General features: G+C 71.5%; 49 protein-coding genes and 1 pseudogene (2 of these 50 cut by a window edge). 31 read left to right on the forward strand and 19 right to left on the reverse strand.

Annotated features, from left to right (window positions below; genetic code table 11):
- On the reverse strand, nt 1–1,571 hold the 5' portion of the coding sequence (locus ACFQUZ_RS24450) for a tetratricopeptide repeat protein (protein ID WP_377446262.1). The gene continues 313 nt to the left of window position 1, outside the view; only the first 1,571 of its 1,884 coding nucleotides appear in the window; the start codon lies at nt 1,569–1,571; its stop codon lies beyond the left edge, outside the window.
- 230 nt (nt 1,572–1,801) lie between these two features.
- Here ACFQUZ_RS24450 and ACFQUZ_RS24455 point away from each other — a divergent pair, with 230 nt between their 5' ends.
- Together ACFQUZ_RS24455 and ACFQUZ_RS24460 are read left to right on the forward strand one after the other, a co-directional pair.
- The gene (locus tag ACFQUZ_RS24455; RefSeq protein WP_377446264.1) at nt 1,802–2,833 is read left to right on the forward strand and encodes an SIS domain-containing protein; all 1,032 of its coding nucleotides are present in this window, start codon (nt 1,802–1,804) and stop codon (nt 2,831–2,833) included.
- Nucleotides 2,834–2,856: 23 nt separating this feature from the next.
- A complete protein-coding gene (locus tag ACFQUZ_RS24460; protein ID WP_377446187.1) occupies nt 2,857–4,395 on the forward strand; it encodes a histidine kinase N-terminal domain-containing protein in 1,539 nt (512 codons plus the stop codon).
- Between the two features lie 9 nt (nt 4,396–4,404).
- Here the strand turns inward: ACFQUZ_RS24460 and ACFQUZ_RS24465 are convergent, their stop codons facing one another.
- Nucleotides 4,405–5,802, reverse strand: coding sequence for a glycosyltransferase family 39 protein (locus ACFQUZ_RS24465; protein WP_377446266.1), 1,398 nt, complete (start codon nt 5,800–5,802; stop codon nt 4,405–4,407).
- Nucleotides 5,803–6,218: 416 nt separating this feature from the next.
- Between ACFQUZ_RS24465 and ACFQUZ_RS24470 the strand changes: the two genes are divergently transcribed.
- From ACFQUZ_RS24470 to ACFQUZ_RS24485, 4 genes are all read left to right on the forward strand, one after another.
- A complete protein-coding gene (locus tag ACFQUZ_RS24470; protein WP_377446189.1) occupies nt 6,219–7,940 on the forward strand; it encodes a nitrite/sulfite reductase in 1,722 nt (573 codons plus the stop codon).
- Nucleotides 7,937–8,107 (forward strand): hypothetical protein, encoded by a 171-nt coding sequence (locus ACFQUZ_RS24475; RefSeq protein WP_377446190.1) that lies wholly within the window; start codon nt 7,937–7,939, stop codon nt 8,105–8,107. Before ACFQUZ_RS24470 ends, ACFQUZ_RS24475 begins: the two co-directional genes overlap by 4 nt.
- Nucleotides 8,100–8,993, forward strand: coding sequence for a phosphoadenylyl-sulfate reductase (locus ACFQUZ_RS24480; RefSeq protein WP_377446191.1), 894 nt, complete (start codon nt 8,100–8,102; stop codon nt 8,991–8,993). Before ACFQUZ_RS24475 ends, ACFQUZ_RS24480 begins: the two co-directional genes overlap by 8 nt.
- Nucleotides 8,994–9,085: 92 nt before the next feature.
- Nucleotides 9,086–9,859 (forward strand): sirohydrochlorin chelatase, encoded by a 774-nt coding sequence (locus ACFQUZ_RS24485; RefSeq protein ID WP_377446267.1) that lies wholly within the window; start codon nt 9,086–9,088, stop codon nt 9,857–9,859.
- 127 nt (nt 9,860–9,986) lie between these two features.
- Here the strand turns inward: ACFQUZ_RS24485 and ACFQUZ_RS24490 are convergent, their stop codons facing one another.
- Together ACFQUZ_RS24490 and ACFQUZ_RS24495 are read right to left on the reverse strand one after the other, a co-directional pair.
- Entirely contained in the window at nt 9,987–10,244 is a 258-nt protein-coding gene (locus ACFQUZ_RS24490; protein ID WP_377446269.1) for a WhiB family transcriptional regulator, read from the reverse strand.
- Nucleotides 10,245–10,707: 463 nt separating this feature from the next.
- Nucleotides 10,708–11,652, reverse strand: a complete 945-nt coding sequence (locus tag ACFQUZ_RS24495) for a diacylglycerol/lipid kinase family protein (protein WP_377446192.1) — start codon at nt 11,650–11,652, stop codon at nt 10,708–10,710.
- Between the two features lie 42 nt (nt 11,653–11,694).
- Here ACFQUZ_RS24495 and ACFQUZ_RS24500 point away from each other — a divergent pair, with 42 nt between their 5' ends.
- Complete coding sequence (locus ACFQUZ_RS24500; protein WP_377446193.1) at nt 11,695–12,081, forward strand: hypothetical protein; 387 nt, start codon at nt 11,695–11,697, stop codon at nt 12,079–12,081.
- A 25-nt stretch (nt 12,082–12,106) separates the two neighbouring features.
- Here the strand turns inward: ACFQUZ_RS24500 and ACFQUZ_RS24505 are convergent, their stop codons facing one another.
- Both ACFQUZ_RS24505 and sodN read right to left on the reverse strand, forming a co-directional pair.
- Nucleotides 12,107–12,514 (reverse strand): ATP-binding protein, encoded by a 408-nt coding sequence (locus ACFQUZ_RS24505; protein ID WP_377446194.1) that lies wholly within the window; start codon nt 12,512–12,514, stop codon nt 12,107–12,109.
- A gap of 194 nt (nt 12,515–12,708) precedes the next feature.
- The gene (gene sodN, locus ACFQUZ_RS24510; protein ID WP_377446196.1) at nt 12,709–13,116 is read right to left on the reverse strand and encodes a superoxide dismutase, Ni; all 408 of its coding nucleotides are present in this window, start codon (nt 13,114–13,116) and stop codon (nt 12,709–12,711) included.
- A gap of 86 nt (nt 13,117–13,202) precedes the next feature.
- Between sodN and ACFQUZ_RS24515 the strand changes: the two genes are divergently transcribed.
- The 4 genes from ACFQUZ_RS24515 (at nt 13,203) to ACFQUZ_RS24530 (ending at nt 17,626) form a co-directional block, all read left to right on the forward strand.
- Nucleotides 13,203–13,553 carry a S24/S26 family peptidase gene (locus tag ACFQUZ_RS24515; protein ID WP_377446198.1) on the forward strand — a complete coding sequence of 117 codons (351 nt, stop codon included), beginning with the start codon at nt 13,203–13,205 and terminating at the stop codon, nt 13,551–13,553.
- A gap of 143 nt (nt 13,554–13,696) precedes the next feature.
- Complete coding sequence (locus ACFQUZ_RS24520; protein WP_377446199.1) at nt 13,697–14,875, forward strand: NADP-dependent malic enzyme; 1,179 nt, start codon at nt 13,697–13,699, stop codon at nt 14,873–14,875.
- 75 nt (nt 14,876–14,950) lie between these two features.
- Entirely contained in the window at nt 14,951–15,913 is a 963-nt protein-coding gene (locus ACFQUZ_RS24525) for a zinc-binding dehydrogenase (protein WP_377446201.1), read from the forward strand.
- Nucleotides 15,914–16,312: 399 nt separating this feature from the next.
- Entirely contained in the window at nt 16,313–17,626 is a 1,314-nt protein-coding gene (locus ACFQUZ_RS24530) for a hypothetical protein (RefSeq protein ID WP_377446202.1), read from the forward strand.
- 47 nt (nt 17,627–17,673) lie between these two features.
- Here the strand turns inward: ACFQUZ_RS24530 and ACFQUZ_RS24535 are convergent, their stop codons facing one another.
- From ACFQUZ_RS24535 to pta, 4 genes and pseudogenes are all read right to left on the reverse strand, one after another.
- A complete protein-coding gene (locus tag ACFQUZ_RS24535; protein WP_377446203.1) occupies nt 17,674–18,651 on the reverse strand; it encodes an alpha/beta hydrolase family protein in 978 nt (325 codons plus the stop codon).
- A 35-nt stretch (nt 18,652–18,686) separates the two neighbouring features.
- Nucleotides 18,687–19,619, reverse strand: a complete 933-nt coding sequence (locus tag ACFQUZ_RS24540) for an alpha/beta hydrolase family protein (protein ID WP_377446204.1) — start codon at nt 19,617–19,619, stop codon at nt 18,687–18,689.
- 99 nt (nt 19,620–19,718) lie between these two features.
- Nucleotides 19,719–20,900 carry an acetate kinase gene (locus tag ACFQUZ_RS24545; protein WP_377446205.1) on the reverse strand — a complete coding sequence of 394 codons (1,182 nt, stop codon included), beginning with the start codon at nt 20,898–20,900 and terminating at the stop codon, nt 19,719–19,721.
- An 86-nt stretch (nt 20,901–20,986) separates the two neighbouring features.
- Nucleotides 20,987–23,041, reverse strand: a pseudogene (pta, locus tag ACFQUZ_RS24550) (phosphate acetyltransferase); the annotation flags it as partial.
- A 169-nt stretch (nt 23,042–23,210) separates the two neighbouring features.
- Here pta and ACFQUZ_RS24555 point away from each other — a divergent pair.
- Nucleotides 23,211–23,765, forward strand: coding sequence for a hypothetical protein (locus ACFQUZ_RS24555; RefSeq protein WP_377446207.1), 555 nt, complete (start codon nt 23,211–23,213; stop codon nt 23,763–23,765).
- Between the two features lie 502 nt (nt 23,766–24,267).
- Entirely contained in the window at nt 24,268–26,508 is a 2,241-nt protein-coding gene (locus ACFQUZ_RS24560) for a bifunctional polysaccharide deacetylase/glycosyltransferase family 2 protein (protein WP_377446208.1), read from the forward strand.
- Between the two features lie 19 nt (nt 26,509–26,527).
- On the opposite strand, the gene ACFQUZ_RS24565 is transcribed toward ACFQUZ_RS24560, so the two are convergent.
- A complete protein-coding gene (locus tag ACFQUZ_RS24565; protein ID WP_377446210.1) occupies nt 26,528–27,262 on the reverse strand; it encodes a DJ-1/PfpI family protein in 735 nt (244 codons plus the stop codon).
- A 33-nt stretch (nt 27,263–27,295) separates the two neighbouring features.
- Nucleotides 27,296–28,252 carry a GlxA family transcriptional regulator gene (locus ACFQUZ_RS24570; RefSeq protein ID WP_377446211.1) on the reverse strand — a complete coding sequence of 319 codons (957 nt, stop codon included), beginning with the start codon at nt 28,250–28,252 and terminating at the stop codon, nt 27,296–27,298.
- A 234-nt stretch (nt 28,253–28,486) separates the two neighbouring features.
- Between ACFQUZ_RS24570 and ACFQUZ_RS24575 the strand changes: the two genes are divergently transcribed.
- Genes ACFQUZ_RS24575 through ACFQUZ_RS24585 form a run of 3 tightly spaced genes read left to right on the forward strand, consistent with a single transcriptional unit; the run spans nt 28,487 to nt 31,283 of the window.
- Nucleotides 28,487–29,407, forward strand: coding sequence for an ABC transporter substrate-binding protein (locus ACFQUZ_RS24575; RefSeq protein WP_377446212.1), 921 nt, complete (start codon nt 28,487–28,489; stop codon nt 29,405–29,407).
- Nucleotides 29,404–30,498, forward strand: a complete 1,095-nt coding sequence (locus tag ACFQUZ_RS24580; RefSeq protein WP_377446214.1) for a FecCD family ABC transporter permease — start codon at nt 29,404–29,406, stop codon at nt 30,496–30,498. The genes ACFQUZ_RS24575 and ACFQUZ_RS24580 overlap by 4 nt, the downstream gene beginning before the upstream one ends.
- Nucleotides 30,495–31,283, forward strand: a complete 789-nt coding sequence (locus tag ACFQUZ_RS24585; protein WP_377446215.1) for an ABC transporter ATP-binding protein — start codon at nt 30,495–30,497, stop codon at nt 31,281–31,283. Before ACFQUZ_RS24580 ends, ACFQUZ_RS24585 begins: the two co-directional genes overlap by 4 nt.
- Nucleotides 31,284–31,319: 36 nt before the next feature.
- On the opposite strand, the gene ACFQUZ_RS24590 is transcribed toward ACFQUZ_RS24585, so the two are convergent.
- A complete protein-coding gene (locus ACFQUZ_RS24590; protein WP_377446216.1) occupies nt 31,320–33,299 on the reverse strand; it encodes a cytochrome c oxidase assembly protein in 1,980 nt (659 codons plus the stop codon).
- Nucleotides 33,300–33,540: 241 nt separating this feature from the next.
- On the opposite strand from ACFQUZ_RS24590, the gene ACFQUZ_RS24595 reads away from it, so the two are divergent.
- Nucleotides 33,541–35,781 (forward strand): heavy metal translocating P-type ATPase, encoded by a 2,241-nt coding sequence (locus tag ACFQUZ_RS24595; protein ID WP_377446218.1) that lies wholly within the window; start codon nt 33,541–33,543, stop codon nt 35,779–35,781.
- Nucleotides 35,782–35,945: 164 nt separating this feature from the next.
- Entirely contained in the window at nt 35,946–36,551 is a 606-nt protein-coding gene (locus ACFQUZ_RS24600; protein ID WP_377446220.1) for a class I SAM-dependent methyltransferase, read from the forward strand.
- 39 nt (nt 36,552–36,590) lie between these two features.
- Here the strand turns inward: ACFQUZ_RS24600 and ACFQUZ_RS24605 are convergent, their stop codons facing one another.
- The 6 genes from ACFQUZ_RS24605 to ACFQUZ_RS24630 form a co-directional block, all read right to left on the reverse strand.
- The gene (locus ACFQUZ_RS24605; RefSeq protein ID WP_377446221.1) at nt 36,591–37,622 is read right to left on the reverse strand and encodes a glycoside hydrolase family 6 protein; all 1,032 of its coding nucleotides are present in this window, start codon (nt 37,620–37,622) and stop codon (nt 36,591–36,593) included.
- Nucleotides 37,623–37,725: 103 nt separating this feature from the next.
- Nucleotides 37,726–37,920 (reverse strand): DUF6104 family protein, encoded by a 195-nt coding sequence (locus tag ACFQUZ_RS24610; protein WP_377446222.1) that lies wholly within the window; start codon nt 37,918–37,920, stop codon nt 37,726–37,728.
- 122 nt (nt 37,921–38,042) lie between these two features.
- Entirely contained in the window at nt 38,043–41,840 is a 3,798-nt protein-coding gene (locus tag ACFQUZ_RS24615; RefSeq protein ID WP_377446223.1) for a multifunctional oxoglutarate decarboxylase/oxoglutarate dehydrogenase thiamine pyrophosphate-binding subunit/dihydrolipoyllysine-residue succinyltransferase subunit, read from the reverse strand.
- 222 nt (nt 41,841–42,062) lie between these two features.
- The gene (locus ACFQUZ_RS24620) at nt 42,063–42,878 is read right to left on the reverse strand and encodes an ABC transporter permease (RefSeq protein WP_377446224.1); all 816 of its coding nucleotides are present in this window, start codon (nt 42,876–42,878) and stop codon (nt 42,063–42,065) included.
- Entirely contained in the window at nt 42,875–43,813 is a 939-nt protein-coding gene (locus ACFQUZ_RS24625; protein WP_377446226.1) for an ABC transporter ATP-binding protein, read from the reverse strand. The genes ACFQUZ_RS24620 and ACFQUZ_RS24625 overlap by 4 nt, the downstream gene beginning before the upstream one ends.
- A 147-nt stretch (nt 43,814–43,960) precedes the next feature.
- Nucleotides 43,961–44,611 (reverse strand): hypothetical protein, encoded by a 651-nt coding sequence (locus ACFQUZ_RS24630; RefSeq protein WP_377446228.1) that lies wholly within the window; start codon nt 44,609–44,611, stop codon nt 43,961–43,963.
- A gap of 184 nt (nt 44,612–44,795) precedes the next feature.
- Here ACFQUZ_RS24630 and ACFQUZ_RS24635 point away from each other — a divergent pair, with 184 nt between their 5' ends.
- From ACFQUZ_RS24635 to ACFQUZ_RS24695, 13 genes are all read left to right on the forward strand, one after another.
- Nucleotides 44,796–45,584: a GNAT family N-acetyltransferase gene (locus tag ACFQUZ_RS24635; RefSeq protein ID WP_377446230.1), complete on the forward strand. Its 789-nt coding sequence runs from the start codon at nt 44,796–44,798 to the stop codon at nt 45,582–45,584.
- On the forward strand, nt 45,581–46,519 hold the full coding sequence (locus ACFQUZ_RS24640; RefSeq protein ID WP_377446232.1) for a lysophospholipid acyltransferase family protein: 939 nt from the start codon (nt 45,581–45,583) through the stop codon (nt 46,517–46,519). Before ACFQUZ_RS24635 ends, ACFQUZ_RS24640 begins: the two co-directional genes overlap by 4 nt.
- Nucleotides 46,520–46,584: 65 nt before the next feature.
- Nucleotides 46,585–47,475 (forward strand): DUF4097 domain-containing protein, encoded by an 891-nt coding sequence (locus ACFQUZ_RS24645; protein ID WP_377446233.1) that lies wholly within the window; start codon nt 46,585–46,587, stop codon nt 47,473–47,475.
- Entirely contained in the window at nt 47,472–48,098 is a 627-nt protein-coding gene (locus ACFQUZ_RS24650) for a PadR family transcriptional regulator (RefSeq protein ID WP_377446235.1), read from the forward strand. Before ACFQUZ_RS24645 ends, ACFQUZ_RS24650 begins: the two co-directional genes overlap by 4 nt.
- 142 nt (nt 48,099–48,240) lie before the next feature.
- Nucleotides 48,241–48,942 carry a response regulator transcription factor gene (locus ACFQUZ_RS24655; protein WP_377446236.1) on the forward strand — a complete coding sequence of 234 codons (702 nt, stop codon included), beginning with the start codon at nt 48,241–48,243 and terminating at the stop codon, nt 48,940–48,942.
- Nucleotides 48,939–50,525 carry an ATP-binding protein gene (locus ACFQUZ_RS24660; RefSeq protein ID WP_377446238.1) on the forward strand — a complete coding sequence of 529 codons (1,587 nt, stop codon included), beginning with the start codon at nt 48,939–48,941 and terminating at the stop codon, nt 50,523–50,525. The genes ACFQUZ_RS24655 and ACFQUZ_RS24660 overlap by 4 nt, the downstream gene beginning before the upstream one ends.
- Nucleotides 50,526–50,576: 51 nt before the next feature.
- Nucleotides 50,577–52,160 carry a trypsin-like peptidase domain-containing protein gene (locus tag ACFQUZ_RS24665; RefSeq protein WP_377446239.1) on the forward strand — a complete coding sequence of 528 codons (1,584 nt, stop codon included), beginning with the start codon at nt 50,577–50,579 and terminating at the stop codon, nt 52,158–52,160.
- Nucleotides 52,161–52,367: 207 nt separating this feature from the next.
- A complete protein-coding gene (locus ACFQUZ_RS24670; RefSeq protein WP_377446241.1) occupies nt 52,368–53,042 on the forward strand; it encodes a BON domain-containing protein in 675 nt (224 codons plus the stop codon).
- 143 nt (nt 53,043–53,185) lie between these two features.
- Entirely contained in the window at nt 53,186–54,238 is a 1,053-nt protein-coding gene (locus tag ACFQUZ_RS24675; RefSeq protein WP_377446270.1) for a glycosyltransferase family 4 protein, read from the forward strand.
- Nucleotides 54,239–54,274: 36 nt separating this feature from the next.
- Nucleotides 54,275–55,111 carry a patatin-like phospholipase family protein gene (locus tag ACFQUZ_RS24680; protein ID WP_377446242.1) on the forward strand — a complete coding sequence of 279 codons (837 nt, stop codon included), beginning with the start codon at nt 54,275–54,277 and terminating at the stop codon, nt 55,109–55,111.
- Nucleotides 55,111–56,130 (forward strand): 1-acyl-sn-glycerol-3-phosphate acyltransferase, encoded by a 1,020-nt coding sequence (locus tag ACFQUZ_RS24685; protein ID WP_377446244.1) that lies wholly within the window; start codon nt 55,111–55,113, stop codon nt 56,128–56,130. The genes ACFQUZ_RS24680 and ACFQUZ_RS24685 overlap by 1 nt, the downstream gene beginning before the upstream one ends.
- Nucleotides 56,131–56,141: 11 nt before the next feature.
- Entirely contained in the window at nt 56,142–56,477 is a 336-nt protein-coding gene (gene cutA, locus ACFQUZ_RS24690) for a divalent-cation tolerance protein CutA (protein WP_377446245.1), read from the forward strand.
- A gap of 48 nt (nt 56,478–56,525) precedes the next feature.
- Nucleotides 56,526–56,996: the 5' end (the start) of an SCO7613 C-terminal domain-containing membrane protein gene (locus ACFQUZ_RS24695; protein ID WP_377446247.1), read on the forward strand. The gene runs 3,045 nt beyond the window's last position; the window shows 471 of its 3,516 coding nt (coding positions 1–471); its start codon is at nt 56,526–56,528; its stop codon lies off the right edge, out of view.

A 56,996-nucleotide genomic window follows, 5' to 3' on the forward strand; every position in this document is an offset into this window, starting at 1 on the left:
CAGTCCTCGACTCCCCAGACCAATTCGAGCAGCACCGTACGGCGGGTCGAGGTGGCCCAGGGTTCGTCCGTCCGGTGATGCAGCAGGCCCAGGCAGGCCCACACCTGCACGCAGCGCGCCCACAGCGCGGGGTCGCGCTCGACCAGGGCGTCACCCAGCGGCGTAGCCGGCGGGGGCGGCGGGTGGACGAGCAGCCCGAGCAGGTCGTCGAGAGTGAGGGTGGCCAGGGCGACCGCACCGTCGTACGCGGCCGGCGGGTGGGCCCAACCGGGCTGGGCGAGCCACCGGATGCGGTCGACGGCGACGAGTGTCGGCTCGGGCACCGCGGGCAGGGCGGCCGTGCCGTCGTACCGCCAGACGTGGCGTTGGACGGGACGCCGGGGGCGGCGGATGTCCGGCTCCGCCACCGTGGCGACGGTGACCGCGAGGCCGGGGGCGGCGGTGCCCAGCGCCAGCATGGCGCTGGGCGGCTCCAGCCCGGTCATCCGCACCTGACCCCGCCGTTCGCCGGCGACCGCCGGGGTCGAGTCCCCGGGCCGCTGTCGCGGTAGGCCGGGTCCGGCCGTCCGCAACCGGCGCAGCACGCCGACCACCGCCTCGGTGGCCGGCGGCACCCGGCCGAGCCACGGTTGCCCAGCACAGCACTCGGCGAGGTCGTTGTGCTCGTGCGTGTCGTCCGGGTGCTCACGGTGGAAATCGGCGAGCGCCACGAGGTGGGCCAGCGATCCGTCGGCCCGGTAGCGCAACCGGTAGCCGGTGTGCACCGCGCAGTCGAACGTGGGGTTCCGCTCCAGGGCCCGGTCGATCCATCGCAGCGCCTCGTCGAGCTGGCCGTCGTCGGCCATCGTCCCGGCGATGTCCGCGTACACCGAGAGGTCGTCGGGGTCCCGGTCGACGGCGCGGCGCAGGGCGGCGAGGGCCTCGTCGACGCGCCCGGCGCTGCGCAGCGCGTAGCCCAGCCAGACCTCGGTGAGCTTGGCCGGCGCCAATCGGACGCCCCGGCTGGCCCAGCGCACCGCGAGGTCCGTCTCGCCGAGCCGGCGGGCCAGCGCCGACGCCGCGCCGAACAGCAGACCCTGACCGGGGTACGCCTCGACGGCCCGTTCGGCGAGCCGGAGGTACGGGCGCAGGGCCGGCCGGTCCGCCGCCGGCACCGGATCCGGCACCGCGGCGCAGACCTGGAGCAGCAACCGGACGATCCGCTCCTGGCCGCACGCCTCGGCCACCCCGGGGGCGTCCAGCCAGGGCACCCCGGCCCAGTCCATGGTGGGGGCGTGGCCGGTCGCGGCGACCAGCAGCTCCAGCCCCTCGGCGGGCCGGCCGGCGGCGGCGAGCAGGTGTGCCCGCGCCACCACCGTACCGATGAAGGCCTGCTGGTCCAGGGTGAACAGGTCGAGCGCACCGCCGGTCCGGGCGGCCAGCTGGGCGAGTACCTCATGCACCTCGGGCAGCGTCGGTGCGTGGGCGATGGCGCCGGCGACGTGCCCCGCAGCGTGGGTCAGGTCGCCCTCGTCGAGCGCCAGCCTGGCCATCGCCAGCTCGCCCTCGGCGGAGAGGCGGGGATCGTCCATTCCCTCCGACACGGGCGACTCTCTCCTGCGTGTGTTGGCGGCCTTGGGTTGGGCACTCTAGGCCATGATCCCGGCGGCTGCGGGGATGCTGCTCGATTGTGATCGCTAGATTGGCTGAACGCGCGTAAACATGCAAGAATGGTCGCGGATCGCGCGGCGATCGCGCATCGCGCCCGGTGCGCGGCGTCGCGCCCGGCACGGAGGTGACCATGGCGACGCCCGGTGCGGGGATGGCGGCGGACATCGCGGAGCAACCGTCCGGCTACGCCCGGCTGCTCGAACCGGCACATGTCACGGAGATCGCCCGGGTGGCGGCGGTGATCGCCGATCGGCGACCCCGACACCTGGTCCTCACCGCTCGGGGCACCTCGGACCACGCGGCGCTGTACGCGAGCTACCTGGCCGAGATCCGCCTGTCGCTGCCCGCCGGGCTCGCCTCGCCCAGCGCCGTGACCCTGTTCGGCGCCCAACCCGACCTGTCCGGCGCGCTGGTGATCGCGGTCAGCCAGAGCGGCGGTTCGGCCGACCTGGTGGAGGTGGTGCGAGCGGCCCGGGCATCCGGGGCCCTCACCCTGGCGGTCACCAACGCACCGGACTCGGCCCTGGCCGGCACCGCCGAACTCGCCATCGACATCGCGGCCGGGCACGAGCGCGCGGTGGCCGCCACCAAGACCTACACCGCCGAACTGCTCGCGTTGCTGATGCTGGTGGAGGGGGTACGGGCCGGTTCCGGGCGGCTGCCGGAGGCCGAGCTGCGCGCCCTGGCCGCCCTGCCCGAGCTGGCCGAGCGGACGCTCGCCGACCCGGCCGCGACGGAGCTGGCCCCGCGGTACCGGTTCGCCACCCAGCTCGTCACGACCGGCCGAGGGTACGCGTACCCGACGGCCCGCGAGTCCGCCCTCAAGCTCATGGAAACCTCGTACCTGCCGGCGCTGGCCTTCTCGGGGGCGGACCTGCTGCACGGCCCGCTGGCGATGACCGACCCCGACGTTCCGGTGCTGGCCGTTGTCGGTTCCGGCCCGGGTGGCGCGGCGATGCGCGAGGTGCTGCCCCGGCTGGCCGAGCGGGGCGCCGACGTGGTCACCGTCGGTGCCGCCGAGGTGCCCGGGGCGGCCCGGATCGCCGTACCCGACACCGACGAGCGGTACGCCCCGCTGCTGGACGTGCTGCCGTTACAGCGGTTGGCGTTGACGCTGGCACTGGCCCGGGGCGAGGACCCGGACGCGCCGCGCGGACTCAAGAAGGTCACCACCACCCGCTGACCCGGCCGTGGCAGGCTTTACCGGTGTCCACCCTGCGCGACCTGGCCGAGGAACACACCGCCCTGCGGCCCGGCGACATCGACCACCTGCACCGGATCGCCGGCGACTGGCAGTTGCTCTCCGACCTCTCCTTCGCCGACCTGCTGCTCTGGGTGCCGGTGGACGGGGGGGACGACTTCCTCTGCGTGGCCCAGGTCCGACCGACCACCGCGCCGACCGCCTACCAGGACGATCAGGTGGGCCGGATCGTCGGCGGTCCCGAGGTGGCCCACCTGACAATCGCGTACCAGGGCCGGATCTGGCGGGAGGGCGATCCGGTCTGGTACGGCGACACGCCGGCACGACACGAGGCCATTCCGGTGCGGTTGCGCTCCACCGAGGGCGCGGCGGGTGAGGTGATCGCGGTGGTGGGCCGGGACACCAACCTGTCCACGGCCCGGACACCCAGCCAGTTGGAGTTGAACTACCTCACCACGGCCGACGACCTGGCCCAGATGGTCGCCGACGGCACCTTCCCGCCCCCCCGACACCCGGGGGAGACGACATCGGCGCCGCGGGTCGGTGACGGGCTGGTGCGGCTGGACGCCACCGGAAAGGTCACCTACGCGAGCCCGAACGCGCAGTCCGCGTACCGCCGGTTGGGGTTCTCCTCCCATCTGGTCGGCGAGGAGTTGGCGACGCTGCATGGCCGGCTCGCCGCGGACCCGCTGGACGGAACCGAGGCGGCGAACAGCGTGCTCGCCGCGCTGCGGGGGGAGGCCCCACCGCGCCGGGAGATCGAGGCGCGTGGTGCCACGGTGCTCACCCGGTCGCTGCCGCTGATGCCGGCCGGCGTGCCCATCGGCGCGCTGGTGCTGGTGCGCGACATGACCGAGGTGCGGCGGCGGGACCGGGCGTTGATGACCAAGGACGCCACCATCCGGGAGATCCATCATCGGGTGAAGAACAACCTGCAGACGGTGGCCGCGCTGCTGCGGTTGCAGGCCCGCCGGGTGGACAGCCCGGACGCGCGGGCCGCGCTGGAGGAATCGGTACGCCGGGTCGCCTCGATCGCCCTGGTGCACGAGACGCTCTCCATGTCCAGTGATGAGGTGGTGGAGTTCGACGGCATCGTGGACCGGGTGGCCGGCGCCGCGGCGGAGGTGGCCGCCACCGATGTGTCCGTGCTGATGCGCCGCCAGGGCACCTTCGGGGTGCTGCCGGCCGAGCTGGCCACCTCGCTGGTGATGGTGCTCAACGAGTTGCTGCTCAACGCCGTCGAGCACGGCTTCTCGGCGGACGGTTTCCCGGCGGCCGGTGACGGCGGTGCAGGGCCGCGACCGGCGGCCGAGGTCGTCGTCTCGGCGCACCGGTTCCGCAAGCAGTTACACGTCACGGTCGCCGACAACGGCCGTGGCCTGCCGGCGGAGTTCGACCGGGAGCGGAGCGGCCGGCTGGGGTTGCAGATCGTCCGGGCCCTGGCCACCGGGGAACTGCGCGGCACCATTGAGCTGCGCAACCGGGTTGGTCAGGGGACCGAGGCGATTGTGGTGGTGCCGCTGACCCGGCCGAAGCGGAGCTGACACAGGCACCTAACTCGGGCTCACCCCGTCCCGCCGGGTGAGCAGCCACACGGTGATGTCGGGGACGCTCCAGGTGCCGGTCACCGCGTACCCGTCCCGCACGGCCGCGGCCTTGGCCGGCGGCATCGGCCGCAGCGGGTCGGCCGGCTGCCCGACGGCCAGCACCCAGATCCGGTCCACCCCGGCCAGGCACCGGCTGGGGACGGCGCATTCGGTGGCCCACAGGCTGCCCCGGCGCGCCGCGCTGCGTGCGCACAACACGTCCCGCGGTGCCCTCGCTCCCAGGTGGTAGGTGATCGCCGTGTCCAGGAATGACCAGTCGTCTCGGACCGGATAGACGACTCCGTCACCGGGTTGCCCGTGTGCTCCGACGACGCGTGCCGCGGCCGCGTACCCCCGGGGCTCGGAGCGCGGCCATTCATGGGTGCGACGCAGGTCCCGCTGCGCCGGGGCACCCAGGAAGGCGGCCACCGCGACGATTGAGAGCGCCGCGGGCAACCGGGCCGGGGCGATCGCCGCCGCGGCGAGCAGGCACAGCAGGGGCGCGGTGAAGACCAGGTAGCGCGGGGCGAAGAGTGGGGTGAACCGGCCCGCGACGAACAGCAGCACCAGCGGACCGAGCACCGATGCGGCGAGCAGGGTCGCCGACCGGCCGCGGCTCGCCCAGCCCAGCGCGGCGAGGCCGACCAGCAACCCGCCGACGGCCGGTGCGCCGAACACCGAACCGGGCAGGCCGGGCAGGCCGCCGACCGAGGCCTGGTCGAGCCAGCCGAGTTGCTGGCCCCGCTGGCGCAGGCCGAGCACGGCCAGGGGCGACGCCAGCACCACCACCGCGAGCACGGTCACCGCCCAGCCCGGCAACGCCCGCCGCCCGGTGGTGCTGACGCCCACCGCGTGCCCCACGACCAGGGTGGTCGCGAGCAGGCTGGTCAGGGCCAGCCCGAGCAGCGCGGCACCGTACGCCGCCCACCGTCGGCCGCCGGGCCGGTCCACGGCCAGGACGAGCAGCAGCGTGGCGACGACGGCGAACAGCGTGGCGAAGGCGTACGGCCGGGCCTCCTGGGCGTACCGGGAGGTGGCCGGCAGCACCGCGAAGAGTAGGCCGGCGACCAGCCCGACCCGGCCGTCGAACAGGCGCCGGCCGAGCACCGCGGTGAGCCCCGCGGTGCCGGCCGCGCAGAGGATGGACGGCAGTCGCATGGCGGTCGGCGAATCACCGGCCACCCGCAGCCAGGCGTGCATGAACAGGTAGTACGGCGCGGTGACCGCGTCGATGTGACCGACCATCCGGATCAGGTCGGCCATCGGGCGGCTGGCCGCGCTCCAGGTGGCCAGCTCGTCCCGCCACGGCTCGGCACGTCCGGCCCCGGCCCCGGTGACCAGCAGAGCGAGCAGCGCCGGCCAGATCCAGTCGAGCCGGCGAACCCGGTCGACGGACCCGGCTGGGCGGTCGGCGGCAGACCCACCACGCCTGAACGTCACAGACCCGTGACTCTGGGTGGTCATGAGGGAAGTTCACCATAGTTCGCTCAGAGTTTGGGACCCATCACACCTTCCGCTGGCCGCCGTGCCGCCGGGTGTGGCAGCATGACCGTCATGACCGCCGCCATAGAGCGCCGTTTCGTGGCCCGCCGCCACGTCGACTACGGCCGCGTGCGCAGCGCGATCTGTCCGGGCATCTGACGCCTGAGGACCCTTTCCGTTCCGGGCGTGCCGCGCGCCGGTCCCCGACATCGCTGTCTCTCCCGTCTGCCGACGGGTAGGCCGTCGCACCAGTCACGTCCGTCAATCCGCCCAGCGCGGGACCCACGGAGGACAAAGCGATGGTGGTCAGCAGCACCGCGACAGCCCCGGAACCCCCACCGACCGCCCGACCGCGGCCCGCCAAGCGGGTCCGGGGCGAAGGCCAGTGGGCGTTGGGACATCGTGAACCGCTAAACGCCAACGAGCGGACGAAAAAGGACGACGATCCGCTCAACGTGCGCGCCCGGATCGAGAACATCTATGCGCACCGGGGCTTCGCGTCCATCGACCCGGCCGACCTGCGCGGGCGGTTCCGCTGGTGGGGCCTCTACACCCAACGCAAGGCCGGTATCGACGGTGGTCGCACGGCGGTGCTCGAACCCCACGAGCTGGAGGACGAGTACTTCATGCTCCGGGTCCGGGTCGACGGCGGCCAGCTCGACCAGGCCCAGCTGCGGACCATCGCCGAGATCTCCCGCCGGTACGCCAGGGACACCGCCGACATCACCGACCGGCAGAACATCCAGCTCCACTGGGTACGCATCGAGGACGTGCCGGAGATCTGGCGGCGGCTGGAGACGGTGGGCCTGCAGACCACCGAGGCGTGCGGCGACTCGCCTCGGGTGGTGTTGGGCAGCCCGGTGGCCGGTGTGGCCGAGGACGAGAAGGTCGACGCCACCCCGGCGATCGACGAGATCGTCCGGCAGTTCGTGGGCAGTCCCGACTTCTCCAACCTGCCCCGCAAATTCAAGTCGTCGATCTCCTGGCTGGCCGATACCCCGTACGAGGTGAACGACGTCTCGTTCCTCGGCTCCGAGCACCCCGAGCACGGACCCGGCTTCGACCTCTGGGTCGGCGGTGGCCTGAGCACCAACCCGATGCTGGCGAAGCGGGTCGGGGTGTGGGTGCCGCTGGCCGAGGTGCCGGACGTGTGGGCCGGGGTGATCGGCATCTTCCGTGACTACGGCTACCGCCGGCTGCGCCACCGGGCGCGGCTCAAGTTCCTGATCGCCGACTGGGGCATCGAGCGGTTCCGGGAGGTGCTGGAGAAGGAGTACCTGGGCCGGACGCTGCTGGACGGTCCGCCGCCCGTGCTGCCGGCGAACCCGGTCGACCACATCGGCGTGCACCGGCAGGTCGACGGTCGACGGTACGTGGGAGTGGCCCCGGTGGTCGGCCGCACCTCCGGCGCCCAGCTCGCCCAGCTCGCCGACCTGGCGGAGCGCTACGGCAGTGGCCGGGTGCGACTCACGCCGTACCAGAAGCTGCTGGTCCTCGACGTGCTGCCGGAGCGGACCGAGGAGCTGGTGGTGGCGCTGCGCGAGATCGGCCTGGAGGCCAAACCGTCGGTCTGGCGGCGCGGCACCATGGCCTGCACCGGCATCGAGTTCTGCAAGCTGGCGATCGTGGAGACCAAGGCCCGCGGCGCGGAGCTGGTCGCCCGGTTGGAGGAACGACTCGCCGACGCGGACCTGCGGGACGCGGAGATCTCCATCCACCTCAACGGCTGCCCCAACGCCTGCGCCCGCACCCAGACCGCCGACATCGGGCTCAAGGGCCAGCTCGTGATGGGGCCGGACGGCCGGCAGGTGGAGGGGTTCCAGGTGCACCTCGGCGGCGGGCTCGGCATGGCGACCGGGCAGACCGCCGGGTTCGGCCGCAAGCCACGCGGCCTCAAGACGACCGCGGCGGAGCTGCCCGGGTACGTCGAGCGGCTGGCTCGGCGGTACCTGGCCGGCCGGGCCGGTGCCGAGTCGTTCGCCGAATGGGTGGTCCGGGCCGATGAGGAGGAGCTGCGATGACAACCGAGAGCCGAGCCGTTCCGTTGTACTGCCCGTACTGCGGGGAGGAGGACCTGCGGCCGAACGCCGACGCGCACGGAGCCTGGGAGTGCCACGGCTGCGCCCGGGTCTTCTCGGTGCGCTTCGCCGGCCTGCTCGCCTCCGCGGTGGGAGGTTCCGATGAGTGACCGGCCAATCCTGACCGCGGCGACCGGACTCGGATTGATCAGCCTCGACCCGGCCGGGCGGCGGCCGCTCGACGGCGCGGCGACCGGGCCCCGGGCCGTGGCGGCCGGTTCCGGGGACGCGCCGGCGCGGGCCGGTTCCGGGGACGCGTCGGCGCGGGCCGGTTCCCCGGACGCGCCGGCCGCCGACCCCGACCGGCGGTCGCCGGACGAACTGCGGTCGCTCGCCGACCGGGCCGCCCGCGACCTGGCGGACGCGCCGGCCGAACGGATCGCTGAATGGGCGGCGCACACGTTCGGCGGGCGGTTCTGCGTGACCAGTTCGATGGCCGACGCGGTCCTCGCCCACCTGGTGTCGCGGGTGGCACCCGGTGTCGACGTGGTGTTCCTCGACACGGGCCTGCACTTTCCGGAGACGCTCAGGGTGCGCGACACGGTGGCCCGGACGCTGCCGGTCCGGGTCCGCTCGATCCGGCCCCGGCTGACCGTCGGGCAGCAGGACGGCGAGTACGGCCCGCGGCTGTTCAACCGGGCGCCGGACGAGTGCTGCGCGCTGCGCAAGGTGGAGCCGCTGGAGCGGGCGCTGGCCGACTACGACGCGTGGGCCGCCGGGCTGCGCCGGGACGAGTCGCCGACCCGGGCCAACACCCCGGTGGTCGGGTTCGACGAGCGACGGCGCAAGGTCAAGGTGAACCCGATCGCGGCGTGGACCCAGGCGGACGTGGACCGGTACGTCTCCCGCTGGAACGTGCCGGTGAACGAGCTGTTCCGGCAGGGCTACGCGTCGATCGGGTGCTGGCCATGCACCCGGCGGACCAAGGCGGGCGAGGACCCCCGGGCGGGTCGGTGGGCGATGTTCGACAAGACCGAGTGCGGGCTGCACACATGACCGCGTACGCGCCACCCGCGGCCCGACCGGAAGTCGTGCCGGTGTCGGCTGGCGTGCCGCTGTCGGCTGGCGCTGCCGATCGCACGCCGGTCATGCTGGACCGCACGGCGGTCCGGCTCGGCCGCACGCCTGTCGTGCTAGTGGCGCACGGCAGCCGCGACCCGCGGGCGGCGCTGGCCACCGAGGCGCTTGCCGAAGCGGTGCGCTCGGTCAGCGCCGGTACGCCGGTCTGGTCGAGCTACCTGGACCATGCCGGGCCCCGTCCCGGTGACGTGCTGCACGCGCTGGAGGAGGCCGGACACGACCGGGCGACCATGGTGCCGTTGCTGCTCACCGCTGCCTACCACCGCCGGGTCGACATCCCCGACGTTGTCGCGGCGGCCCGCGCGGCCGGACTACGGATCCCCGTACGGCTGGCGGAGGTGCTCGGTCCGGACGGGGGGCCGGTGGACGAACTGCTGATCATGGCGCTGACCCGCCGCCTGATGGAGGCCGGGGTCGAGCCGGGTGCGGTCGACGGGCTCGTGCTGGCGGCCGCCGGCACCCGGGACGCCCGCGCCCGCGGGGCCGTCGACCAGGTGGCAAGCGCGCTCGGTGCGGCATGGGGGGTGTCGTGTGTCTCCGCGTACGCCTCGGCGGCCTCCCCGACGCCGGCGGAGGCGGTGCGGCACCTGCGCTCCGCCGGAGCCCCGCGAGTGGCGATGGCGGGTTACTTCCTGGCACCCGGGCGGCTCTACGGGGTGGCGGCGGACTCGGCACGGGCGGGCGGGGCGGTCGCGGTGAGCGCCCCGCTGGAGGCTGCTGACGAGGTAGCCCACCTGGTCCTCACCCGCGCCACCGCCCCACCCCCCTCCTCGTCGATCTAGGGCAGATGGTCGTTGTTCGATCTCTATTCACGACCATCTGCCCTAGATCGACGAGAAAAGGGGGCGGGGCGGGACGGCCGAACGCCCCGGGAGGCATCTCCCGGGGCGTTCGTTGGCTTGGGGTGGTTCAGACGGTGTGAGCGCGCAGGACCCGGAGGCCGCCGCGGCGCTTGACGGCGCGCCGCTCCTCTTCGCTCATCCCGCCCCAGACGCCGGCGTCCTGACCGGACTCGAGCGCCCACCGCAGGCACTCGTCGGTCACGGAGCAGCGCCGGCAGACGGCCTTGGCCTGCTCGACCTGCAGGAGCGCGGGGCCGGACGTCCCGATCGGGAAGAACAGCTCCGGGTCCTCGTCGCGGCAGGCAGCATGGTGGCGCCAGTCCATGGCGGCAACACTCCTCGTTCTTGGATGGGTGGCGGTGCTTTCTTTGGTGCTTTTCTTATATGCGTCCGCAATGCAGATCGCGACGGAATGCATCCGTCCGCTCAGCAGCGCGTGAGCAGGCCGTTAAGCCAAGGGACTCGGTTTCGGTGAACGCCTGTCCGCGCGCACGTCAGGTGCCATGTCCCGGGTATTAACTTTGCTTGTGAATGCTTTCACGAACTCCAGCGATGTCAAGAGTAACGCTCGGAAAACTCTGGGCGGGTGAGCTAGCTCACGGCCGTTTTGTCCGAATCGTCGTCCATCGCGGGCCCCTGGCTGGCACAGCCGAGAATCAATATAGTACGATGCGCGGCACATCGCTGGCATTTCCGGCACTCGTCGTCCTCCTCCGCTACCCTCTGGTCCCCTACCCGCGCGGTCGGTGACCGTCCCGGGTATCGACGGAGTTAGCGGTACCCACGGGTCAGCAGATTACTCTAAGTGCCTTCGTGACGGAGGTAAACCGTACCTTGTCCCGCTCGCCAAGGTAGTCGCCATCGAGCTGGAACGCCTGTGGACGCGCCGCCACCAGGGTGAATTCATCGAGATCATGTAGTCGTAGCAACTGGCCGCCGTGCGGATCGGGGTGTCCCCGCAGGACCTGCGTCACAGTGCGTGTGGCACTGGGTACATGGAGCCGACGAATGGCGAACACGTCGAGCCCGAGGTCGAAGGAGGCGTGCGGGTTCGGGTGCAGCGGCCGATCGCCGATGAACGTCCACGGCGCCGTGTTCTGAACGATGACAGTAGCCAGGTCGTCGGCCCGCTCATCCGGCCGCTCCAGCGCGATCGACGGCTGTCGACGCTCGGGGCCGACCAGATACTGCCGGAGAAACGCGCTCAGATAGAGGGTGGGACTCGACACCCGGCCCCGATGCCGGGCGCGTTCCACCCGGCGGACGACCGCGGCGTCGAGGCCGAACCCCGCGCAGAACGTGAAATAGCGCTCATCGGCCCGGCCCAGTCCGATCGTGCGGGAGCGCCCGGCCCGCAACGAATCGAGGATCACGCTCGTGCCGTCCGCCCACTCCCGAGGGAGGCCCAGGGCCCGGGCGAACACGTTTGTGGATCCGCCGGGCACCACCGCCAGCGCCGGCAGCCGGTGCGCCAGCGGCTCGCTGTCGGAACCTGCCGGGTGCGCCGACATCAGGCCGTTGACCACCTCGTTGACGGTGCCGTCGCCGCCCAGCGTGACGACCAGGTCCACCCCGTCGCGTACCGCCTCCCGCGCCAGGGCGGCGCCGTGGCCGCGCCGCCGGGTGTATCGCACCGCGAGGTCGACCTCGCTGCGCAACGCACGGACGAGGACGTCCCGGCTGCGCTCGTTGGTGGTGGTGGCCTTCGGATTGACCACCAGTACGGCCCGCATGGGCGGCACTGTACCTCTCCAGGCGCGCGGTATCGTTCGCTCGTGACCACCGACGACAACCTGCCGGGTCCGCTGCGGTGGGCGATCCGGCTACTCAGGATCGAGGCGGTGGGTGTCGGGGCGGTGGCCGCCTATCTTTTGTACGCCGATCTGACGGCGACGGCGGTCGACCTGACCTCGGCGTTGATCGTCACGGCGTTCGCGGTGGCTGGCGCGGTCGTGCTGTGGCTGCTTGGCACCGCCCTCGCTCGTCGACGGCCCGCGGCCCGGGCACCCGTGATCGTGTTGCAGTTCATGCTGTTCCCGGTCGGCTACTTCATGACGATGGCAGGGTTGGCCTGGCTGGGACTGCCGCTGATTGTCCTCGGCGCGACCGTGTGTTTCCTGCTGGTCAGTCCGGCGACGACGCGGGCGTTGGGCGTGCGGTGACCTGGCGCCCGCACTGTGGCGGCGGTCAGCGTCCTGCGGCGCGGCGGGTCAGCAGGGCGATCGTCGCCGCCTCGCCGGTCGTGGTGGCCCGAGCCGAGGTGGTGAGCGCGGTCAACACCTTCCAGGCGAACGACGACTCCGGAGGCAGGGTGGCGCCGCGCTTCGTCGGCACGGTGACCTCGACAGTGAGGGCGTTCTCGGTCACCGCGAACCGGCAGCGCAGCTCCGCGTCGCGGCCGGCGACCGCGAGCAGCATGGCGCACGCTTCGTCCACGGCGATGCGCAGGTCCTCGATCTCATCGAGGGCGAAGTGCAGCCGGGCGGCGAGCCCGGCGGTGGCGGTCCGCAGCACGCTCAGATAGCCGCCGTCGGCGGGCACCGTCAACAGCACGACATCGTCGTCCGTGGTCGGCTGCGTGGTCATGTGTGTCACGTGGGCACCCCCTGGGCCGGACTCTACCGGGTGCCCGGCCGCACCGGCCTGTCGGTAAGGAGGCCCCGGCCGCACCGCCCTGTCGGTAGGGAAGGCCCCGGCCGCACCGGCCTGTTGGTGGAAGAGGGCTCCCGGTCGACGCCATGCGTCGACCGGGAGCCCTCTTCATGGTGCTGGTGTCGCGTCGCCCGTTCCTACGCCTGCTTGGTCTCCCAGAAGATCTTCGCGATCTCGTCGATCTTGGCCAGCAACTCGCCAGCCTTCGCCGGGTCGGTCGACGCCTTGGCGCCGCCGCCACCGCCGGCCAGCTTGGTCGCCTCGTTGAAAAGCTGGTGCAGGTGCGGGTACTTCTCGAAATGGTTGGGCTTGAAGTAGTCCGTCCACAGCACCCAGAGGTGGTGCTTGACCAACTCGGCGCGCTGCTCCTTGATGATCAGCGCCCGGGTGCGGAACTCGGGGTCGGTGTTGGCCTGGTACTTCTCGCATATCGCCTTCACTGACTCCGCCTCGATCCGGGCCTGCGCCGGGTCGTACACACCGCAGGGCAGGTCGCAGTGGGCGCTGACAACAAAACGTGGCGTGAGGATGCGGGGAAGTCGCATCAGGACCCTCCTGGGGATGTTTGCGATGATCCAGGGCGAACACTACTCCTGGCTCTACGTCCCCAGTGGCACGGAGGGAAAACCTGATGTCGACGCGGCACGGGGGGCCGGCGGTCCCGCCGGGACCGGTGTTCACCGTCCTGGTCCGGGGGCCCTCGATGGCGCCCACCCTCAGGTCCGGGGACGCGTTGCTGGTCCGCCGGGGCGAGCGCCGGGTGCGGCCGGGCGACCTGGTCGTCGCCGAGTTCCGGAGCCGGCCCGGGCTCGTGGTGGTCAAGCGGGCCGTGGAGCCGCGCGCCGGTGGCTGGTGGCTGACCGGCGACAACGACGTGGCCACCGACGACTCCCGGGCCTACGGGGTGGCTGACGTGCTCGGTCGGGTGGTGCTGCGGTACTGGCCCGCACCGCGGTGGTTCGCGGGTTACCGTCGGGTATGACCCTGCTCACAGGCAGCCAGCTCGCCCACCACTATGCTCCCAGGAACATGTCCGGGTGACCCCCTGTCCCGCACCGTCCGGCATCGCCGATCCGGCGTCGTGCCGACGGGTTCTCCTCCGTTCGACGCCCGTTGGAGTCACCGATGCCTTCCTCGACCGTGGATCCGTCGGATCCGGTCTTCGCCCTGCACCGCGGCGGCAAGATGGCCGTGGCCGCCACGATCCCGCTGGCCACCCGCGAGGACCTGTCCCTGGCCTACACGCCCGGCGTGGCGCGGGTCTGTGAGGCGATCGCCGCCGAGCCGGGCCTGGTCGACGACTACACCTGGGTGTCGCACACCGTCGCGGTCGTCACCGACGGCACCGCGGTGCTCGGGCTCGGCAACATCGGTCCGCGCGCGGCGCTGCCGGTGATGGAGGGCAAGGCAGTGCTGTTCAAGCAGTTCGCCGGCGTGGATGCCGTGCCGATCTGCCTCGACACCCAGGACACCGAGGAGATCATCGCGACGGTCACGGCGCTGGCGCCGTCGTTCGGGGGCATCAACCTGGAGGACATCAGCGCACCGCGCTGCTTCGAGATCGAGCGACGGCTCGACGAGTCGTTGCCTATCCCGGTGTTCCACGACGACCAGCACGGCACCGCGATCGTGGTGCTCGCCGCGCTGCGCAACGCCGCCGCGCTGCTCAACCGCAAGCTGGGCGACCTCAAGGTGGTCATCAGTGGGGCCGGGGCAGCCGGAGTCGCGGTGAGCAGGATGTTGGTGGCCGGTGGGGTGGACCCGGCGGAGCTGGTGATCTGTGATTCCAGTGGGATCATCCACCGGGACCGGGACCGGCTGACGTCGGTCAAGGCGGAGTTGGCGGAACTCACGAACGCCGCCGGTCGAACGGGGGACGTCGCCGCCGCACTGCGCGGCGCCGATGTGCTCATCGGAGTCTCCGGTGGGCGGATTCCGGAGTCGGCGGTGGCCGGCATGGCCCCCGGCGGGATCGTCTTCGCCCTGGCGAATCCCACCCCGGAGGTCCACCCGGAAGTCGCTGCCCGGTACGCCGCCGTGGTAGCCACCGGCCGGAGCGACTATCCCAATCAGATCAACAACGTGCTGGCCTTCCCCGGCGTCTTCCGGGGGGCGCTCGGTGCCCGGGCCACCGGCATCTCCGAGGGTATGAAGGTGGCGGCGGCGGACGCGATCGCCCAGGTGGTCGGTGACGACCTGCGGGCCGACGCCATCGTGCCGTCACCCCTCGATCCCCGGGTCGCGCCGGCCGTGGCGGAAGCCGTGGCCGAGGCGGCGCGCCGGGACGGCATGGCCCGCGCGTGACGCGGGAAGCCGCGTCGGCCATGGAACCCGCGCCTGGGTGGCGCGGAGGTGCGTCGGCGGGGTGGCGCTGCTAGCGTGCGGATCATGCGTGCCGCCTACGCCAGCTCGTTCGACGCCGACAACCCGCTCGCCGGACTGGTCGTGGGGGACCGGCCCGAGCCGGTCCTGCCGGATCCGGACTGGGTGACGGTACGGGTCCAGGCGTCCTCGTTGAACCACCACGACATCTGGTCGCTGCGCGGCGTCGGACTGGCCGCCGAGCGGTTGCCGATGATTCTCGGCTGCGACGCGGCGGGCGTCGATCCGGACGGCAACGAGGTCGTCGTGTACCCGATCGTGGTGGATCCGGACGATCCGCGCGGCATGTCGATCCTCTCCGAGCATCACCAGGGCACGTTGGCCGAGCGGGTCGCCGTGCCGCGGGACAACCTCGTGCCCAAGCCCGCCGAGCTGTCCTTCGCCGATGTGGCCTGCCTGCCCACCGCGTGGCTGACGGCGTATCGGATGCTGACCACGAAGGGACGGGTGGCCGAAGCCGACGCCGTGCTCGTCCAAGGCGCGGGTGGTGGGGTGGCGACAGCGGCGGTGGTTCTGGGCCTGGCGCTCGGCAAGCGGGTATACGCGACCAGCCGGGACGCCGGGAAGCGCGACCGGATCGCCGAACTGGGGGCGACGGCCGTCGAGCCGGGCGCGCGACTGCCGGAGCGGGTCGACGTGGTGATCGAAACGGTGGGTGCGGCGACCTTCGACCACTCGCTGAAGTCGGCGGCACCGGGCGCGCGGATCGTGGTGTCGGGCGCGACCGCCGGACACAACGCCACGGTGAATCTCCGCCGGGTGTTCGCCATGCAACTGGAGATCGTCGGCACCTCGATGGGCACTCCGGGGGAACTCGCCGAGCTGCTCCAACTCTGCGTCGATCGCGGCATCCGGCCGGTGGTGGACGAGGTCGTCCCGTTCTCCCGGGTCCAGGACGCGTTCGCCCGGCTGCATTCGGGTGACGTCTTCGGCAAGGTGGTCGTCGACCACTCGGCCTGAGCCCGTCGCTCGCCCGGCCGGGGCCGGTAGCGGTCTGGGGCCGGTAGCGGTCTGGGACCGGTGGCGGTCGCGACAACCTCGACACGCGGTGCTCATCATCCGAAAATCGGGACGTTTCTCCGCGGGTCACCCTGCCCGACACGCCGATCTAAGCCTCGGCCAACCCTGACCTAAGCAACCGCAAAAGATTACTTGAACGGCACCAAAGTTTCCCTTCGTGATCCGATTTCGATCTTATTTCAAGGTCCTTTTCGGCCGGTAGAGTGCTCGCTGCTAAAGCGAAGCTCGACAATATAAATCCGAAGGGAACCAATCTTGAGATCTCTCGCGGCGCACAGCGCGGTACGTCCGTCTCGTCGTCCCTCGTGGAGTCGGCTGCGGACACCGCGCTCCCTGATCGTGGCCATCGCGGTAACTGGCCTGCTCGGAGCGGGGGTCGGTGTGGCAGTCGCCACCGAGCGAGGTGGCTCGATCACGGTGACCAGGGACGGGACCGTCCTGGATGGTCAGCAGGTGAACGGTTACATTCACGTCAAGGCGGATCGCGTCGTTATCCGCAACTCCGTTATCCGATACGGTGGTAATTATGCTCTGCGAGTTTTCGATGGAGCGTCGGGAACCGTTATAGAAGACACGAAGATTTACTGCACGGGGCCGGCGACCGTCGGCGTGGTATTCGGAAACTACACCGCGCGTGACGTGCACCTGTACAACTGCGCAGGTGGTTTCCGGTACGAGCCGGCGGCGCCCGCGACGATCGTCGACTCGACCTGGAACGGCAAGCCGGTGAAGACGGGCGCCGACCTGGCTGCCGCGCCGGCCACGCCAGCGGAGTCCGGAGCCGGGTCCGCGTCCGACGCGTCAGCCATGGCCCGGGAAGCGGCCGGCATCGCGCCGGAGGCTGCCGCCGGTGACGATCCGCCGGAGGCCGACTCACCGGGAGCCGGTGCCACGGGAGTCGGTACGGCGGCGGCGGTCAACTTCCCGAGCGCGGCGACCACCGGGGTGCCGGCCGGCACGCCCCTGCGCGCCTCCGGTTCGATCACCGTGGCCACCAACGGACAGGTCATCAGCGGACTCGACGTGAACGGGTGCGTGATCGTGACGGCCGACAACGTCGTCATCCGCAAGTCCCGCATCCGGTGTGGAAGCACCTACGCGATCCGGACGATGCCCGGCGCGACCAATCTCCTGGTGGAGGACGTGGAGATCGACGGGTTGGGCCGGACCTCGGCGGCTGTCTGCTGCGATGGCTACACGGTCCGCCGCACCGAGATCAGGAACGTGATCGACGGCCCCCGGCTCGGCAACAACACAGTCGTCGAGGACTCCTGGATCCACCACCTGATCCGGGTGGGCAGCTCCCACAACGATGCCCTGCAGACCACCGGCGCGGTGAACATGGTGGTCCGGCGCAACACGTTGGAGGCGTACAACCCGGCCATGAACGACCCGAACAACGCCTGCCTGATGGCCGGCTCCGACCTCGCTCCCAGGGTGGACAATCTGATCTTCGAGAACAACTACTGCAACGGTGGAAACTTCTCGGTCAACATCAGCGACAACACCAACGGGCGCAACATCCGGTTCGCGGGCAACGTGTTCGGACGGAACTGCCGGTACGGCGCCGTCCGGAACTACAACCATCCCGGGGTCACCTGGGACCGGGCGACCAACGTCTGGGCCGACACCCGGCTCGCCGTACTCGGCTGACTCGCGCTCCGCCCGCTCGCGGCGGTCTGGTCGACCCGACGGTGGTGTTACAGCCGGTCGTCGAGGGTGGCCAGACCGCCGCGGACCGCGTCCCGTGGCAACCGCTCGCGGGCGGCCTGGTCGCCGTAGAGCGTCCAGCGCAGGAAGTCCGCCGTGCTCGTGGCCACCACCGGGAATGCCCGGTTGCCGACGCGCGTCAGCGAGCCGCCGTGATCGCCGTCCGGCAGGCTGAGCATCGCCTTGGGCCAGGGGACCGCCTCGTACGCCGCCCGCCCGGCGGCGTACGACACCACGTCGTCCCGCTGACCGTGCACGAACAACTGCGGTGCCGCCGAACCCGCGAACGCCGTACCGACGCCGAGCGCGCTGCCGGCCAGCACGATGCCGGCGTCCAACCGGTCGTCCCGGCCGGCCGTGAACAGCCCCACGGTGGTGACGCCGCCCGCCGAGTGGCCCGCCGCCGCCACCCGGTCCGTGGCCAGCCGGCCGCGCAGCGGATCACCGTCGCGCCGGTCGAGATCGAGCACCCGGGTCAGCGCGTACGAGGCGTCCGCCGGCTGGTTGAGCACGTCCAGAACGTTGATCTCGGCGGAATCGCGGCTGGTGTACGGGTATCGGGGCGCGGCCACGACGAACCCGGCCGCCGTCCAGCCGGCGAGCAGCCGCTGGTAGTCACCCGGCCGGGCGGTCAGGCCGTGACTGAACAACACCACCGGAAACCGGCCGGCGGCCGGACGGAGGTTCTGTTCGGGTGAGCCACCGGCCCGGCCGGCCGCCGGGTACCAGATGCTTATCGGCAGCGGTCGCCCCTCGCGACTCACCCGAAGTTCGCGAAGTCCGACCGCGAACGGCCGGTCCGGAGCCTCGCCGACGGGTGGACCGCTGGATCGCGGCGCGCCACCGGGCGGCGCGCCGGTCGTCGGGGCGGGGGTGACCGGCCGCCGCTCGGGCTCGGTCGAGCACGCTCCGGCGGTCACGGCGAGCAGCGTGAGGATCACGGCGGCTGCGGTACGGCGAGGGCGCATGGTCTCGATTGTGCCTCGCTCCGCGAGCCGGCCCGTCAGAGCCGAGTCTCCAGCGTGGTCCGCCCCGACCTGCTTACAGAGGCGACCAGCCGCTCCCTGGCGGCCTCGTCGCCGTACAACCGCCAGCGGAGGAAGTCGGTGGTCGCCGCCATCGTCTCGGTGAAGCCGGTCCGGCCGGGCGCCAGGAAGGCGCCGTGGTTCTGGCCGGCGAGGGTGAGGAACGCCTTGGGCCAGGGCGTCCGGTCGAAGGCGGCCCGCCCCCTGCGGAGCGGAACGGTCGGGTCCTTGTCACCATGCACGTACAGCAGTGCGGCCGGTGGCCCGCCGAAGGAGGAACCGGACATACCTCCGCCGGAAATGATGACTCCCGCCCGGAACCTGGCGGAGTGGTCGGGCCCGAACAGGCCAGCCGTCGTGTAGCCGCCGGCCGAATGCCCGGCCGCGGCGATCCGGTCCATCGCGAGGTGCCCGGCGAACAGGTCCCCGGGGCGGGTGTCCAGCACACCGATCCGTTGGATCACCAACCGGGCGTCGGCGGGCTGGTTGCGGACGTCGGCGCGGCTGAAGTGCTTCGTGCGCCGGTTGGTTCGCGGGTAGGCCGGGGCGGCGACCACGAAACCGGCGGCGGCCCACCGGCTGGCCATGTGAACGTGGTACTCGGGGAGGCTGTGCAGGCCGTGACTGAAGAGGACCAGTGGGAACCGCCCGGGCGCCATCGGGAGCGCGGGGACGGGCGGCTGCCCGAGCCGACCACTTCCGGCCGGGTACCAGATGGTGGTGGGTAGCGGGCGGTCAGCGCCCCGGTCCAGCGTGAGGGTCCGCACGCCGACCGGGAAGGTCCTGGTCGGCGCGGCGGTCACCGCGGCGGCGGGGGTGGCCGTGGAGGCGGACACCGCCGCCCCACAGCCACTCAGCGTGATCGCCACAAGGGTGGCACTGAGCGCTACCCGAGCAATTTTCATGTCCATCGCCACCAACGGTAGGGGCTGACGAACCCGGTTTGGCCAGCTTTCCGGTCAGAAGGAAGGGCACCTTACCGTCGTTTCCGGTGCGGGAAGAGGCACGTGTCAACGTCCCGACGCACCGGGCGTGAGGCCCCCGGTGACGACACCCAGCGTCCCCCGGGCGATCTCCCATTCCTCGTCCGTGGCCACCACGCAGGTCGCGACCGGTGCCTCGGGCGGTGAGATCAGCCGATCACCGCTGCCCGCGTTGCGCGCCGGGTCCACCGCGATGCCGAGCCGGTCCAGGCCGTCCAGGGCCTCGGCTCGCACCGCCGCGGCGTGCTGGCCCACCCCGGCCGTGAAGGTGATCGCGTCCAGCCGCCCGAGCAGCGCGTAGTACGCCCCGACGTAGGACCGGACGCGGCGGCAGTAGACGTCGAAGGCGAGGCTCGCGCCAGGGTCACCGGCGGCTCGGCGGCGTAGCACCTTGCGCATGTCGTTCACCCCGCTGAGGCCGAGCAGACCGCTGCGATGGTTGAGCAGGTTGTCGATCTCGTCCACCGCCATCCCGGCGGCCCGGCGCAGGTGGAACACGACAGTCGGGTCGACGTCACCGCTGCGGGTGCCCATCACCAGTCCTTCCAGCGGTGACATGCCCATCGAGGTAGCCACGCTCCGGCCGGCGGCGACCGCGCACGCGCTGGCACCGTTCCCCAGGTGCAGGGTGATCGTGTTGATCTCCTCGTACGGTCGGTTCAGCAGCGCGGCGGTGCGTCGTGAGACGTACGCGTGTGACGTGCCGTGGAAGCCGTACCGGCGGATCTGATGGCGCTCGGCGGTGGCCGCGTCGATCGCGTAGGTCGCGGCGGCCTCCGGCATGGTTTGGTGGAAGGCGGTGTCGAACACGGCCACCTGTGGCACGCCGGGCAGCGTCCGGCGGGCCACCTCGATGCCGGCGAGATTGGCCGGATTGTGCAGCGGAGCCAGCGGCACCAGGTCGCGGATCTCGGTAAGCACCGCGTCGTCGATCAGGGTCGGTTCGGTAAACCGGGTGCCGCCGTGCACCACCCGGTGGCCCACCGCCACCAGGTCTGCCAGGTCCAACTGGTCCATGACCTGGCGCAGCGCCGCCGCGTGGTCCGCCGGGCCGCCGTCCGGCTCGCCGATCCGTTCCACCAGCCCGCCGGCCAGGCCGGGTGCGGCCGGCCGGGTCGGGTCCGTCAGTGCCTCGCGGACCGCGTCCGCGTCGTGGAGCCGGTACTTGACCGATGACGAGCCGCAGTTGAGCACCAGAACCCGGCTCACCGGTCCACCTCATTCACCGCCGGAGCGGCACCGACCGCCGGCCCGTCGCCGGCCGCCGTCGGCTCGTCGCCGGCCGCCGTCGGCTCGTCGCCCGCCGCCTGGATCGCGGTGATCGCCACGGTGTTGACGATGTCCGGCACCGTAGCCCCCCGGGACAGGTCGTTGACCGGCCGGCGCAGGCCCTGCAGCACCGGACCGACCGCCACCGCCCCGGCCGAGCGCTGCACCGCCTTGTACGTGTTGTTGCCGGTGTTCAGGTCCGGGAAGATGAACACGGTCGCCCGGCCCGCTACCGCGCTGTCGGGGAGCTTGGTGGCCGCCACCCGCGGGTCGATCGCCGCGTCGTACTGGATGGGGCCCTCGACCAGCAGGTCCGGCCGGCGGTCCTGGACGCGGGCCGTGGCCGCGGCGACCTTCTCGACGTCGGCTCCGGCACCGGAGGATCCCGTCGAGTACGACAGCATCGCGATCCGGGGTTCGACGCCGAACCGGGCGGCCGTCTCCGCCGACGAGATGGCGATGTCGGCGAGTTGGTCCGCGTCCGGGTCGGGGTTGATCGCGCAGTCGCCGTACACCAGCACCCGGTCGGCGAGCAGCATGAAGAAGACGCTGGAGGCGACCGACACCCCCGGTACGGTGCGGATCACCTCGAACGCCGGCCGGATGGTGGCCGCGGTGCTGCGGGTGGCCCCGGACACCATCCCGTCGGCCAGCCCGCCGTGCACCATCATCGTGCCGAAGTAGTTGGGATCGGTGACGACATCCCGGGCGTGGTCGAGGCTGATCCCCTTGCGCTGCCGGAGCCGGGCGTACTCGGCGGCGAACTGCTCCCGCCGGTCGCTGGTGGCCGGGTCCAGCACGGCGGCACCGGTCACGTCGACGCCCAGTTCGCGCGCCCGGCGGGCCACCTCGTCGGGATTGCCGAGCAGCGTCAGGTCGGCGACACCGCGGCGGAGCAGGATCTCGCTGGCGCGCAGGATCCGCTCGTCGGTCCCCTCCGGAAGCACCACCCGCCGACGCTGTCCCCGGGCCCGGTCGATCAGGTCGTACTCGAACATCAGCGGGGTGACCCGGGCCGATCGGGTGACCCGCAGCCGCCGGGCCAGCTCGTCGGTGTCCACGTTCGTCTCGAACGCGCCGAGCGCCGCCTCCACCTTGCGCGGGTTGGCGGCGCTGGGCCGGCCCTCGATGCGGTTCGACGCGGCGACCGTGTCGTAGCTGTCCAGGTCCACCGACAGCACCGCCAGCCCGGTGCCCAACCGGTCGACAAGCCGCATCACCCGCGGGTCCGGCGGCTCGCCGAGGGTGAGCACGACGCCGGCCAGCGACGCCAGCCCGGCGACGTGCGCGGCGCCGGCGGCCAGCAGCAGGTCCGCCCGGTCCCCAGGTGTGATCATGAGGCTGCCGTCCCGCAGGTGGTCGAGGAGCGTCGGCACGTGTGCCGCCCCGACGACGAAGTCCAGTACGTCCCGGCCGAGGGCGGCGTCGTCGCCGGTCAGCCGGGTGGCGCCGAGCGCTGCGGCCACCTCGGCCACTGTCGGCGCCGACACGGTGGGCACCTCCGGAATCGCGTACGCGGGCACCGGCAGTTCGGGCAGGGCCATCGGCTCCGGGACCCGGTTGGCGATCACCGCGAGCACCGTCGCCCCCAGATCTTCCAGATCGTGGTACGCCCCGAGGGCGGCCGCCTCGATCGCCGCCGCCGGCTGTCCGGAGCCGTCCACCACCGGCACCACCACGCTGCCGAAGTGGGTCGCCAGCCGGGCGTTGAAGGCCAGCTCGCGCGGACCCGCGCCGTCCCCGTCGACGAAGTCGCTGCCCACCACCACCATGGCGGAGCAGCGCCGTTCGACCCTGCGGTAGCGCTCGACGATCCGGGAGATGAGTTCCTCCCGGCGCCCGTCCGCGACGAGTGCGCTGGCCTCGGCGTACGTCGCACCCGTGAGGTCACTCGGGGGGATGTCGATCCGGTACCGCTCGATCAGGAGCGCGAGGATCGGGTCGGGTTCGGCGTCGTCCACCAGCGGCCGGAAGGTGCCGATTCGGTGCACCTGCCGGGACAGGAGTTCGGCGAGCCCCAACGCGATAGTCGATTTGCCCCCACCGGAGCGGACGCTGGTGAGGTAGACACTGCCGGCCACCGGATCAACCTACAAGAACGATCTCCCGGGTGCCGTCCAGCTGGCGGCTGTTGCCCGGTTCCGGCCGCGGATCGCCCGGGTCCCCAGCCCGGCTAACTTGCCATTGACAAGATGCGTGTCCGGACATACCGTGACGGTTAACTTGGCAGTGACTAGATTTGGAGTTCCCGTGGTACTACCTGTCTTCCTCGTCGCGCTGCTGGGGTTCCGTGGCCTTGGGGCACTCGGCGTACGCCGGTTCGCCGCCTGGCGCAGCGCCGCGGCGCACGCACTCGCGGTCATGCTCTGCATGACCGCGAGCGCGCACTTCGTCCCGGCCGGCGTTACGGTCATGCCCACCCATGACGACCTGGTCCAGATGGTGCCTCCCGCGGTGCCGTTCCCGTCGGCGGCGGTCTACCTCACCGGCGTCCTGGAGCTCCTCGGGGCCCTGGGGCTGATCATCTCGCGGACCCGCCGCGCGGCCGGCTACTGCCTGGCGTTGCTGTTCGTCGCCCTGCTACCAGCAAACATCCACGCGGCCATCGCCGGCGTCACCCTTGCCGGCGAGCCGGCCGCACCGCTCTGGCAGCGGATCCCGGAGCAGGTCATCTATATCGCCGCGGCGCTGTGGGTCGGACGTGGCGCGAAAGCGGAGACCACTCGTTCCATCGGTGGCGGGTCGCCTGTTTCCGCATGTCAGACGGGCCACACGGAGGAGAAGGTGAGAGCTTCCCGCAACTAGACTCGTCCCGTGGATGGACCAACCGATGTCATTCCCGCGGTACATGAGCCGCCGCCGGTCTTCGTGGACCCGAGCGGTCGCCGAAGCCGGTGGCTGCGCCGCCTCGCGTACGTCTTCGGTGCGGCCGGGGTGGGTTACACCCTGCTGGTTGGTGTGAGCTTCGCGGGAGGGCCGATCCGTCCGGACAGCATCGTCCCGTTCGTCGAAGCCACCGAGGAACCATGGCGGGCGCCATCGGCACCGCCCGTCGAACCTTCGATCACCTCGACGCCGGCCACCTCGCCAGCGCCTCCCCGGCCCACCGCGCCGGCCCCGTCGACCGTGCGCGCCGGGGGCGCCGATCCCTCTCCCACGCGCTCCTCCGCGTCGCCCACGCCTAGTACGTCGCGGACCGCGACGCCCCCCACCAGCCCTCCGCCCGCTCCGAGCACGCCGTCCGTCGAACCGTCCACCGCGACGGATCCGCCACCGTCCACCGAACCGACAGGGGAGGACTCGATCGGTGACTGACCACGGCCCCGGCAGTCAGCCGCGTGGGCCGTCCGCGGATGGCAGGATCCCGCCGCTGCCCCGTGCCGTCCGGTGGACCGGCCGGCGCATCGTGCCCCGGCCGGCATGGACCGTGTTCGCGATGGTCTTCGTGCTGCTCGGCGGTCTGCTCTTCGTCGAGGCGTACGCGAACTCGGCGTTCGTGCCCGATCACCGGTCGACCCCGGCGGGGCAGCAGATGGTGCCCCGGGAGGTGCTGGAGGGTGGGCCGATCACCAAGGTGGGCGCCGACGGGCGTACCCAGTCGCACCGCCTGCCGCCCCGGACCATCGCCCTGACCTTCGACGACGGCCCGGATCCGCGCTGGACGGCGGAGGTGCTGCGGGTGCTTGAGAAGCACCAGGTGAACGGCACCTTCTTCGTGGTGGGCAGCCAGGTGACCCGGTATCCCGGGCTGGTACGGGAGATGGTGGCCGCCGGTCACGAACTCGGTGTGCACACGTTCACACACGCCGATCAGGCCACGCTGCCCGGTTGGCGGCGCCGGCTGGAGTACGCGCAGACCCAACTCGCGATCGCCAACGCCACCGGCACCCGGACCGCCCTGCTGCGCTTCCCGTACTCCTCCCGGGCGGACGCCTACACCGACCGGGACTGGCCCCTGCTGCGCCAAGCCGGTGAACTGGGCTATGTCGCGGTGGTCAACGACGTCGACAGCCAGGACTGGGCCCGCCCCGGCGTGGACAAGATGATCGCCAACTCCACCCCGGCGGGGTACGCGGGCGCCATCGCGCTGTGGCACGACGCCGGCGGTGACCGGTCCGACACGGTCCTCGCGCTGGACCGGTTCATCCCGCTCATGAAGGCGCGCGGCTACCGGTTCACCACGGTGACCGAAGGGCTGAACCTCACGCTTGCCGACTCCGGAGTCGCGGTCCCCGGCAAGGTGGCGGCGTCGCCCGGCGAACGCTGGCGGGGCGCCGTGCTGGTGTGGGCGGTACGCGGGGCGGACGCCATGTTCTCCGTTTTCGGCGTGCTGTTCCTGGTCGTCGGGGCGCTCACCATCGCCCGTGCCGGCCTGCTGTTCCTGCTCGCCCTGCGGCATGCCCGGCGACGCCGGCGCACGGACTGGTCGTGGGGACCGCCGGTGACCCAGCCCGTGTCGGTGGTCGTCCCCGCGTACAACGAGAAGGAAGGCATCGCCGCGGCCGTGCGCTCGCTCGCGGGCGGTGACCACCCGGGCGGCATCGAGGTCGTGGTGGTGGACGACGGCTCGACGGACGGCACCGCCGACATCGTGGACGCGCTCGGCCTGCGCAACGTCCGGGTCGTCCGCAAGCCGAACGGCGGCAAGTCGAGCGCCCTCAACACCGGCGTCGCCCTGGCCCGGCACGACCTGATCGTCATGGTGGACGGGGACACGGTCTTCGAACCCGATTCGGTGCGGCGGCTGGTCCAGCCGTTCGCCGATCCGCGGGTGGGCGCGGTCGCCGGCAACGTCAAGGTGGGCAACCGGCGCGGGCTGATCGCCAAGTGGCAGCACATCGAGTACGTCATCGGCTTCAACCTGGACCGCCGGCTGTACGAGACGCTGCGCTGCATGCCGACCGTACCCGGGGCGATCGGGGCGTTCCGTCGGCAGGCGCTCGGCTATGCCGGCGGGATGACCGACGAGACGCTGGCCGAGGACACGGACATCACGATGGCGCTGGGCCGGGCCGGCTGGCACGTGGTGTACGAGGAGACCGCCCGAGCCTGGACCGAGGCGCCGGCCACGCTCGGCCAGTTGTGGAAGCAGCGGTACCGGTGGAGTTACGGGACCATGCAGGCGATGTGGAAGCACCGCCGGTCGGTGTTCGACCGGGGCGCGTCCGGCCGTTACAGCCGCCGCTGCCTGGCCTTCCTGACCGTGTTCGGGGTGGTGCTGCCGCTCAGCGCCCCGGTGATCGATCTGCTTGCCCTGTACGGCCTGCTGTTCCTCGACCGCACCGAGACGGCGGTCGCCTGGTTGGCGATGCTCGGGTTGCAGTTCGTCACGGCGATCGTCGCGTTCCGGTTGGACCGGGAACGGCTGGGGGTGCTCTGGGTACTGCCCCTCCAGCAATTCGTCTACCGGCAACTGATGTACCTGGTCCTGCTCCAGTCGGTGGTCACCGCGCTGACCGGCGGCCGGTTGGGCTGGCAGAAGCTGCGCCGGACGGGGCTGGTGTCACCGGTCCGGGACGAGGCGCAACCGGTGCGGGTCGGCCCCTGACGGCCGGCAGCGCCACCCGCTATCGGGAGGCAAGTCGGCGGACGGCGTCGCGTTCGGTCTCGAACACGGCGCGCAGCGCGGAGGCGGCCTCCGGTGGGAGCTTGTCGATCGACCCGTAGTCGAACGGCGGCGCCGGATCGTACTCCAGGACGGCCTGGGTGCTCGCAACCGTCGATTCGCCCCATAACGCCTCGACGAGGACGTGTGCGGCGTCGATGCCGGCGGACACCCCGGCGCTGGTCAGAACATTGCCGTCGCGGACCCATCGCTTGTCGCGGGGCAGCGCGCCGAACGCCGCGAGGTCGTCGAGATACTGCCAGGAGGTGGTGGCCGCACGGCCCCGCAGCAGGCCCGCCTGGGCGAGCAGGAGGGCGCCGGTGCAGACGGACATCGTCCAGGTCGCGTGCGGATGGGTGGCTCGCAGCCAGTCAACGAGGCGGCTGTCGCTCATCGGCCGACTCGGCCGCCCGGTGCCGGGGACGACCAGGACGTCACACCTCCGCACCTGCTCCAGCGTGGCGGTCGGCACCACCTGAAGGCCGCTGTCGCAGGTCACCGGTCCGGGATCGGCGCTCACCAGATGAAGCCGTACGGGTCGCCGGCTCACCTTCGCGCCGATGGCGATCGTGTCCCACGGGCCGACAAAGTCGAGAGCGGTCATCGATTCGAAGACGAGGAAGGCGACGTCGAGTGGCCGCCCGGCCCCGCCGGCCGCACTCGATGGCTCGGTGGGGGTTACGTCAGTGGTGGTCACGATCGCCTTTCGTAGTGGTGTGCACCCGGTCGATCAGGCAGACGACGAGCGGAAGCGTTGCCGGTACGCGGTGGGCGTAATGTCGAGATCGTCGAGGAAGGCCCGGCGCATGGTTTCGGAGGAACCGAAGCCGCACCGGCGGGCGATGACCTCGACCCCCAGGTCGCTCGTCTCCAACAGGCCCTGTGCCGTCTCGACACGGACCCGTTCGACGTACTGGGCAGGTGTGGTCCCCATCTCGGCACGGAACAGCCGCGTCAGGTGGCGCGGACTGACGGCGGCCAGTCCCGCCATCGTGGTCACGTTGTGATCGCCCGCCGGGTCCGCCCGCACGGCGTCGACGACGCGCCGCAGCGGCCACCGACGCGGCGCGCCCGCAGCTGTCCGGATGCTGAACTGGGCCTGGCCGCCAGGACGTTGGAAGAAGGTGACCAGCCATCGGGCCACCATCCTGGCGGCCTCGGGCCCGTGGTCCGCCGCGACGAGGGCGAGCGCCAGGTCGATGCCGGCGGTCACCCCGGCCGAGGTGTGGAACCGTCCATCCCGGACATGGATGGCGTTCGGCCGTACGGAGACGTCCGGGAAACGGTCCGCCAGGTCGGCGCAGGCCGCCCAGTGGGTGGTGGCCTGCCGTCCGGCCAGCAGGCCGGCCTCGGCCAGCACGAGCGCCCCGGTGCAGACGGAGACCACTCGCTGCGCCAGCGGGTCGAGGCGCCGGACCTGCTCGGCAACGGTGCGGAGGGTGGGTTGACGGTGTGGCGGGAATCCGGGGACGAGGAGGGTGTGGATCGGATTGTCGATTGCCGCCAGGTCCAGGCCGCCACCGAGCGGTATCCCGACGTTGCTGGTGACCGGGCCACCGCCCGGTGACGCGAGTCGTACGCGATAGCCGCCGGCGGCGTGGAACACCTGGACCGGGCCAGACAGGTCGAGCAGGACGACGTCGTCGTACACCACGACGACCACGTCACGATCACCCCCTGCGGCCATGCCTGCCAGTGTTGGCTGACCTCGGACAGGTCCGCAAGGACACGCGGCCCACAGATCGGGACATGCGCGCGCCGACCCGGAACCACGACCGTCGGATCGGCGACTAGTTCGGACGTGATGACATCCCGCCGTCCCGCTCCCCGGACCGCCCTGCTTGTCCTGCTCGGCCCGATGCTTGGCGCCCTTGTCGGTTGTGCGTCAACCACCGGTTCCGGGCCGGCCACATCCGGCTCCGTGACCGTCGAAAGATGCGACGGGAACGCCATCACTGTCGCCGAGACACCCGAGCGAGTGGTGACCTTGGACGGGTATGCGGCGCAGGTGATGGCCCGTCTCGGTTTGACGGACCGGATCGTCGGTACCGGGTATCCCGCTCCCTTCACGGCGGACACCGACCCGTACCGGCGCGAACTGAGCAAGGTGCCGGTGTTGTCGGAGCGGGTGCCGGTGACCGAGATCGTCGCGGCGCAGCGCCCCGATCTCGTGCTTACGGGATTCTCCGCCTTCGGCGGCCCCCCGGGCAGCCCCAAGGACAGCGATCTGACCGCCATGGGCACGGTCGGGCTGGCCGCCTGCCTGCCCGGCGGCGGCGGGGACGCCACCAACGGTGCTTCCGGGCGGCCGCTTGTCGATCTGGCACCCACGTACGACTTCCTGCGCGCCCTCGGCACGGTGTTCCGGGTGCCGGACCGAGCCGAGCGGCTCATCGACGAGCTTCAGGAACGGGAGCGCGCCGTGGCGGCGCGAACCGCTCCGGGACCCAAGCCTCGGGTGCTGGTCGTGCAGAACAACCCCACGGCGGGACAGCCGACCAAGACCTCCGGCACCGCGACCATCGCGCATGCCTTGATCACTCTGGCGGGCGGCCAGAACATCTTCACCGACGGCACCGCCATGCACGCCGACATCTCGCCGGAGGAGATCGTGCGTCGGGACCCGCAGGTCATCTGGGTCATCACCGACTACGCCTTCATCACCCCGAGCGGACCGGACCTCGTCGAACAGGTCAGGGCCAATCCGCTGCTGGCCACCACGAGCGCCGCCCGGCAGGGGCGGATCCTCTCGACCTCCCAGTACCTGGTCTCCTTCCCCACGCCACTAAACCTGGACGCCCTTGAGGACCTGGCCAACCGGCTGCCCGGAAACGGGTCATGACCACGACCCGGGACCGGCCACCGGCCATCGGCGAGGCGCGAAGCGGCAGGTGGGCACGGGTCACCTCGGCGTCCTATCCGCTGCTCGTCGGCGTACTGGTGATCGGCGTGACGGTGTCGGTGCTCGCCGCCACCGGACTCGGTCCGGTCCGTGTCCCGGCGAGCGAGGTAGGCCGCATCCTCGTCCACCACCTGAGCGGCGGCGGCGACACAGCGGCCACCAGCGACATCATCATCTGGCGCCTGCGCTTCCCCCGGGTGCTGCTCGGTCTGGTCGTCGGTGCCGGTCTGGCCCTCGCCGGCACCGTCGTGCAGGGTGTCGTCCGCAATCCCGTCGCCGATCCGTACCTGCTCGGTCTCTCCTCCGGCGCCTCGGTCGGGGCGGTACTCGTCCTGACCACCGGTACCGCCCTGCTCGGCGTCGCGACGCTGCCCACGGCGGCCTTCGCCGGTGCCGCCGGGGCGATGGTCGTCGTACTCGCCATGGCCCGTAGCCGCGGTCGCCTACTACCCATACGCCTGGTCCTGGTGGGCGTCGCCTGCGGGCACCTCTTCGCCGGCATCACATCGTTCCTGCTCGCCCGCACCGACAACTCGGCGGCCCAGCAACAGATCATCTTCTGGTTGCTCGGCGGGCTGTCCGGCGCCCAGTGGGCGTCCCTGCCGGTGCCCGCCGCGGTCGTCGTGACCAGCGCGGCCCTGCTGATACTGCGCGCCCGCCGGCTCAATGTGCTGGTGCTCGGCGACGAGGCGAGTGCGGCGCTCGGTGTCAACGCCAGCAACCTGCGTCGGCAACTGCTGATCCTGGCCACGTTGCTGACCGGCACGGTGGTCGCCGTGTCCGGCGGAATCGGATTCGTCGGCCTGATCGTGCCGCACCTGGCACGGATGCTTGTCGGGGCCGACCACCGTCGGATGCTTCCCGTCACGGTGTTGCTCGGCGGCATCTTCATGCTCTGGTCCGACGTCGCCGCCCGGATCCTCATCTCACCCGCCGAGCTGCCCATCGGCATCCTCACCGCGTTTCTCGGCGTGCCGTTCTTCCTGTTCGTGATGCACGCTCGCGGTCTGGCCTCGGAAGGAGCCCGATGAAACTCGATGTGGACAACGTCTCGGTGGCCCTCGGCCGTCGACGGGTGCTGGACCAGGTGTCGCTGACCGTCCGACCCGGTCATTTCACGGCGCTGATCGGCCCCAACGGCAGCGGCAAGTCCACGCTGTTGCGGACGATCTACCGGGCTCAGCGTCCCGACAGTGGCAGCGTCCGGCTCGACGGTCGTGACCTGTGGCGGATGCCCGCCGTCGAGGCCGCGCGGCACACCGGCGTGCTCACGCAGGAGCAACACAGCGGCTTCGAGTTCACCGTCGCCGACACGGTCGCCATGGGTCGCACCCCGCACCTGGGCTTCCTCGACAGGTTCACCGCGACCGACCGGTCCGCCGTCGCGGAGGCACTGCACCGGACCGGTCTCACGGACTTCGCCGCGCGGCGGATGGGCGACCTGTCCGGCGGGGAACGTCAGCGGGTGCTGCTGGCTCGCGCGCTGGCCCAACAGCCGCGCCTCCTCGTTCTCGACGAACCAACCAACCACCTGGACATACGGCATCAACTGGAACTGCTCGCGCTGATCCGTCAGCAACGGCTCACCGTGATCGCCGCGCTACACAGTCTCGACATCGCCGCCGCGTACGCCGACACCGTCGTCATGCTCAACGCCGGCCTGGCCATCTCGGTCGGCGCACCCGGCGAGGTGTTGACCACGGCCACGATCCGCGACGTCTTCGGGGTGGACGCGACCGTCCACCAGGATCCGGACGACCCCGGACGCCCCTGGTTCCGGCTCCGGCCGAGGCACGTGCCCAGTGCGCGCCCGTGACCCGGGAGCGACCCTGATCCGTGCCCCCGGGTCGCGTCACCGGGTTGGCTGAGACGGCGTTGCGGCGGCATCCGGCCGCCGGACGCGCGTCAGGTCGTCGTCCACCACGTCGCCGAAACCGGCTGGCTCGCAGATATCGATCTGACGCCTCTCCATGCCGCCCCACCGGACGACGAGGATGACGAGCATCAACAGCATGCACGCCTCACCGATCGCCAGCGCGAGATAACCCCCGAGGCGTTGATCCGCGGCGAGGTCACGCACCCACGGCAGGTCGAGCGCCGTGTAGAGGTTGCCGCTGGCGAACCCGTTGCCGAGGATGTCGGCACTGCCCAGGATGGCCGCGCCGAACGCGACGCACAACGGCATCGCCGTCATCAGGGCACCCAGCCGGGACAGGCCAGGAGCAACCCGGGGCAACTGGTCTACGCCGACCACCAACCAGGCGAAACCGAACCCGATCACCAGGAACACGCCGTGGACCGCCACGTGCGCCCAGTGATAACGAATGCTGATCTCGAAGAGGCTGGTGAAGTAGACCAGGAAGGGGGCACCGCTGAAGATGATCGTGCCGACGAAGGGGTGGGTCAGCACCCGGGCCACGGAACAGGCGCGCAGCCACTCCACCCAATCGCCGGCTCCCGGCAGGCGGTCGGTGGACGCGGGCGGCAGCGCCGCGGCGGCCAGCGTGAACGGCGCGGCAAGGACCAGCAGCACCGGCACCAGCATGCCGAGCACCATGTGCGAGACAGTCTGCAGGCTGAACATCCCGGGCGCGTACCGGCCGAGGCCGGAGGATGTCGCGACGAGCAGCACCAGGCAACCGCCGCACCAGGCGACGGTGCGGCCCCGTGGCCAGACCCGTCCCGCCGCCCGTACCCGGCGTACCAGGGCCAGGTAGGCGACGGCGAGGACCGCGGCGAGCGAGGTGTACAGCACCTCCGGGCGCCACTCGGTCAGCAGGTTCAGCGGTGTCGGTGGCACCGTGAGGTTGTATCCGATCAGCGTCTCGTGCCCGGTCGCCTGCCCGACCAGGAGCTTCGGCGCCGGGACCCGCGTCAGCGCCACAGACAGCCCGTACGCCACCAAGCCGAGGACGAGTTCACCGGCCACCATCCTGGCCCGCGCCCGCACACCGACCCCGTACCGCCCGGCGATCCGGCCAGCGAGCGAGACCAGCACCAGCCCAAGGATGATGAACGCCACCACCTTGACGACCAGTAGGGTGCCGTACCCCGTGGTCACCGCCGTGGCGTCCGCCGCGAGGACCGCGGCCTCGACGAGTCCGGAGGCACCGACGACGACGGCGCACCGGGCGGCAAGCCGGCGATAGCGCCGCCACACGTCGTCGGTAAGCCCGTCGTGGCGCGCCCGCGACACCGCGACGAGGGTGCCGATCCAGACAGCGGCAGCGGGCACATGGATCAACAGGGCGGCCGTGGCGATGTCGTGCCCCTCCTCCGACGCGGCGTGACCGACCACGAGCGGTGGCACGAGAGCCAGGACCGCCAGCAGGGTGAGGCCGGCGCCAGCCGACCACCGGAGTGTGCGCCAGCATCCCACCGCCACGACCGCGGCACATCCCGCAGTGGTCAGCCACGCCTTCGGCGCCTCGATCGCGTCGACCAGGACGACAAGTCCGCCCGGCTCGACGGCCCGGTCGAGCGTGACGCCGGCCTTGTCCGCCGCGTCGAGCGGCACCATGACCAGCGCCGCCGTCGCCCATACCGCCGCCGCCCGGGCCGCCGTACGTAGGGCGGCGTAACCGGCGGGCGCGACGACACCCGAGGGCTGCGGCCGGGTGAGAAAGGTCGCGAACACCAGCGAACCGACACACACGGTCGCGCTGACGGTGGTCAGCAGTCGGACCAGTGGCGTAGCGAGCCGGACCGGCCAGCCCGCGTCGCCGACACCGAGCACCGCGTACGGTTGTCCCACGACCAGTGACTGGACGACGAGGACCAGCACGGCAACGGCCAAGCCGGCGGCGATCAGCAGGGTGGCCCTCCGACGCATCTGGCTGGCGAGCCACCCTGACTCCCCGCCGGTCGCCCGACCCTGCGGGCCGCCGCGCCTGCCGAAGACTGTTAACCACACGACGATTTGGTCGGTCCGGGTGGGTCGGAAGTTCCAGCCCGGCGGCCGGACGCGCCGCCGGGAACGTGCTGGACGGAGTTCGCGGCCGGGAGCCCGTCCGTCATCTCGTCGAGAAGCCCGCCGGGAACTTTCGCCCCGGTGGGCGACGACTACATCGGTGATGACGACCTCGCAGGCTTTGGGTGCAACCGCCACCGTCGAACTGAGCATCAGCGGGATGACCTGTGCGGCTTGCGCGACCCGTATCGAGCGTCAGCTGGGCAAGCTCGACGGGGTTTCGGCGTCGGTGAACCTCGCCACCGACCGCGCCACCGTCCGGATGGCACGGCCGGTGCCGGTAACCGAACTGATCACGCGGGTCGAGAAGGCGGGGTACACCGCATCCGTCGTCGAGAGTGGCCAGCCCCCGCAGGCCGACGACGACGAGCGCGTCCGCCACCTGTGGCGTCGCCTCGCCGTCGCGTTGCTGGTGGGAGTCCCGCTCGCCGATCTGTCGATCACACTCGTCCTGGTCCCGTCACTGCGCTTTCCGGCCTGGCAACTGGTGCTGCTGGCGTTGACGCTCCCGGTGGTCACCTGGTGTTCCTGGCCGATCCACCGCAAGGCGATCGTGGCCGCGCGACACGGCGGCAGTTCCATGGACACCCTCGTCTCGCTCGGCGTGGTGGCAGCGACGGTCTGGTCGGCGTACACGGTCCTTGTCCGCGGCGATTCGGCAAGCGAGTCACCTGACGGGTGGGCGCTGATATTCCGTCCAGGGGGTTCGGTCTACTTCGAGGTCGCGGCCGGCGTGGTGATCTTCGTGTTGGCCGGACGTTACTTCGAGGCGAAGGCCAAGCGCGCCGCCGGTGACGCCCTCCGTGCCCTGGCCAAGCTCGGCGCCAAGCACGCGACCGTCACCAGGGCGGGAATCGAAACGCAGATCCCCGCAGCGGAGTTGACCGTCGGCGACCACATCGTCGTCAGGCCCGGTGAGATGATCGCCACCGACGGTGTCGTCGTCAGTGGCACGAGTTCGATCGACACCAGCGCCATGACGGGGGAAGCCAATCCGGCCGAGGTCGGACCCGGCCAGCTGGTCACCGGGGCGACGACGGTGCTGACGGGGCGCCTGGTCGTCCGCGCGGTCCGGGTCGGCGCCGACACCCAACTGGCGCGACTGGTCCGCCTCGTCGACCGCGCCCAGACCGACAAGGCACGGGCGCAGCGGGTCGCGGACCGCGTCTCGTCCGTCTTCGTGCCGGTGGTGATCGGCCTCGCCATCGCCACGGGTGTCGCGTGGTCACTCGCGGGCGCTGAGGTGGAACGAGTGATCAGCGCGGCGCTGGCCGTACTGATCATCGCCTGCCCCTGTGCGCTGGGGCTCGCCACCCCGACGGCGTTGCTTGCCGCGTCCGGCCGGGGCGCCCAACTGGGCATCTTCATCAAAGGGCAGCACGCGATCGAAACGGCGAGGGCGATCGACACGGTCGTCCTCGACAAGACCGGAACCGTCACCACCGGCCGAATGCGGGTAGCCGACTGCTGGCTCGCCGACGGCGGTGACCGCGCCCTGCTGCTGGCAAGGGCCGGTGCCGTCGAACACGCCGCCGAACACCTCGTCGCCCGGGCGGTGGCCCGGTACGCCCAGGCGGAGGTCGGTAAACTGCCGGCGGTTGACGACTTCCGGACGCTGCCGGGACTGGGCGCCGCCGGGCTGGTCCACGGACTACCGGTGCTCGTGGGCTCGCCCCGGCTGGTGGCGAGCGCTGGGGTCGAGTCCCCACCGGGACTCGCGGACGCGCGGGCCGCCTGGGAGCGCATGGGTTACACCGTCGTGGTCGTGACGGTCGCTGGCCGGGTAGCGGGCGCTCTCGCGGTGACCGACACCGTCAAACCCACCGCGGCCGCCGCGGTCACCCGCCTGCGTGCCGCCGGGCTACGCACCATCCTGCTCACCGGCGACAACAAGGCCGCCGCGACGGCGGTCGGCGCCGAGATCGGCGTCGACGACGTCATCGCCGAGGTCATGCCGGCCGACAAGGCCCGGGTCATCGAGGAACTGCGCCGCGACGGCGCGGTGGTGGCGATGGTCGGTGACGGAGTGAACGACGCGCCGGCACTGGCCACCGCCGACCTCGGCATGGCCATGGCGTACGGCACGGACGTGGCGATAGCGGCGGCGGACATCATCCTCGTCCGCGACGATCTGCGCGTGGTGCCCGTCGCCGTGGACCTGGCCCGACGCACCCTCGCCACCATCCGGGGGAACCTGTGGTGGGCGTTCGGGTACAACGTCGCGGCCATCCCGGTCGCCGCGGCGGGTCTGCTCAATCCGCTGATATCCAGCGCCGCCATGGCACTGTCATCACTGCTGGTCGTCTCGAACAGCCTCCGGCTGCGCGACCACCCGATGCCGTGATGCGGCGCCGAACGCGGTCCGCGAGCGCTCCAGCGAACGGGTCGATCTGTCCACCGGTTGGCGATGGCCCCAGCGCTGTTCGTGGCACCGCGGCTGACCGTCCGGCCCGGTGGCCGTCATTCCCTGCTGGCACCTGGCCAGGGAGCAGCGGTTACCGTGGCGACATGGGCAAGCCGACGCGCTGGGTGACCGACACCAAGCCAGGGCACTCGGATTGGTACATCGACCGTTTCCGCCGGCTCGCCGCCGAGGGTGCGGACCTGGCCGGCGAGGCGCGGCTGCTGGACGCGATGGTGCCGCCGGGGGCGCGGATCCTGGACGCCGGATGCGGCACCGGGCGGGTGGGCGCCGCGCTCGCCGCCCGTGGCCACCGCGTCGTCGGGGTGGACGCCGACCCGGCGCTCGTCGAGGCGGCCCGTGCCGATTACCCCGGGCCGCGTTGGCTGGTGGGGGATCTCGCGGAGCTGGACCTCGCCGCCCACGGTGAGTCGGAGCCGTTCGACGCGGCCGTGTGCGCCGGCAACGTGATGGCATTCGTCGCTCCGGGCACCGAATCGGCGGTGTTGAGCCGGATCGCGGCGCACGTCCGTCCGGACGGGGTGGTGGTGGTCGGCTTCGGCACCGGTCGCGGCTACCCACTCACCGAGTTCGACGCCGACGCGTCGGCGGCCCAGCTGCGTCGGGAGCACCGCTTCTCCAGCTGGGATCTGCGCCCGTGGCGGGACGACGCGGACTTCGCGGTGACCGTGCTGCGGAAGCCGGTCGGCTGACCCGCCCGAGCCCCGCCGGTCCGGTGGGGTCGACGCCCGCTAAGCGGCCTTGTGGTCCGCGTTCCGGGCCAGGTCGAGGGCGTATTCGGGCCACCAGACGCCGTGTTCCGGCTCGCCCGGCCGGCACGCGCCGTCCGACTCGCCCGGATACTTCACCCAGAGCAGGGCGTCCACCCGGTCCGGGCCAGGAGCCTCGGTGGGTTCCGCGCCGAGCGCCCGGCCCGGCGGGTTGCACCAGCTCGGGGCTCCGTTGACGCTGTCCCCGGCGACCGGCCCATTGCCGTTACGGCTCGTGTCGACCACGAACCGGGTGCTGCCACCGAGGGCGTCCGAGAGCCGGTGACCGTACCGGACGTTGTCCTCGGTACGGATGAAGTCCGCGACGTTGAGGGCGAAGCCGTCGGCCTCGGCGACACCCGCGCGGCGCAGCGTCGACGCCAGCTTCGCGGTGTCCTTGATCCACCGCGGATGCCCGGCGTCCAGGTAGACCCTGGCCCGCCCGGTGCTCTTGAGCACGGTCACCGCGTCCTCGAGCAGGCTGAGCCGCTCGGAGACATCCTTCACGCACCGGTCCACCGCGTCCGGCACGCCGCCGGGTTCGAGGATCACCGTGACGGTCCGACCCTCGACGCCCCGGGCCACGTCCCGGATCCACCGCTGGTATTCCCCGGCGTCGCGGGCGCCGCCGGAGCCACGGTGGCCGCAGTCCCGGCCCGGCAGGTTGTGCACCACCAGCACCGGAATCTGCCCGGCGACGGTGGCCCGGGTTAGCAGGCCGTCGACCCGCTCGGTCACCGGGTCGGGACCGCCGACCAGCCAGGTGGCGCTCGGCCGGGTGCTGATCCGGAGCAGCAGATCGGCGTCGGCGGCACGTCCCGCGCGCTGCCACTCATCGACCTGTCGCGCCGCGGCACCGTCCGGGTCGACGTAGAAGATCGGGGGTGGGGCCGGAGGCGCCGCCGTGGAGGTGGGCTGCCCGACGGGCGGTCCGGCAGGTTCCGGGTCGGCGCCGCAGCCGGCCAGGAGCGCGGCCACGCACACCGCCGCGGCGAGCCGGGCGACGCGCGTCATCCGGTCGGACCGGACGGTGGGCGTCTTGCGGTCGGAGCGGGCCGCGCGGTCGGACGGGCCGGCCCGTGCGGACCGGGTCGCACGGGGCGCATGGGCCACGCGGTCAGTCCTCGTCCTCGTCGTCGATGCGAGCCAGCCAGGTGGCGAACCGCTCGACCGGCGTCTCGAACTCCGGGTTGAGGTCGACGAAGTCCCGCAGCCGCTCGCCCAACCACTCCAGGGTGACGGTCTCATCGCCGCGTCGCTGCACCAACTCCTCGATGCCCCGGTCGGTGAAGTACATGTCGCTCGCTCTCATCCCGGGCCACACCTCGGCGGCGGGTGGTCTGCCGCGATCTAGGGCAGATGGTTGTGGATTGATCTCCAATCACGACCATCTGCCCTAGATCGACGGGGGTTCGGGGGTAAGGGGTTAGGGGGTTAGGGGTGGGGGAGGGCGGCCTCTATGAGGGCGGTCTGCTCGGCCTCGTGGGTCTTGGCCGAGCCCACGGCCGGAGCGGCGGCGGCCGGCCGGGAGATCCGCCGCAGGCGTACGCCCTCCAGATGCTCCAGCAGGTTGAGCGCCACGAACGACCAGGCCCCCTGGTTGGCCGGCTCCTCCTGCACCCAGGCGAAGTCCTCGGCGTTCGGGTACGCCCCGAGCGCCGCCCGCAGTTCTTCCACCGGCAGTGGGTAGAGCTGCTCCATCCGCACCAGCGCCGTGTCCGTGATCTTCCGGTCGGCCCGAGCCTGGAACAGGTCGTAGTAGATCTTCCCCGAGCAGAGCAGCACCCGCTTCACCTGCTCCGGCCGCACCTCGTTGTCCGACAGGACCGGCTGGAAGGTACCGGTGGTGAAGTCCTCCACGCTGGAGACCACCAACCGGTGCCGCAGCAGCGACTTCGGTGTGAAGACCACCAACGGCTTGCGCTTCGGCGACAGCGCCTGCCGGCGGAGCAGATGGAAGTAGTTCGCCGGGGTGGTCGCGTTGGCTACCCGCATGTTGTCCTCGGCGCACATCTGCAGGAACCGTTCCGGACGGCCGGAGGTGTGGTCCGGTCCCTGGCCCTCGTGGCCGTGCGGTAGCAGCAGGGTCACCGCGGACGGCTGTCCCCACTTCACCTCGCCGGACGAGATGAACTCGTCGATCACCGACTGGGCGCCGTTGACGAAGTCACCGAACTGCGCCTCCCAGCAGACCAGCGCCTCGATGTTCTCCACCGAGTAGCCGTACTCGAAGCCCATCGCGGCGTACTCGCTGAGCAGCGAGTCGTGCACGAAGAACCGGCTCCGGTCACCGGCCAGCTCGTTAAGCGGGATGTGCTCGTCACCGGTGTTCGCGTCGACGATCACCGAGTGGCGCTGAACGAACGTGCCGCGGCGGGAGTCCTGCCCGGCCAGCCGGACGGTGATCCCGTCGGCGAGCAGCGAGCCGAACGCGATGATCTCGCCAAGGGCCCAGTCGATGTTGCCCTCGACCGTCATCTTGGCCCGCTTGTCGAGCAACTGCCGGACCCGCTTGTGCGCGGTGAAGCCGTCCGGCAGCGCGACGTGCGCCTCGCCGACGCGGCGGACCACCGAGGCGTCGGTGGCGGTCTCCACCTCGGGCTCCGGCTCCGGCTGGCGGCGTGGCCGGTTGCCCGGCTTCGCGTTCGACGCGGCGTCCCGGGTTGCCTTGAACACCCGTTCCAGCTGCGCCTGGAAGTCGCGCAGCAGTTCCTCGGCGTCCTCCAGGGTGATGTCCCCACGACCGATCAACTCCTCGGTGTAGAGCTTGCGCACCGAGCGCTTCGAGTCAATGATCTTGTACATCTCCGGGTTCGTCATCGACGGGTCGTCGCCCTCGTTGTGCCCGCGCCGGCGGTAGCAGACCAGGTCGATCACCACGTCCTTGTTGAACGCCTGGCGGTACTCGAAGGCCAGTCGGGCCACCCGGACCACGGCCTCCGGGTCGTCGCCGTTCACGTGGAAGATCGGCGCCTGGATCATCCGGGCCACGTCCGTGCTGTACAGGCTGGACCGGGAGTGCTGCGGCGCGGTGGTGAAGCCCACCTGGTTGTTGACCACCACGTGCACCGTGCCGCCGGTCCGGTAACCGCGCAGCTGGGACAGGTTGAGCGTCTCGGCCACCACGCCCTGACCGGCGAAGGCCGCGTCACCGTGCACCGCCACCGGCAGCACGGTGTAGCCCTCCAGCTTGAGGTCGATCCGGTCCTGCTTGGCCCGGACGATGCCCTCCATCACCGGGTCGACCGCCTCCAGGTGGGACGGGTTCGCGGTCACCGACACCTTGATCGAGTGCTCACCGTCCGGCGTGGTGAACTTACCGGCCTGGCCCAGGTGGTACTTCACGTCGCCGGAGCCCTGCGTCGACCGCGGGTCGAGGTGCCCCTCGAACTCCGAGAAGATCTTCTCGTACGGCTTGCCGACGATGTTGGCCAGCACGTTGAGTCGACCGCGGTGCGCCATGCCGATGACGACCTCGTCCAGGTCGGCCTCCGCCGACGACTCCAGCACCTCGCTGAGCAGCGGGATGAGCGACTCGCCACCCTCCAGCGAGAACCGCTTCTGCCCGACGTACTTGGTCTGCAGGAACGTCTCGAACGCCTCGGCCGCGTTCAGCCGGTTGAGCACGTGCTTCTGCTCGTCGGCCGTGGGCTTCTCGTACTTGAGTTCGATCCGTTCCTGGATCCAGCGCCGCTCCTCCGGGTCCTGGATGTGCATGTACTCCACGCCGACCCGGCGGCAGTACGAGTCGCGCAGCACGCCGAGGACCTCGCGCAGCTTCATCCGCTGCTTGCCGGCGAAGCCGGCCACCGGGAACTTCCGGTCGAGGTCCCACAGGGTCAGCCCGTGCTGAAGGACGTCCAGGTCCGGGTGCTTACGGATCTTGAACTCGAGCGGATCGGTGTCCGCCATGAGGTGACCACGCACCCGGTACGCGTGGATCAGCTCGTGCACCCGGGCGGTCTTGTTGATCTGGCCCTCGGAGTTGACCGCGACGTCCCGCATCCAGCGCACCGGCTCGTACGGGATGCGCAGCGAAGTGAAGATCTGGTCGTAGAACCCGTGCTCACCGAGCATCAGCTCGTGCATCACCTTGAGGAACTCGCCGGACTGGGCGCCTTGGATGATGCGGTGGTCGTAGGTGCTCGTCAGCGTGATGACCTTGCTGACCGCGAGGTCGGCGAGGGTCTCCTCGGACATCCCGGCGTACGGCGCCGGGTACTCCATCGCGCCGACCCCGATGATCGTGCCCTGGCCGGCCATCAGCCGCGGCTGCGAGTGCACGGTGCCGATGCCGCCCGGATTGGTCAGCGAGATCGTCGTGCCGGAGTAGTCCTCCATGGTCAGCTCGTTGCGCCGGGCCCGCCGCACGACGTCCTCGTACGCCTGCCAGAACTGGCGGAAGTCCATCCGCTCGCAGCCCTTGATCGACGGCACCACCAGGCTCCGTGACCCGTCCGGCTTGACCAGGTCGATCGCGATGCCGAGGTTGACGTGCTCGGGCTGGACCACCGTGGGCTTGCCGTCCGCGGCGGCGTACGAGTAGTTCATCTCCGGCCGGGTGGCCAGCGCCCGGACCATCGCGTACCCGATGAGGTGCGTGAAGCTCACCTTGCCGCCGCGACCGCGGGCCAGGTGGTTGTTGATCACAATGCGGTTGTCCACAAGCAGCTTGGCGGGGACCGCGCGGACGCTTGTCGCGGTCGGCACGCTGAGCGATGCGTCCATGTTCTGGACGATCCGCGCGGCCACGCCGCGTAGCGGGACCGTCTTCGCCCCGTCCGCGGGGGCGGCCGACTGGGCCGCCTTGCCCGACTCGGCCGGCTTGGCGGCGGTCTTGGCCGCCGGCTTCGCGGCCGGCTTGGCCGGGGCACCCTGCTTGGCCGGGGCGGCCGCGCCGGACCCGGACTTCGCGTTCGGCTTGTCGTTCGCCGGCTGCGGCTTCGCGGCGGGCCGGGCCGGTGCCGCGCCGTTGCTGTCGCCCTGCTCGGCGGCCGGCTTGCCGGTGTCCGGGGCCTTCCCCGCGTCCGCGGCCTTGTCGGTGTCCGCGGCGGTGCCGGCCGCCGGCCCCGGGCCCGACGAGACCGGACGGTAGTCCGCGAAGAAGTCGTGCCAGGCCGAATCGACGCTGGTGGGGTCGGCGAGGTATCGCTGGTACATCTCCTCGACGATCCACTCGTTCGGACCGAAGCCCGCCAGTGGGTTCTCCTGCGAAGTCTGCTGGGTCGACACGGCCTGTAATCGCCTCTTTCACGCGGTTTGTCTCTCGCGGGTCTGCCGCCCCTGCGGCGGACTCCGACGACCCGTTCTAGGCTACGCCGTACGGTAAACGGCAGCATTTCCGCATCGAGGCCGTGTCGGTTTTCACAACGCCTACGAGTTAACCGGCGGCAGTTCGCCGACCGTCGGACGTCGCCGGCACGACCCCATGGGGCCGCGCCGGCGCCGATGACGTCAGGAGATGTCGCGCCGGCGGGTCAGCAGGGTGCCGATCGTGCCGGCCACCGCCGCGTACCCGACGAGTACGACCGCGCCGACCCACCGCGGCGGGTTACCGGGCAACTCCGTGCCGGCGACCATCAACTGCGAGGCCAGCGAGGGAACGATCACAGCCAGGTTGTTGATCCAATCACCGAAGCGGTTGGCGAACACACCGAGGAAGATCAGCGCACCGATGTAGCCACCCAGATAGAGCAGCATGACCGTGACGGTGGCCCCGATCTGACTGCGGATCAGGATGCCGAATCCGACCCCGAAGATCGCGAACAGCAGGTACGCGAGCCCGTTGAGGCCGATCGCCCGCCAGACGAATGCCTCGCCGAGCTGGGCTCCCACGTCGGCCAGGATCAGCGGGGTGACCACCAGGTTGAGCGCCGAGGTGATGAGCCAGAAGAGCACGCCCAGCAGCGATGCGGCGACCAGCTTCGCGACGATCACCGCGGTGCGGTGCGGCGTCGTCAGGAAGGTCGTCGTCGCGGTCTGGTGGAAGAACTCGTTCGTCACCACGATGACCCCGAGCAGGGTGACGACCAGCAGCCCCAGCAGTTGACCGTTGGTGTAGAGGTTCGCCGCGATGTTCTGCAGATCCTGCGCGGCGGCGAACTCACCCGACTGGTCGGGTGGCAGGTTCTCCGGCGGGTTGAGCAGGAAGTTGGTCTGCACCCAGTTGAAGAGCAGGGTGATGCCCCACAGCGGGAGCGCGATCAGCGCGAAGATCCACCAGGTGCTGGTCGAACGGATCTTGAGCAGCTCGGCCCGGATCAACTTCATCGGATTCCCGCCTTTCCGGACGTCAGCTCCAGGAAGACACCCTCGAGGTCGGGGCGCTCCGTGGTCAGCTCGTGCAACTCGACCTGCGAGGCCAGGGCCGCCCGGCCGACCGCCGGCGCGTCCATTCCGGCGACCATCAGCACACCCCCGTCGGCCTTGTCGATGACCACACCGTCGCCGGCCAGGGCGCCGGCCAGCACGTCAGCCTGCGGCGTGCGGACCCGGACCCGGGCGCTGTGCGTCATGGATCCGACCACCTCGCCCACCGGACCCTGCCGGACCAGCTTGCCGGCCGCGATGATCACGACGTCGTCGGCGAGCAGTTGCATCTCGGACAGCAGGTGGCTGGAGACCAGCACCGTCCGGCCCTCGGCGGCCAGGGACTTGAGGAAGCCGCGCATCCACCGGATGCCCTCCGGGTCGAGGCCGTTCGCCGGCTCGTCCAGGATCAGCACCCGCGGATCGCCGAGCATCGCCGCGGCGATCCCGAGCCGCTGCTTCATGCCCAGCGAGTAGCCCTTGAACTTGCGTTTCGCGGCCGGGGTCAGGCCCACCATCTCCAGCGCCTCGTCGGCCCGCGACCTGGGCAGACCCGCGGCGGCGGCGATCACCCGCAGATGGTTGATCCCGGTCCGGCCGCGGTGCGCGCTGGACGCCTCCAGAACGGCACCCACCTGGCGCAGCGGGTCGGTCAGGTCGGCATACCGGTGGCCGCCGATCGTCGCCGTACCCGCGGTGGGGGTGACCAGGTTGAGAAGCATCCGGAGGGTGGTGGTCTTACCGGCGCCGTTGGGCCCCAGGAACCCGGTCACCCGGCCGGGTTCTACTACGAACGACAGATTGTCAACGGCCCTGACGGTCTTGTAGTGCTTCGTCAGGCCGGACACGATGATCCTGCCGTCTTCGCTCGTGGGGCTTCGCTGCCCGTCGGTCATCTCACTCCTCCCGTGTCGGCGCCGCCCCGGCGGCAACGCCGTCGCACAGCGTGACTGGTTGTCCGGCGCCGGTCAATCAGGACGGGGACCGACACGGCCTCCTTCCTCAGCACGAGGACGCTCCTGCTCGGGGACGAAACTGCCAGCTCAGATCGCGATCCAGGTGGCTCGCGCGTACCCGAGCAAGGCCCCCGCCGGCCCGTACAGGCTGGTGCGGACCTGGGCCTTGCGGCCTTCGGCGGCGTTCAACCGGCCGACCACCACGCATTCCTCGCCGGGGGCGGGCATCGCAACGACCGCTGCCGCGATCCTACCCAGCACGTACGGCCGACCCGCCCCGATCACGGCCCATCCGCCGGGACAGTCCAGGGCGGCCCAGATCGTGGCGGGCGAGACGTCGTCCGGAACGGTGAACGGCGCGGCGGTCCGGCCGTCCGGCAGTCCGCCCGGGAAGATCCGCAGCCCCGCGGGGTGGTCCGGACCGCAGACGTAGCAGGTGGGAAACGGATGTTCGGTGAAGCCCGGGTAGCCCGTCGCGGCGGTTGCCGCGGTGGACCGGTCGACCGGCGGGACCGCCTCCGAGGCGAACGCGTCGACCGGCCGTACCTCCGCGATCGCCTCCCCGGCGGGGTCCCGAACGATCGATCCGTCGACACTCAGCGTCACCGCCAGTGGCGGTGGCCGGCGCAGAGTTACCTCCGCCGGACCGGCGCCGACAAGCGTCGTGGCGAACAGGCCCGCCGACCAGCCGCCGTTGGCCGAGCCGGGCGGTCCGTTGAAGCGGGTGGGGATCAACATCGGCACAGCCTACGGCGGCCTGGGTGAGGGGTCGCCGGGCCGACCGGGTACGAGGTGCTGCCGGAGGACCTCGTCCAGGCGATCGACGTTGCGCCGACCGGCGCGAACGTCGTTAACCGGATCGACATCAACCCATTCGCCCGCCGACATGTCGCCGGTTACCCACGCCGTTTACACAGGTCGCATGGCTGTACTGCTCACCGCCGCCGAGATCGGCACCCGCGGTTACACCTTGCTGATCGCCGACGACGCCGCCCAGGTGGCCGCCGCGCAGCGACTGCGTCACCAGGTCTTCGCCGGGGAACTCGGCGCCCGCCTGGACACCGGTTCGACCGGTCTGGACGCCGATGACCTCGACATCTACTGCGACCACCTGCTCGTTCGGGACGAATCCACCGGTCGGGTGGTCGGCACCTACCGGCTGCTTCCACCGGAGGGGGCCGCCCGCGCCGGCCGCCGGTACGCCGACAGTGAGTTCGACCTGAGCCAATTGCGTCCACTGGGCGGTGATCTGGTGGAGGTCGGCCGGTCCTGCGTCGACCCGGAGCACCGGACCGGCGCGGTGATCAACCTCATGTGGGTCGGCATCGCCCGGTATCTGCACCTGAGAGGGTTGCGCTGGCTGGGCGGGTGTGCCTCGGTGCCGTTGACGGACGCGGGCGCGACCATGGCCGGCGTCTGGGAGCAGGTTTCCGGTCGTCACCTCGCCCCACCCGCCCTGCGGGTACGGCCGCGCCGGCCGTGGCTGTCCGAGCCCGACGGCGCCGCGGCGGTGGCCGCCCGGGCCGCACAGGCGGCGCCACCGCGCCCGACCCTGCCGCCGCTGTTGCGGGGTTACCTGCGGCTGGGGGCCTGGGTGTGCGGGGAACCGGCCTACGACCCCGACTTCCACTGCGCCGATCTGTACGTACTGCTCAGCATGGACCGGATGCACCCGCGCTACCGGCGGCACTTCCTGGGTGCTGTTCGATGACCGGGACGTCCACGGTGCCCGAGTCACCGTGGCAACCCCGGTCGTCCTGCGGCCCGGGGTGCCAAGCCGGCGGTCAGCGGGCTGCCGGACCGCTCCGGCAGGCGATCAGGCTGGTCGCGCTGCTCGGGGCGCTGCTGGGCGGCGTGTGCCTGCTGCCCGTGTTGTTGGCGTCAACCTCCGGTGGCCGGCAGGTCGCGGGGCGGTGGTGGGCCCGGCTGGTGTTGCGCTCGTTGGGGATCGGGTTGACCGTCGGTGGCGTCCGGCTGCCCCGACGCCGGGCCCTGCTGGTCGCCAATCACATCTCCTGGCTGGACGTGATCGCGATCATGGCGGTGGCGCCGACCCGGATGGTGGCCAAGAGCGAGGTCCGGCGGTGGCCGGTGCTCGGCGTTCTGGCCGCGGCGGCGGGCACCATCTTCGTCGACCGTTCCCGGCCGCGGGCCCTGCCCGGGGTCGTGGCCGAGATCGCCGCGGCGGTACGGGCCGGAGCGGTGGTCACGGCATTTCCGGAGGGGACGACGTGGTGTGGGGTTCCGGTCCGGAGCCGGTGCGCCGGCGTGGGCCGATTCCGGCCGGCGGTGTTCCAGGCGGCGGCGGACGCGGGCGCGGTCGTGGTGCCGCTGACCCTGACCTACCGGACCACCGGAGCGATCACCGCCGCACCGGCATTCCTCGGCGACGACACGCTGTGGGCGTCGCTACGTCGGGTGCTGGCCCTGCGGCGCCTGGTGGTGTCCGTGACGGCGGCACCGGTCCTGCATCTGGAGCGGGGAGCCGACCGCCGGACGGTGGCGCGGATGGCGCAGTCGTCGGTCGGCCGAGGCCGACCGACGATCTCCCGACCGACTCCGGTCACTCCGTCGGTGGCCGGCGGCCACACCCCGGCCGTTCCGGTGCTGGTGCCCACCTCGGCGGGTGAGCGGTTGGCGGCCTGAGGCGTTGCTGGTCTACTCGCGATGTATCGCGTTACAGTGACGCGGACATCGCGAGGAGACGTGGCATGTCCGGTTGGACGATCGACGGGCCCCAGCGGCTCACCCTGGCCGATTCGGTCGACCGACTCGATGTCTCGCTGCTTTCCGGTCGGCTCGCCGTGGTAGGCGCGGACGGACCAGCCCGGGTCGAGGTCACCCGGGCCGGCCGGCCGGGCATCGTCGTCGAGCACCGGGACGGCCGGTTGTCGGTCCGCCAGGAACGGCCGCCGAACTGGCGCGGCATCCTCTGGTGGCTGGCGACCGGCGGGTGGTGGACCCGGGTCCACGTGTCGGTCGCGGTCCCGCCGGAGACGCGGGCCGACCTGCGGTTGGTGGATGGATCGGCGGTCGTCTCCGGGTTGCGGGCGGTGACCCGGGTGGACGTCACCTCCGGGCAGGTGACCCTACTGGGCCTCGCCGGACGGACCAGCGCCACGCTCACCTCGGGTCCCGTGGAGGCGCTCGGGGTAACCGGGGACCTGACCATGGAGACGGTCTCCGGTGAACTGGTGCTCGCCGACGGCAGCGCGCACCGCGTACACGCCACAACCCGGTCCGGCTCGATCACCTGCGATCTCGACAATCCACGGGGCAGCGAGATCAGGCTCGGCACCGTCTCCGGCAGCGTGACCGTCCGGGTCCGTGCGGACAGCGACCTCACCGTCCACCTGCACAGCACCTCGGGCAACCTCACCAGCGCCTTCGCGCAGGTGCGTACGGGTGACGGCCCGAGCTGGTCGCGGGACGGGTACGGCGTGCTCGGCGGCGGGGACGGACAGCTCTGGGCCACGTCCACCTCGGGCAGCATCGCCCTGCTGTCCCGGCCCCTGGAGGAGGACGAGGACGGTCCGGTGGAGCCGGACACCGAGGCGTCGGCCGAGCCGGGTGGGCCGCGGGACGTCGGAGCCGCCTCGTGACGCCGGTGTTCGGACACGGCCGGCTGCGGCTCTATCTGCTCAAGCTGCTCGCCGACGGCCCGCGGCACGGTTACGAGCTGATCCGCTTGTTGGAGGACCGGTTCCTCGGCCTGTACGCCCCGAGCGCCGGCACGATATATCCCCGGCTGCAACGGATGGAGACCGACGGGCTGATCACGCACACCGCGGCGGCTGGCCGCAAGACGTACCGGATCACCGAGACCGGGCGGGCGGAGTTGCGGGACCGGGCCACCGAACTGGCGGCGCTGGAGGCCGACATCCGGGCGTCGGTGGCCGACCTTTCCGGTCTGGCCCGGCAGGTCCAGTCGGAGGTGCACGGCTCGGTCCGGGACCTGAAACGGGAGTTGCGGGCCGCCGCCCGTGAGGTCCGCCGTGCCGGCCCGGCGCGGGCTCCGGCCGACAGCGGCGCCGAGTCCGGTCCGGTGCCCGGCCGGGCCGACCGTGGTGGTGACCCTGCCGCCGACCTCGACGACCGGCTTGTCGAATTCGTCACCGAGGTGCGATCGTTGATCCGTGGCCGGCGGTTCACCGACGCGCAGCTGGCGACGGCCCGGCGGATCGTCGACGGCGCGGCGGAGAGCCTCCGCCGCCTGCTGCGCTGATCCGCGATCGAGGCACCGGACGATGCCGGGTCGGCGAGGGGTTGCGCGCACAGCGTGGACAACGGGCCCTGCCGGGGCGGGCTCAGGAAGTTTTCAGGTGCTGTCCAGCCGCCGCGCAGCGGTACGACGCATGATGGGGGGCATGGCCGCACCGCACATCGAGGCTCGCCTGCTCGTCGTCGAGGACGATCCGAACATCCTCGAACTCCTCTCCGCCAGCCTGCGGTTCGCGGGTTTCGACGTCGCCACCGCCACCAGCGGCAGCGCGGCGGTCACGGCGGCCAAGGATCGACGACCCGACCTCGTGGTGCTCGACGTCATGCTGCCCGACCTCGACGGTTTCGAGGTCATCCGGTTGATGCGCGAGGGCGGCGAGCGCACCCCGGTGGTGTTTCTGACGGCCCGGGACGCGACCGACGACAAGATCCGTGGGCTGACCCTCGGCGGGGACGACTACGTGACCAAACCGTTCAGCCTGGAGGAGCTGACCGCCCGGATCCGGGCGGTGCTGCGGCGCACCGCCAGCGGTGAGCAGCCCACGTCCCGGCTGGCCTTCGCCGACCTGGAACTGGACGAGGAAACCCACGAGGTCTACCGGGCCGGCACCCGGGTGCAGCTGTCGCCCACCGAGTTCAAGCTGCTGCGCTACCTGATGCTCAACGCCAACCGGGTGTTGTCGAAGGCGCAGATCCTGGATCACGTCTGGAACTACGACTTCCGGGGCGACGACAACATCGTCGAGTCGTACATTTCGTACCTCCGACGGAAGATCGACAACGTCGAGCCGCGGCTGATCCACACCCTCCGCGGTGTCGGATACGTGCTCCGCAAGCCGGCGGCGTGACCACCGCCCCCACCATCAAGAGCAAGATCCGCGGCATATCGCTACGGATCAAGTTGGTCGCCGCCGTCCTCGCCCTGGTCGCCGCCGCCCTCGTGGTGATCAGCCTGATGACGGCGTACTTCCTGCACAACTACCTGATCGGCCAGATCGACGACGAGATGGCGAGCTACGCGAATCAACCGGACAACCTCATCGTCCACGAGGAGACGCGCTACTCGCTGCCCACCGACTTCATGAAGGCCAACGTCAACTTCACCACGACGCTGGGTGTGGCGGTGGCCAAGGACGACGATCTGACCAAGGCGGACCTGCCGGGCGCCATCGGCCAGCTCGCGTGGTACCAGGAGCACGCGGGCGGGGAGGCTTTCACCACCGACTCCGCGAACAAGCAGTTCCGCTGGCGGATGGTCGTGCGGCAGGTCGGCGACAACCAGTACGCGGCGGTCGGGCAGAACCTCAAGGACGTCGACCTGGCCGTCCGGCAGCTGATCTGGATCGATGTCCTTGTCGGCGGCTCGGTGCTGGTGCTGCTCGCCTCGGTCGGCGCGGCCATCGTCCGGACCAGCCTCAAGCCGCTGGAGGACATCGAGCGCACCGCGGCGGCGATCGCCGGCGGCGATCTGACCCGCCGGGTGCCCGACCCGGAGTCCGGGGAGCCGGAACCCCTGTCCGAACTGGGCCGCCTGTCCCGGGCCTTGAACACGATGCTGAGCCAGATCGAGGCGGCCTTCACCGCGCGGGCGGCATCGGAGAGCGCGGCCCGGCACGCCGAGATGGCGGCCCGGGACGCCGCCGCCGCCGCGATGGCGTCGGAGGGCCGGGCCCGCCGGTCCGAGGAACGGATGCGCCAGTTCATCGCGGACGCCTCGCACGAGCTGCGAACCCCGCTGACCTCGATCCGGGGCTTCGCCGAGCTGTACCGTCAAGGAGCCGTGGTGGCCCCCGAGGACGCCACCCGGCTGATGCGCCGGATCGAGGACGAGGCCGCCCGGATGGGGCTGCTCGTCGAGGACCTGCTGCTGCTCGCCCGGTTGGACCGGGAGCGGCCGTTGGCACTGGCCCCGGTCGAGCTGCCCGTGTTGGCGGCCGACGCGGTGCAGGCCGCCCTGGCCGTGGCGCCGGATCGGGAGATCGCGTTGGAGGTGGAGCCCGGCGCTGGGCCGCTCGTGGTGCTCGGCGACGACGGACGGCTGCGTCAGGTGATCGGCAACCTGATGACAAACGCGCTCACCCACACCCCGCCCGAGGCGGCGGTGACGGTCCGGCTGCGGGCGGAGCCGGGCAACCTGGCCGTCATGGAAGTCATCGACACCGGTCCCGGGCTCTCCACCGAGCAGGCCGAGCGGGTCTTCGAACGGTTCTACCGGGCGGACTCCGCGCGGACCAGGCGGGCCGCCGGATCCACCAGCACCGGGCTCGGACTGGCGATCGTGGCCGCGCTGGTCGCCGCCCATCACGGCTCGGTCGAGGCCGCACCGACCCCCGGTGGCGGGGCCACCTTCCGGGTACGGCTGCCGCTGCTGCCGCCCGAGGAGGAGGCGGCTTCCGCCGCCGATTCCGGCGGTGGCGATCCTCTCAGCTAACACCCAGCCCGGTTACAGGTCGACCGCAGAGCCAGGGGGCACAGTAGGGATATGAGCGAGCACGAGAAGGACCCGCAGCGGCCCTCGGCCTCTCCCGACGCCGAGTCGTCGCACCCCACCGCCGAGCTGCCGCGTGCCGAGCGCGGGGAACCGGGCTCCGTAGCCCCGCAGCCGCAGGCGGCTCCTCACCCGGTGGCTCCGCCGCCGGCCGACACGACCGGCCCGACCGGCCCGGCCGCTTCCGGTGACGCCGACGACCCGTGGCGACCGAGCCATTCGTCGGCACCGGCACCGGCACCGGCACCGGCACCGGTGCCCGGGCCGAACGCGACACCGAACCCGTGGGCCGGTGGCCCCGGTCACCCGGCACTGCCGCACACCACCGGCATGCCGCCGTACGGCGACACCGCGGGGATGCCGCCGTACGGTGCCGACAGCGCGGGGATGCCGCCGTACGGTGCTGGCGCCGCGGGAATGCCGCCGCACGGCGGTGGCACCCCGGGCATGCCGCCGCACGGCGGCGCCGGAGCGCCGCCGGTATGGGCGCAGGGATACCCGGCGCCGGGTGCGCCGGCCCGCCAGCCACGGCGGGTCGGCCGGTTCGTCGCGGCTGGTGCCCTGGTGCTCGCCCTGATGACCGGTTCGGGTATCGCCGGTGGAGTGATCGCACTGGCGGTCGACCAGGGCCCCGGCGGTGACAACCGGGTGTTCAACGCCGCGCCGGTGATCGATCGGGCGGACCTGCCCCAGATCGCCGACAAGGTACAGGACAGCGTCGTGTCGATCAGTGCCGGGGACGCCGGCGGCTCCGGCGTGGTGCTCACCGCCGACGGCTACGTCCTCACCAACAACCACGTGGTGGCACAGGCGAGCGGTGGCACCGTGAAGGTCACCTTCGCCAACGGCAAAACCGCCGACGCCCGGGTCGTCGGCACCGACCCGAAGACCGATCTCGCGGTGCTCGAGGCGTCCGGGGTCAGCGACCTCACGGCGGCGACCATGGGCGACAGCGACGCCGTACGGGTGGGTGACACGGTGCTCGCCCTCGGCAGCCCGCTGGGACTGCAGGGCTCGGTCACCTCCGGCATCATCAGCGCTCGTGACCGCACGATCCAGGCGGGTGACGGCAACGAGAACCCGTTCCAGCGGCAGCAGGGCGCGACCTCCATTTCCGGCCTCCTGCAGACCGACGCGCCGATCAACCCTGGTAACTCCGGCGGTGCGCTGGTCAACACCAGCGGCGAGGTGATCGGCATCAACACGGCGATCGCCACGGCCGGCCAGAGCAACGGGAACATCGGTGTCGGCTTCGCGATCCCGAGCAACAAGGCCAAGGCGGTCGCCGAGGCGCTGCGCAACGGCCAGAAGGTCAGCCACCCCTCGCTCGGAGTGAGCGTCGCCACCGCCGAGGACGGCGGGGCGGTGGTCAACTCGGTCACCCCTGGCAGCCCGGCCGAGAAGGCGGGTCTCCAGCAGGGTGACGTCGTCACCCAGTTCGGTGGAAAGCGGATCAACGAGTCGAGCGACCTCGTCGCGGCCGTCCAGGGCGGCAAGGTGGGCGACCAGGTGGAGTTGACCTACAGCCGAAATGGCGCCGAAAAGACGGCAACCGTGACGCTCGCCGAAGCGTCATAACGAAAGACGCCGCGGACGCGGCGCACCGGACATCGGTAGGCGAGTGTCGTGGTTCGCCTCCTTCCCGGGCGGCGGATGGGATGGCCAAGGGGGTTGGGCATCCCATCCGCCGCCGCTTCTTTTCACCTGGCCCGGGCGACGGTGGATCACCCGGTCGTCGCACAGGATGACCGCACCGGGTGCCATCGGCGCGGGAGGAGAACGGTCATGACCACGGCAGTCACCCGCAGCGACGCCGAGATCCAGCGGGACGTGCTCGCCGAACTGGACTGGGAGGCCCGCGTCCAACCCAACGAGGTGGGGGTTTCGGTGCGGGACGGCGTGGTGATCCTCACCGGCTGGGTGGACAACTACGCGAAGAAATGGGCAGCGGAACGGGCCGTACAGCGGCTGCGTGGCGTCCGCGCGGTGGCCAACGACATCGAGGTACGGCTGCCGGGGGAGGCGGAACGGCTCGACCCCGACGTCGCGCTGGCCGCCATCCGGGCCTTGGAATGGGACTCGTTCGTGCCCATCGAGAACCTCGACCTCACCGTGTCGAACGGCTGGGTGATGCTGCGCGGCGTCGTGGAGTGGGGTTACCAGAAGCGGGCCGCGGAGCAGGCGGTCCGTCGGCTCGCGGGCGTGCGCGGGGTCACCAACCTGGTCACCGTCCAACCGGACAACCGTCCCTCGGCGCGGGACCTGGAACGGGATATCCGCAACGCGCTGGTACGCAGCATGGAATCTGCGGCCGAAGGGATCGGTGTGGCGGTCGAGGGCGACCGGGTGGTGCTGACCGGCACGGCCCGGTCCTGGCTGGAGCGGGCCGAGGCAGAGCGGGTGGCGTGGTCCGCCCGGGGCGTCGCGGGCGTCGACGACCGGATCAGCGTGCTGGCCTGAGGCGCCGGTCGGGGCGTTTACCGGTGTCCGGGCCGGGAAGCCGCGGTTGCAGCTCAAGGAGGCTTGTCGTGCAGGACGTTCCGGCCGACCGGACACCGGCATCGGAGGCGACGCGGCGCGGTTCGCGGCCGCTGCGGATCGCGATGGTCGTCCCACCCTGGTACGAGTTGCCCCCGCCCGGATACGGCGGCCTGGAGCAGGTCTGCGCGGCACTGGTCGACGCGCTCGTGGACCGGGGGCACGACGTGACGCTGTTCGGTGCCGGAAGCGGCAGCGGCACCCGGGCCTCATTCGTCGGCTCGGCACCGGCACCCGCCGCTGACCGTGTCGGTCAGGTTCTGCCGGAGCTGGCCCACCTGGCCCGCGTCAACCAGATGTTGGCGGACGAACGGTTCGACGTGGTCCACGACCACACCACCGCGGGTGTCCTGTTCGCCCGGCACCGACCGGCGCCCACCGTCCTGACCGTCCACAACCGACCCACCGGCGAGTTGGCCGACGTTCTGACCGACGTCGACCCGTCGGCGGGCCTGGTAGCGATATCGCACGCCCAGCGACGGCTCCGGCCAGAACTGTCCTGGATCGACGTGGTGCACAACGGGATGGTCGGGAACCTGCCGGTGAAGGCGCGGCCGGGCATCGGGCCGGTGCTCTGGTTGGCCCGATACGCCCCGGACAAGGGCCCCGATCTGGCCATCCACGCCTGCCGCGCGGCGGGTCTGCCGCTGGTGCTGGCCGGCAAGTGCAACGAGCCGGTGGAGGAGGAGTACCTGCACCGCGTGATCGAGCCGATGGTCGGCCCGGACGTCACGTTGCTTCGCAACCCCGACCGGCAGACGTGCGTCGACCTGTTGCTCGCGGCCCGCTGCCTCATCATGCCGGTCCGGTGGGAAGAGCCGTTCGGCATGGCGATGTTGGAGGCGATGGCGACCGGTACGCCGGTGGTGGCGCTCAACCGGGGCGCGGTGCCGGAGCTGATCAATCACGGCGAGACGGGGCTGATCTGTGACGATCCGGTGGACCTGGCCCCGGCGCTGCGGGATGTTTCGGCGATCGAACCGGAAAACTGCGTTTCACACGTCCGGCGCTGGTTCTCCGCCGAGCGGATGGCCGAAGGCTACGAGCGGGTCTACCGCGCGTGGTCGTCGGACCGACGACCCGAACTGGCGCTGAGCCGCTCCGCCTGGGTGCCCTGATCTGGCGCTGCCGTCCCCGCGTGCCAGGATGAGGACATGGTGGCTGGGCCGGTGGCGTTCGTGCTCGGTGGCGGTGGAGTGCTGGGCGCGGTGGAGGTCGGCATGCTCCGGGCGCTGTTCCGCTCCGGCTTCCGGCCGGACGTCGTGATCGGCACGTCGATCGGCGCGGTGAACGGCGCGCTCGTGGCGGCGGACCCGTGTGAAGCGGTCACCGACCGGTTGGTCCGGCTCTGGTCCTCGCCCGAGGCCAGCGAGGTGTACGGCGACTCGGTGGCCCGCCAGTTACGGCGCTTCGCGGCCCGTACCCATCTGCACTCCCCGGTGCCGCTACGCCGGCTGCTGGAGGGCGAGCTGGGCGTCGGTCGGACCTTCGCCGATCTGGCAGTGCCCTTCCACTGCTGCGCGGCCAGCATCGAGCGGGCGGCGGAGCACTGGTTCCGTGCCGGGCCGGTGGTGGACGCGGTGCTCGCCTCCGCCTCGGTGCCCGGCCTGCTGCCACCCATGCAGATCGACGGTGAGCACTACCTGGACGGTGGGATCGTCAACTCCATCCCCATCGGTGAGGCGGTGCTCGCCGGCGCCCAGCGGATATTTGTGCTCCAGGTCGGCCGGATCGAGCGACCGCTCAGCCCGCCGCGCCGGCCCTGGGAGATCGCCCAGGTGGCCTTCGAGATAGCCCGGCGGCACCGGTTCGCCCGCGAGATGGCCGCGTTGCCACCCGGCGTGGAGGTGCACGTGCTGCCGACCGGTGGGCTGGACCCGAGAGATGACAACCCGTGGGCGTACCGGGACATGGCCGCGGTGGGCCGGCGGATCAGCCGGGCCTACACGGCGTCCCGGCACTATCTCGACGCGCACGTCAAGGACGCCTGATGCGGCCGCCGCCGCGCTGGGTCCGCCGGCTGATCATCGCTCCGGCCGTGGTGCTGCTCGCGGCGTTGCTGGCTGGCACCCTGCCGTTCTGGTTGTTGCTGGCCGTCGCCGCGTCGCCGCTGGTCCCGGGGCGGCTGCGCCCGTTGCGGCTGGCCTGGCTGGCGGTGGTGTACGTGGTGTGGGACGCCGTCGCGCTGCTCGCCCTCTTCGTGCTCTGGCTGGCCTCCGGCTTCGGCTGGCGCAGCCGCTCACCGTCCTTCGAACGGGCCCACTATCTGTTGACCGGTCAGTTCCTCACGGCGCTGTTCTGGCAGGCCAGGTGGGCGCTGCGGCTGCGTATCGAGATCACCGGAACGGACCCTGACACGGCCCTGCCGGGTCGCCCGGAGTTGGTGCTGTCCCGGCACGCCGGACCGGGTGACTCGTTCATCCTGATCCATGCCCTGGTCAACTGGTTCGCCCGGGAGCCCCGGATCGTCCTCAAGGACACCCTGCAATGGGATCCGGCCGTGGACGTCATGCTCAACCGGCTGCCCAACCGGTTCATCACCGCGGACCCCGGGCCGGGGGAGTCGCTCGCGGAGCAGGTCGGCCACCTGGCCACCGGTCTGGACGACAACGACGCCTTCGTGATCTTCCCGGAAGGGAGCAACTTCACCCCGCGACGGCGGGTGCGGGCGATCGCCCGGCTGCGGTCCCGTGGCCTCGACGACATGGCCGAACGGGCGGAGAACCTGCGGCACGTGCTCGCGCCGCGACCCGGTGGGGTGCTGGCGGCACTCGACGCGGCACCCGACGCCGGCGTCATATTCGTGGCGCACACCGGGCTGGACCGGATGCTCACCGTCGCCGACGTGTGGCGGGAGTTGCCGATGGACAAGCGGATCGTGATGCGGTTCTGGTCGGTCCCGCCGGAGGAGATTCCGGCGGGCCGGCAGGAGCGGATCGACTGGCTGTTCGACTGGTGGACGCGGATTGACGAGTGGGTGGATGCCAATCGGGACGGTTCGACGGCGTAGGGTCCGGAGTCGTGGAGCAACTCTGTGTGGTGACTACCGTCGTCGATGCCCGGTCGGTCGCCGACGTCCTGGCGGCGGCGGCCGTGGCCGGCCGATTGGCCGCGTGCGCGCAGGTCACGGGTTCCGTGGACAGCACCTACTGGTGGCAGGAACGGATGGAGACCACCCAGGAGGTGGAAGTCCGGTTCAAGACCGCGATCGATCGGGTGGACGCGCTCGTCGACCACATCCGGGTCAGTCACCCGTACGAGGTGCCGGAGATCCTGGTGTCCCGGGTGGACTCCGGCAATCCGGATTACACCGCGTGGGTACGCGAGCAGACCCGCCCGGAGCCTCAGGCCGGCTGAGTATCCGCACTCTGCTGCCGACCCGGCCGGGCGGGACAACATGCACGGGTGACGACGTACCCCTGCCCCGCCTGCGGCGCCCCCGCGGACCTGACGGCCGGCTGCTCCGGCTGCCGGCGACCCGGCGACCCGGTGGCGGCCGAGGTCATCCGGCTCGACGGACTGATCGCGACCGGAGCCGCCGACCTGGAGCGGGCCCGCCAGCGGTACGCGGGGCTCGCTGACGAACTGCGTGAGCTGCGGGCTCGGCGCAACCATCTCGCCGCTCGGGTGCGGGCGGGCACGCCGGTGCAGGCGAGCCCTGGTCCGCTTCCGGCCGGCCCGCTTCCGGCTGGTCCGCTTCCGGCTGGTCCGCTTCCGGCCGGTCCGCTTCCGGCCGGCCCGGCCGGACCGCCGGAAACCACCACCCGCACCGTGCAGAACGTGTTGTTCGTGCTGGGCGGCCTGCTGCTGGGCGCCGCTGCCGTCGTCTTCACGGCGGTCGCCTGGGCCAGCGTGGGGGTGACCGGCCGGGCCGCG

Source organism: Plantactinospora sp. GCM10030261 (assembly GCF_042666615.1).
Classification (GTDB): domain Bacteria; phylum Actinomycetota; class Actinomycetes; order Mycobacteriales; family Micromonosporaceae; genus KBS50.

What these genes read in the sequence shown, in the direction of transcription:
- ACFQUZ_RS24630 (WP_377446228.1), bottom strand. Translation starts at nt 44,611, where the DNA reads ATGTTGATCCCCACCCGCTTCAACGGACCGCCCGGCTCGGCCAACGGC.
- ACFQUZ_RS24685 (WP_377446244.1), top strand. Translation starts at nt 55,111, where the DNA reads ATGCGGCCGCCGCCGCGCTGGGTCCGCCGGCTGATCATCGCTCCGGCC.
- ACFQUZ_RS24605 (WP_377446221.1), bottom strand. Translation starts at nt 37,622, where the DNA reads ATGACGCGCGTCGCCCGGCTCGCCGCGGCGGTGTGCGTGGCCGCGCTC.
- ACFQUZ_RS24495 (WP_377446192.1), bottom strand. Translation starts at nt 11,652, where the DNA reads ATGCGGGCCGTACTGGTGGTCAATCCGAAGGCCACCACCACCAACGAG.
- ACFQUZ_RS24625 (WP_377446226.1), bottom strand. Translation starts at nt 43,813, where the DNA reads ATGACCGACGGGCAGCGAAGCCCCACGAGCGAAGACGGCAGGATCATC.
- ACFQUZ_RS24535 (WP_377446203.1), bottom strand. Translation starts at nt 18,651, where the DNA reads ATGCGCCCTCGCCGTACCGCAGCCGCCGTGATCCTCACGCTGCTCGCC.
- ACFQUZ_RS24635 (WP_377446230.1), top strand. Translation starts at nt 44,796, where the DNA reads ATGGCTGTACTGCTCACCGCCGCCGAGATCGGCACCCGCGGTTACACC.
- ACFQUZ_RS24540 (WP_377446204.1), bottom strand. Translation starts at nt 19,619, where the DNA reads ATGGACATGAAAATTGCTCGGGTAGCGCTCAGTGCCACCCTTGTGGCG.
- ACFQUZ_RS24480 (WP_377446191.1), top strand. Translation starts at nt 8,100, where the DNA reads ATGAGTGACCGGCCAATCCTGACCGCGGCGACCGGACTCGGATTGATC.
- ACFQUZ_RS24645 (WP_377446233.1), top strand. Translation starts at nt 46,585, where the DNA reads ATGTCCGGTTGGACGATCGACGGGCCCCAGCGGCTCACCCTGGCCGAT.
- ACFQUZ_RS24610 (WP_377446222.1), bottom strand. Translation starts at nt 37,920, where the DNA reads ATGAGAGCGAGCGACATGTACTTCACCGACCGGGGCATCGAGGAGTTG.
- ACFQUZ_RS24665 (WP_377446239.1), top strand. Translation starts at nt 50,577, where the DNA reads ATGAGCGAGCACGAGAAGGACCCGCAGCGGCCCTCGGCCTCTCCCGAC.
- ACFQUZ_RS24600 (WP_377446220.1), top strand. Translation starts at nt 35,946, where the DNA reads ATGGGCAAGCCGACGCGCTGGGTGACCGACACCAAGCCAGGGCACTCG.
- sodN (WP_377446196.1), bottom strand. Translation starts at nt 13,116, where the DNA reads ATGCGACTTCCCCGCATCCTCACGCCACGTTTTGTTGTCAGCGCCCAC.
- ACFQUZ_RS24655 (WP_377446236.1), top strand. Translation starts at nt 48,241, where the DNA reads ATGGCCGCACCGCACATCGAGGCTCGCCTGCTCGTCGTCGAGGACGAT.
- ACFQUZ_RS24585 (WP_377446215.1), top strand. Translation starts at nt 30,495, where the DNA reads ATGAAACTCGATGTGGACAACGTCTCGGTGGCCCTCGGCCGTCGACGG.
- ACFQUZ_RS24455 (WP_377446264.1), top strand. Translation starts at nt 1,802, where the DNA reads ATGGCGGCGGACATCGCGGAGCAACCGTCCGGCTACGCCCGGCTGCTC.
- ACFQUZ_RS24520 (WP_377446199.1), top strand. Translation starts at nt 13,697, where the DNA reads ATGCCTTCCTCGACCGTGGATCCGTCGGATCCGGTCTTCGCCCTGCAC.
- ACFQUZ_RS24475 (WP_377446190.1), top strand. Translation starts at nt 7,937, where the DNA reads ATGACAACCGAGAGCCGAGCCGTTCCGTTGTACTGCCCGTACTGCGGG.
- ACFQUZ_RS24640 (WP_377446232.1), top strand. Translation starts at nt 45,581, where the DNA reads ATGACCGGGACGTCCACGGTGCCCGAGTCACCGTGGCAACCCCGGTCG.
- ACFQUZ_RS24485 (WP_377446267.1), top strand. Translation starts at nt 9,086, where the DNA reads ATGCTGGACCGCACGGCGGTCCGGCTCGGCCGCACGCCTGTCGTGCTA.
- ACFQUZ_RS24680 (WP_377446242.1), top strand. Translation starts at nt 54,275, where the DNA reads ATGGTGGCTGGGCCGGTGGCGTTCGTGCTCGGTGGCGGTGGAGTGCTG.
- ACFQUZ_RS24570 (WP_377446211.1), bottom strand. Translation starts at nt 28,252, where the DNA reads ATGGCCGCAGGGGGTGATCGTGACGTGGTCGTCGTGGTGTACGACGAC.
- ACFQUZ_RS24670 (WP_377446241.1), top strand. Translation starts at nt 52,368, where the DNA reads ATGACCACGGCAGTCACCCGCAGCGACGCCGAGATCCAGCGGGACGTG.
- ACFQUZ_RS24595 (WP_377446218.1), top strand. Translation starts at nt 33,541, where the DNA reads ATGACGACCTCGCAGGCTTTGGGTGCAACCGCCACCGTCGAACTGAGC.
- ACFQUZ_RS24620 (WP_377446224.1), bottom strand. Translation starts at nt 42,878, where the DNA reads ATGAAGTTGATCCGGGCCGAGCTGCTCAAGATCCGTTCGACCAGCACC.
- ACFQUZ_RS24515 (WP_377446198.1), top strand. Translation starts at nt 13,203, where the DNA reads ATGTCGACGCGGCACGGGGGGCCGGCGGTCCCGCCGGGACCGGTGTTC.
- ACFQUZ_RS24490 (WP_377446269.1), bottom strand. Translation starts at nt 10,244, where the DNA reads ATGGACTGGCGCCACCATGCTGCCTGCCGCGACGAGGACCCGGAGCTG.
- ACFQUZ_RS24675 (WP_377446270.1), top strand. Translation starts at nt 53,186, where the DNA reads ATGGTCGTCCCACCCTGGTACGAGTTGCCCCCGCCCGGATACGGCGGC.
- ACFQUZ_RS24590 (WP_377446216.1), bottom strand. Translation starts at nt 33,299, where the DNA reads ATGCGTCGGAGGGCCACCCTGCTGATCGCCGCCGGCTTGGCCGTTGCC.
- ACFQUZ_RS24470 (WP_377446189.1), top strand. Translation starts at nt 6,219, where the DNA reads ATGGTGGTCAGCAGCACCGCGACAGCCCCGGAACCCCCACCGACCGCC.
- ACFQUZ_RS24580 (WP_377446214.1), top strand. Translation starts at nt 29,404, where the DNA reads ATGACCACGACCCGGGACCGGCCACCGGCCATCGGCGAGGCGCGAAGC.